The organism is Burkholderia sp. ZZQ-2, from assembly GCF_050768715.1.
GTDB lineage: Bacteria > Pseudomonadota > Gammaproteobacteria > Burkholderiales > Burkholderiaceae > Burkholderia > Burkholderia cepacia.
Genome location: NZ_LDVA01000383.1, coordinates 1 through 41741 on the forward strand (window position 1 = coordinate 1; position 41741 = coordinate 41741).

Below are 41741 nucleotides of genomic sequence, written 5' to 3' on the forward strand. Positions count from 1 at the left end.
CCGCTTCTCCGCTTCTCCGCTTCTCCGCTTCTCCGCTTCTCCGCTTCTCCGCTTCTCCGCTTCTCCGCTTCTCCGCTTCTCCGCTTCCCCGCTTCCCCGCTTCCCCGCCTCTCCGCCTCTCCGCACCGACGCCTAACGGCTTCGACACTTCGATTCGCGAGGGCCAGCCCGCAACGCTTCCGCGCCGTCCTCGCCATGCCGCTGCCCGGCCTCCCCGGCGCCTGCGCTCCGCCGCTCGCCGCCCCAACACCCGTTCCGTCGCGAACGCAGCCGTTTTTCGGTCAATTCACCGCGTTCAGGCGCCTTTTTCCACGCGTCGCGCGCTTTGACGGTATGCTATTCGCCAGCCGCGCCGGCCCTGCCCGCTTCCGGGCCGCGCCCGCATCCCGTCACCCAGCAAAAAACACAAGCCACGTGGGAGATCCTATGCAGGTCAAGCTGTTCGCCGCGGCCGCGCTCGCCGCCGCCCTCGCCGCCCCCGGCCTCGCCGCCGCCAAGCCGCTCACCGTCTGCACGGAATCGAGCCCGGACGGCTTCGACGTCGTGCAGTACAACTCGCTCGTCACGACCAACGCGTCGGCCGACGTGATCTTCAACACGCTCGTGTCGTACGACGAAGCCGCGAAGAAGGTCGTGCCCGCGCTCGCCGACAAATGGGAAGCGAGCGCCGACGGCCTCACGTACACGTTCCACCTGCGCCCGAACGTCGCGTTCCAGACCACCGACTATTTCAAGCCGGGCCGCGCGCTGAACGCGGACGACGTCGTGTTCACGTTCTCGCGGATGCTCGACGATTCGAACCCGTGGCACAAGGTGGCCGGCGCGAGCGGCTTCCCGCACGCGCAGTCGATGGGCCTCGTGAAGCTCGTGAAATCGGTCACGAAGGTCGACGACAGCACCGTGAAGTTCGTGCTGAACGAACCGAACGCGACGTTCGTGCCGATCCTGACGATGGGCTTCGCGTCGATCTACTCGGCCGAATACGCGGATCAGCTGCTGAAGGCCGGCAAGCAGGTCGACCTGAACGCGAAGCCGGTCGGCACCGGCCCGTTCGTGCTGAAGAGCTATACGAAGGACGCGCTGATCCGTTACGACGCAAACCCGACGTACTGGGGCACGAAGCCGAAGGTCGACCGGCTGATCTACGCGATCACGCCCGACCCATCGGTGCGCCTGCAGAAAGTGAAGGCCGGCGAATGCCAGATCGCGCTGTCGCCGAAGCCGCAGGACGTGCTCGCCGCGAAGGGCGACAACGCGCTGAAGGTCGTGCAGACGCCCGCGTTCATGACCGCGTTCGTCGCGCTGAACACGCAGAAGAAGCCGCTCGACAACGACAAGGTGCGTGAAGCGCTGAACCTCGCGTTCGACCGCGCGACCTACCTGAAGGTCGTGTTCGACAACACCGCGACGGCCGCGAACAACCCGTATCCGCCGAATACGTGGAGCTACGCGAAGGACGTCGCGCCGTATGCGTACGATCCCGCGAAGGCGAAGCAGCTGCTCGCGCAGGCCGGCTTCCCGAACGGCTTCTCGACGACGATCTGGACGCGCCCGACCGGCAGCGTGCTGAACCCGAACCCGAAGGTCGGCGCGGAGCTGCTGCAGGCCGACCTCGCGAAGATCGGCGTGAAGGCCGAGGTCAAGGTGATCGAATGGGGCGAACTGATCAAGCAGGCGAAGCTCGGCCAGCATGACATGCTGTTCATGGGCTGGGCCGGCGACAACGGCGATCCGGACAACTATCTGTCGCCGCTGTTCAGCTGCAACGCGGTGAAGTCGGGCATCAACTTCGCGCGTTTCTGCGACGCGCAGCTCGACAAGCTGATCGCCGACGGCAAGTCGACCGCCGACCAGGCCAGGCGCGCGAAGCTGTACGAAGCCGCGCAGAAGATCATCCACGACCAGGCGCTGTGGATTCCGCTCGGCTACCCGACCGCGGCCGCGCTCACGCGTACGAGCGTGAGCGGCTACCACGTGAGCCCGTTCGGGCGGCAGAACTTCACGACGGTCGCCGTGCAGTAACGCGCCCCTCGCGCGTGGCACGCAAGCGACGGTGCGTCGGGCCGTCGCTTGCGGCCCGCGCGCCGCGCTTGCTACACTGCGCGCTCATTCCTCATACCGGACGCCAGCCAAAGTGAACAACTAAGCCTTCCCAAAATGTTTTCGCCGCCGTGCCACGCACGCCGCGCGCGAAGGTCTTCACGCATTTTCGGAGGTGCTTATGGCTGCTGCCACGCCCACCGGCGCGCTCGTCGCGCTTCATCACGTTTCCTTCCGCTTCGACGACGGCGTCACGCTGTTCGATTCGCTCGACCTTTCCATCGACCGCACGCCGACCGGCATCGTCGGCCGCAACGGCGTCGGCAAGAGCCAGCTCGCGCAACTGATCGCGGGCCGCTGCGCGCCGAGCACGGGGACGATCGACCGGTCGACGCAGGTCGCCTACGTCGCGCAGCAGCACGACGATGCCGCCGCCGGCCCGCGAACCGTCGCGCAGCTCGCCGCGCTCGATGCGCCGCTCGGTGCACTCGCGCGCCTCGCCGATGGCCGCGCGGAGCCGCACGACTTCGACCGGGTCGGCGATCGCTGGGATCTCGCGGAGCGGCTGCGCACCGCGCTCGACGCGGCCGGCCTGCACGACGTGCGCGCCGACACGCCCGCGCAGGCGCTCAGCGGCGGGCAGCGCGCACGCGTCGCGCTGATCGGCGCATTGCTGTCCGGTGCCGGCCTGCTCGTGCTCGACGAACCGACCAACCACCTCGACGCGCCGGGCCGCGCGTGGCTGCGCGCGGCACTCGACGGCTGGCGCGGCGGCCTCGTCATCGTGAGCCACGACCGTGCGCTGCTCGCCGACGTGCAGCGCATCGTCGAGCTGACGCCACAAGGCGTGCGCTCGTACGGCGGCAACTACGCGTTCTACCGCGCGCAGCGCGACGCGGATCAGGATGCCGCGCAAGCGGCGCTCGACAACGCGCGTGCCGAACGCGGGCGCGCGAGGCGCAGGCTCGAACAGGAACACGACACGATCCAGCGCCACGCGGCCGCGTCGCTACGCGATGCGAAGACTGCCAACCTGTCGTCGGGGGCGAAACAAAGCCGCAAGGGCGCGGCGCGCAACATCATGGGGCAGGTCCGGCGCCACCAGAACGACTTCAAGGCGACACTCGACGAACGCGTGCAGCAGGCGGCCGCGCGCGTCGAAGCCGATGCGCCCGTGCTGGTGTCGCTGCCGGGCACCGAGGTCAGCGCACGCCGCCAGCTGTTCACGCTCGAACGCGCGCGACTGCCGTGGGGCATCGCCGGCGCCGCCGATGGGATCACGTGGTCGGCGAGCGGCCCCGTGCGCATCGCGCTGACGGGCCCCAACGGCTGCGGGAAATCGACGCTGCTGCGGATGCTCGCGGGCGAGCTCGCGCCATGCTCGGGCACCTGCACGACGCACGTGAGCGCCGCGTATCTCGACCAGCGGCTCGCGCTGCTCGATCCGGAGCGCTCGATCGTCGAACAACTTGGGCTGCTCGATACGCCGCTCGCCGAAGGCGAGCTGCGCAGCCGGCTCGCGCTGCTGCAGCTCGATGCGGCGCGCGCGACGCAACCGGCGCGTCAGCTGAGCGGCGGCGAACGGCTGAAGGCCGCGCTCGCATGCGCGTTGTGGCGCGGCACGCCCGCGCAACTGCTGCTGCTCGACGAGCCGACCAACCACCTCGATCTCGAATCGGTGCGTGCGATCGAAGCCGCACTGGCCGGCTTCCCCGGTGCGATCGTGGTCGCCTCGCACGACACTGCGTTTCTCGCGGCGCTCGACCCGACGCACACGATGCAGTGGCATCGCGACGGGTGGCGCTACGAACCCGTCGCATGAGGAGAACGAAGCGGTGTCAGCCGGCGCTGCGGAACCGCAGCACGCCGTCGTCGCCCTGCTCGCGCACGAGTTCGCCCGCGAGCCACAGCAGGTTCAGGTGCGCGAGCGCCTCGCCGAGCGCGAACGTCATCTGGTGGATGTCGAGTTCACGGCGGCGGAACATGATCGGCACGATGTCGGCCGCGCTCATCGGCTTTTCCGCGCACGCGACGCGCACTTCGGCCAGGCGCGCGTCATGGTGTTCGCGCAGTTGCGCGATGCGCGTGCGCACGCCGCGGAACGGCTTGCCGTGCGACGGCAGCACCAGCGTATCGGGCGCCATCGTCTCGTAACGGCCGAGCGACTGCAGGTACAGCGCGAGCGGATTCGCCTCCGGTTCGAGGTCGAACACGGACACGTTCGTCGAGATGCGCGGCAGCACCATGTCGCCGGAGATCAGCACGCCGTCCGCTTCGCTATGCAGCGCGCAATGTTCAGGCGAATGGCCGAAGCCGGTCACGACGCGCCAGGTGCGCGCGCCGATCGTCACCGCATCGCCTTCACGCAGGCGCCGGTAGCGCGGCGGCACGGCCGGCACGAGATCCGAGTAGTAGTTGCGACGGTTGCGCAGCTTGTCGAGCGCGGCCGGATCGGTGAGCCCGTGGCGCGCGAAATGATCGGCGGCCGCCGCGCCGCCCGCGTTCGAGCCGTTGCCGGCCGCCATCAGGCAGCCGAACAGGTACTCGCCGAGCGTCATCCACAGCCGCACGTTCCAGCGGCCCTTGTCGCCGCCTTCGCACAGCCAGTTCGCGAGGCCGAAGTGATCGGGGTGGCAGTGCGTGACGAGCACCCGCAGCACGGGCAGGCCGTCGAGATGCGTGTCGAAGATCTGCTCCCAGTGCGTGCGGATCGCGTCCGACGAGATCCCGCAATCGACGATCGTCCAGCCTTCCTGCCCGTCGATCTCGTCGCGCAGCAGCCAGAGGTTGATGTGATCGAGCGAGAACGGCAGCGGCATGCGCAGCCAGCGCACGCCGGGCGCGACCTCGAACGTGTCGCCCGCGGCGGGCAGCGTGTCGGCGAAGGGGTAGTCGAGTTGGTGTTCCAGTGCGTTCATCGGTGGGGCGTCTCGTCGTTATCGGTGCGAATGCGCGCCGGCGGCAGGCCGCGGCGGGCGTCGCGTCGATTCTATCGCCGTCGCGCTCGACGCGCGCCCGGCGGCCGCCGCCCCGTCAAAAAAAGTTCGTGCCAGAATCGGTTCCGTACCCGTATCTTTACGCGAAGATGCACCGAACGGCACGCAACGGCGAACAACGCGCCGATTGAAGGCCGTGGGCGCGTCACCTCGAAAGTCATTGAAACGCCGACTTGGGCGCTAAAATGGCGAGTGCTTACAGCCCCTCCCGAACGAGCCTGCACGCAATGAATCACTTCCCCAAACTGCTGTCTTCGCAGATCGGTTTCGACGTCGCGCAGACGATGCTCGAAAACTTCGACCGCCACTACCGGATCTTCCGCGACGCGGCCGTCGAAGCGAAGACGCTGTTCGAGCACGGCGACTGGCACGGGCTGCAGCGGCTCGCGCGGGAGCGGATCACGTCGTACGACGATCGCGTGAAGGAATGCGTCGAGGTGCTGGAAGACGAATACGACGCGGAAAACATCGACGACGAAGTGTGGCAGCAGATCAAGCTGCACTACATCGGCCTGCTCACGTCGCACCGCCAGCCCGAGTGTGCGGAGACGTTTTTCAATTCGGTGTGCTGCAAGATCCTGCACCGCTCGTACTTCAGCAACGATTTCATCTTCGTGCGCCCGGCGATCTCGACCGAGTATCTCGAGAACGACGAGCCGGCCGCGAAGCCGACCTACCGCGCGTACTATCCGGGCACCGACGGGCTCGCGGCCACCCTCGAGCGCATCGTCACGAACTTCCAGCTCGAGCCGGCGTTCGACGATCTCCCGCGCGACATCGGCTGCGTGATGCAGGCGATCCACGACGAATTCGGCCACTTCGACGAAGCGCCGAATTTCCAGATCCACGTGCTGTCGTCACTGTTCTTCCGCAACAAGAGCGCGTACATCGTCGGCCGCATCATCAACGCCGACCGCGTGCTGCCGTTCGCGGTGCCGATCCGCCACGTGCGTCCGGGCGTGCTCTCGCTCGACACCGTGCTGCTGCGCCGCGACCAGCTGATGATCATCTTCGGCTTCTCGCACTCGTATTTCCTGGTCGACATGGGCGTGCCGTCCGCGTACGTCGACTTCCTGTGCACGATCATGCCAGGCAAGCCGAAGGCGGAGATCTACACGTCGGTCGGCCTGCAGAAGCAGGGCAAGAACCTGTTCTACCGCGACCTGCTGCACCATCTGTCGCATTCGAGCGACCGCTTCATCATCGCGCCCGGGATCAAGGGCCTCGTGATGCTCGTGTTCACGCTGCCGTCGTTCCCGTACGTGTTCAAGATCATCAAGGATCACTTCCCGCCGCCGAAGGAAACGACGCGTGCGCAGATCATGGAGAAATACCAGCTCGTGAAGCGCCACGACCGCCTCGGGCGGATGGCCGATACGCTCGAGTATTCGAGCGTCGCGCTGCCGCTCGCGCGGCTCGACCACGCGCTCGTGCGCGAGCTGGAAAAGGAAGTGCCGTCGCTGCTCGAATACGAGGACGACAACCTCGTGATCAAGCACCTGTACATCGAGCGCCGGATGACGCCGCTGAACCTGTACCTGCAGAACGGCAGCGATACCGACATCGAGCACGGCGTGAAGGAATACGGCAACGCGGTGAAGGAGCTGATGAAGGCGAACATCTTCCCCGGCGACATGCTGTACAAGAACTTCGGCGTCACGCGCCACGGCCGCGTCGTGTTCTACGACTACGACGAGATCGAGTACCTGACCGACTGCAACGTGCGCCGCGTGCCGCCGCCGCGCAACGAGGAAGACGAGCTGTCCGGCGAACCGTGGTATACCGTCGGCCCGCACGACATCTTCCCGGAGACCTACGGGCCGTTCCTGCTCGGCGACCCGCGCGTGCGCGACGTCTTCATGAAGCATCACGCGGACTTTTTCGATCCCGCGCTGTGGCAGGCCAGCAAGGACAAGCTGCTGCAGGGCGAATTGCCCGATTTTTATCCCTACGACGCATCGCTGCGCTTCAGCGTGCGCTACCCCGAGCGCTTCGGCGCGACGGACCAGAACGACGGCGAAGGCGACGCGCAGCGCGCCGCCTGACGCCGGTTACACCGAACCCGATACCGATACCGACCCGATTTCCGTCAACGGAAGCCACACCGATGAACACCCAAGACAATCCGCTTTCTCACCTGTTCGACAACAACGAAGCGTGGGTCAAACGCAAGCTCGAAGACGATCCGCAGTTCTTCGCGCGTCTCGCCGACCAGCAGGCGCCGGAATACCTGTGGATCGGCTGCTCGGATTCGCGCGTGCCCGCGAACCAGATCATCGGCCTGCCGCCGGGCGAAGTGTTCGTCCATCGCAACATCGCGAACGTGGTCGTGCACAGCGACCTGAACTGCCTGTCGGTGATCCAGTTCGCGGTCGACATCCTGCGCGTGAAGCACATCATGGTCGTCGGCCACTACGGCTGCTCGGGCGTGAATGCCGCGCTGCTCAACCGCCGCGTCGGCCTCGCGGACAATTGGCTGCATCACGTGCAGGACGTGCGCGAGCGTCACGCGGCGCTGCTCGAGGACTGGCCGGTCGGCGAAGCGCGCTATCGCCGCCTGATCGAGCTGAACGCGATCGAGCAGGTCGTCAACGTATGCCGCACGACGATCGTCAACGACGCGTGGGCCCGCGGCCAGTCGCTCACCGTGCACGGGCTCGTGTACGGCGTGCACGACGGCCGGATGCGCAACCTCGGGATGGCCGTGTCGAACTTCGACGCGCTCGACGAGACCTACAAGCGCTGCGTGGCCGCGCTCACCGCCGGCGGCAACCATGCGCCGGACAACGACATGATCGCGGCGGACGCCGCGCGGCGGCTCGAAGGCGTCGCGCAGGCGGTCGCCGACACGCTGAAGCCGTGCGACGACGCGAAGTAACGCGCAAGCCGCCGGGCGGCCGTTGCCACGCGGCCGCGCCCCGCATCGAACGGATCTGACACCGGTACCGCCAGGGCGGCGCCAAGCAAAGGAGCGACGGGCATGAAAACCGCATTGATCGTCGGTGCATCGCGCGGCCTCGGCCGCGAATTCGTCCGGCAATACCGGCGCGACGGCTGGAACGTGATCGCCACCGCGCGCGACGATGCCTCGCTCGACGCGCTGCGCGCGCTCGGCGCGCAAGCACATGCGCTCGACATCACGCAGCCCGAGCAGATCGCGGCGCTCGGCTGGAAGCTCGACGGCGAGCGGCTTGATGCGGCCGTGCTGGTGTCGGGCGTCTACGGGCCGCGCACCGAGGGCGTCGAGACGATCACCGCCGAGGATTTCGACGCGGTGATGCATACGAACGTGCGCGGGCCGATGCAGCTGCTGCCGATCCTGCTGCCGCTCGTCGAGGACGCACGCGGCGTGCTCGCCGTCGTGTCGAGCCGGATGGGCAGCATCGCCGAGGCGACCGGCACGACCGGCTGGCTGTACCGCGCGAGCAAGGCCGCGCTGAACGACGTGCTGCGCATCGCGTCGCTGCAGACGCGCCACGCCGCGTGCATCTCGCTCCATCCCGGCTGGGTGCGCACCGACATGGGCGGCGCGCAGGCCGCGATCGATCCGGAAACCAGCGTGACCGGCATGCGCCGCGTGATCGCCGAATCGGGCGCGGACGTGTCGCAGGCAAACGGCCGTTTCTTCCAGTACGACGGCATCGAGCTGAGCTGGTAGTCAGCCGGTAGTCAGCCGACAACCAGACGTCGTTAATTCCCGTTTCGCATGATTTTGAACCGACCTGACGCGTGCCCGTGCGGCGGCGCGTCCCCCGCTCCCGCCGGCAAAGCGCCGGCGCCCCGCTATGCGGCCTGCTGCGGCCGCTTCATCGACGGCGGCGAAGCCGCGCCGAGCGCACTCGAGTTGATGCGTTCGCGGTACAGCGCGTACGTGCTCGGCGCGACCGGCTACCTGCGCGCGACGTGGGCCGCGCGCACCTGCCCGCCCGATCTCGACACCGACCCCGAAGCGCCCGACGCGCCGCGCTGGCTCGGCCTCGCGGTCAAACGCCACGCGCCGCTCGACGAACGGCACGCGGAGGTCGAATTCGTGGCCCGCTACAAGATCGGCGGACGCGCTTACCGGCTCCACGAGACGAGCCGCTTCGAGCGCGACGAGCACGGTTTCTGGCGTTACGTCGACGGCGAAGTAAGTGAACGTTGACAAATAGTTGCTGTGTCAGACGCCGGGTAATTCCCGCATTGCACAACCTGAATTTGTCGGGCTAGGATGGCCCTCAGATCAGTCATGTTGCATGGCAGGGCTTACGAATGGCGTTCAGCAAGGTATTGGTGGGATGGATGGCGGCCTGCGCGCTGTCGGCCGCTCAGGCCGGTACGCTGCCGAGCGCCAATACGGGGACGGGCGCCGGCGCCAGCGGGTCGCTCGCCCATGCCGAACGCTTCGACTACGGCGATTCGAACCTGCCGCAGGTCGCGGCCGACCTGAACGAACAGATCCTCCGCATTCCGGCCGACGCATCGGGCGCCGTCACGCTCGAGGCAACGCTCTTCAAGCCGAACGGCCCCGGCCCGTTCCCGCTCGTCGTCTTCAACCACGGCAAGAACACCGGCGATCTCCATCTGCAGCCGCGCAGCCGGCCGCTCGCGTTCGCGCGCGAATTCGTGCGCCGCGGCTATGCAGTGATCGCGCCGAACCGCCAGGGCTTCGCGGGCTCGGACGGCACGTACCAGCAGGAAGGCTGCAACGTCGGCAAGAACGGCCTCGCGCAGGCGGCCGACGTCGACGCGACGGTGCGCTACATGTCGCGCCAGCCGTACGTCGATGCATCGCGCATCGTCGTCGCCGGCACGTCGCACGGCGGCCTCGTATCGGTCGCGTACGGCACCGAAGCCGCACCGGGCGTGCGCGGCATCATCAACTTCTCCGGCGGGCTGCGCCAGGACCTCTGCGACGGCTGGCAGCGCAACCTCGTCGACGCGTTCGACCAGTACGGCGCGCACACGGCCGTGCGGTCGCTGTGGCTGTACGGCGACAACGATTCGGTGTGGACGCCCGGGCTCGTCGCGCAGATGCACGACGCGTACGTATCGCACGGCACGCAGGCCCAGTTCATCGATTTCGGCCGCTACAAGGACGACGCGCACCGGCTGATCGTCGATCGCGACGGCGTGCCCGTGTGGTGGCCGGCCGTCAATGCGTTCCTCGCGCAGCTGAACCTGCCGACCTCGGTGCGCTACGCGGTCGCGAACCCGCACGAGCCGAAAGCCACCGGCTACGCGTCGATCGATGCGGTCAACGCGGTGCCGTATGTCGACGAAGCCGGCCGTGAAGGCTATCGCCGCTTCCTGAACCAGCATCCGAGCCGCGCGTTCGCGGTGTCGTCGGAAGGCGCATGGTCGTGGGCCGAAGGCGGCGACGACCCGATGGCGCTCGCGCTCGACAACTGCGCGAAGCAGGGTGCGGGCGCGTGCCGGCTGTATGCGGTCAACGACCGGGTCGTGTGGAACACGAACACGCAGACGGCCGACAACGGCGACGCCAATACGACACGCGATATCGATACGCGCGCGCTGGCTTCGCGCTGACGGGCGGCGGCCTTCGCTACCCCGTTTCGCTTTTCCTTTCCCCGTTTTTCATCGCTTCGCGCACGCGCTGCATGCCGCGTTCGCATCGTTTGCCGGCCCGAGCGCGCCCCTCGTCACCGCTTTCAGTCATTCGCCTTCCGGTCACGTTGGGGCCACAACACCCACCCGATTCGCCCCTTCGCTCCCCGATTTCTCCCCCTGCCGCATCGCCCGCCCCCCGATTTTTTTCGGTTGGGGGGTCTCACTCGAGCGTCGTCATCTGCGGTCATTTCCGGACTTCTGAACCGTACCGTCCCGAGCCGCTCCGATCTGCGCCGAACTCCCGTCCAGCAAGGCTCCGCGGCCTTTGTAACCGGTAGTGCAACCCGTCGCGGAACACGCTAATCTCAGCGCGTTTCGTTGTCCCGCCGCGCGGCATCCCGTCGATGCCGCGCGGCCGTTTTATCCCCCGGAGCCGCCTTGAGTACGCCAGCCACCGACGACTGGGTCGCGCGCAGCCTGCGCGCGGTCTGGCATCCCTGCACCCAGATGAAGCACCACGAGCGCCTGCCGCTCATCCCCGTCGCGCGTGGCGCGGGCGTGTGGCTGTACGACCGTGACGGCCGCCGCTATTTCGACGCGATCAGCTCGTGGTGGGTGAACCTGTTCGGCCATGCGAACCCGGACATCAACGCGGCGCTGAAGGACCAGCTCGACACGCTCGAGCACGCGATGCTCGCCGGCTGCACGCACGAGCCCGCGATCGAGCTCGCGGAGCGGCTGCACGCGCTCACCGCGCGCACGCTCGGCCATGCGTTCTTCGCGTCGGACGGCGCGTCGGCCGTCGAGATCGCGCTGAAGATGAGCTTCCACGCGTGGCGCAACCGCGGCCGCGCGAACAAGCAGGAATTCGTCTGCGTAGCGAACAGCTACCACGGCGAAACGATCGGCGCGCTCGGCGTGACCGACGTCGCGCTGTTCAAGGACGCGTACGATCCGCTGATCCGCCATGCGCACGTCGTCGCGTCGCCCGACGCGCGCGGCGCGCTGCCGGGCGAAACGGCCGCCGACGTCGCAGGCCGCGCGCTCGCGGACGTGCGGCGCCTGTTCGTCGAGCGCGGCGACCGGATCGCCGCGCTGATCGTCGAGCCGCTCGTGCAGTGCGCGGCCGGCATGGCGATGCACGATCCGTCGTACGTGCGCGGGCTGCGCGCGCTGTGCGACGAATTCGGCGTGCACCTGATCGCCGACGAGATCGCGGTCGGCTGCGGCCGCACCGGCACCTTCTTCGCGTGCGAGCAGGCCGGCGTCTGGCCCGATTTCCTGTGCCTGTCGAAAGGCATCAGCGGCGGCTACCTGCCGCTGTCGCTCGTGCTCACGCGCGACGACGTGTTCGCCGCGTTCTACGACGACGACACGACGCGCGGCTTCCTGCACTCGCACTCGTACACCGGCAACCCGCTCGCGTGCCGCGCGGCGGTCGCGACGCTCGACCTCTTCGCACGCGACGACGTGCTCGCGGCGAACGCGCGCAAGTCGGCCACGCTGCGAGCCGCGCTCGCGCCGCTCGACGCACATCCGCAGGTACGCCACCTGCGCGCGCGCGGCACGCTGTTCGCGTTCGACGTCGCGCTCGACGGCGATGCGGCGCGCGGCTTCTCGCGACGCTTCTTCGAACGCGCGCTGGAACGCGAGCTGCTGCTGCGCCCGATCGGCACGACCGTGTACCTGATGCCGCCGTACGTGATGAGCGACGACGACATCGTGTGGCTCGCGCAACGCACGCGCGACACGCTCGACGCCACGCTCGCGGAGATCGCACGATGACGCACTCGCTGCTCGACGCGCTGCAACGCGGCCTCGCCGATCTCGACGCCCAGGGGCTGCGCCGCGTGCGCCGCACCGCCGACACCGCGTGCGATGCGCGCATGACCGTCGACGGCCGCGAGATCGTCGGCTTCGCCAGCAACGACTATCTCGGCCTCGCCGCGCATCCGGCGCTCGTCGCCGCGTTCGCCGAAGGCGCGCAGCGCTACGGCGCCGGCAGCGGCGGCTCGCACCTGCTCGGCGGCCATTCGCGTGCGCACGCGACACTCGAAGAGGAACTCGCGGCCTTCTCGGGCGGCTTCTCCGACGCACCGCGCGCGCTGTACTTCAGCACCGGCTACATGGCGAACCTCGCCGCGATGACGGCGCTCACCGGCAAGCGCGCCACCGTCTTCTCCGACGCGCTGAACCACGCGTCGCTGATCGACGGCATGCGGCTGTCGCGCGCGAACGTACAGGTCTATCCGCACGCGGACACGGCCGCGCTCGCCGCGCTGCTCGACGCGTCGGATGCCGAAACGAAGCTGATCGTCAGCGACACCGTGTTCAGCATGGACGGCGACATCGCGCCGCTCGCCGAACTCGTCGCGCTGGCCGAGCGCCATGGTGCGTGGCTCGTCGTCGACGACGCACACGGCTTCGGCGTGCTCGGCCCGCAGGGCCGCGGCGCGCTCGCGGCCGCCGCGCTGCGTTCGCCGCATCTCGTGTACGTCGGCACGCTCGGCAAGGCCGCCGGCGTCGCGGGCGCATTCGTGATCGCGCACGAGACGGTAATCGAATGGATGATCCAGCGCGCGCGCAGCTACATCTTCACGACGGCCGCGCCGCCGGCCGTCGCGCACGCGGTATCGGCGAGCCTGAAGGTGATCGCGGGCGACGAAGGCGATGCGCGGCGCGCGCATCTCGCCGCGCTGATCGAACGCACGCGCGCGCTGCTGCGCAATACGCGCTGGCAGCCGGTCGATTCGCACACGGCCGTGCAGCCGCTCGTGATCGGCAGCAACGACGCGACGCTCGCGGCGATGCGCGCGCTCGACGCGCACGGCCTGTGGGTGCCCGCGATCCGGCCGCCGACGGTGCCCGTCGGCACGTCGCGGCTGCGCGTGTCGCTGTCGGCCGCGCATTCGTTCGACGATCTCGCGCGGCTCGAAGCCGCGCTGGTCGAAGCCAGCGAGGGAGCCGCAGCCTCCGCTGACGCGGCCCCGCGGGAGGTCGCGGCATGACCGCCCCGCTCTCGCTTTTCGTCACGGGCACCGACACCGAAATCGGCAAGACCTTCGTGTCGGCCGCGATGCTGCACGGCTTCGCACGGCACGGCCTGCGTGCCGCCGCGCTGAAACCCGTCGCGGCCGGCGCATATGAACGCGACGGCGTGTGGCGCAACGAGGACGCCGACCAGCTCGATGCGGCCGCGAACGTCGTGCTGCCGCCCGAGCTGCGCACGCCGTTCCTGCTGAAGGCACCGGCCGCGCCGCATATCGTCGCCGCGCGGGAAGGCGTGACGCTCGACATCGACACGATCGTCGCGTGCCATCGCGAAGCGCTGACGCGCGCGGATATCGTCGTCGTCGAAGGCGCCGGCGGCTTCCGCGTGCCGATGAACGACACGCAGGACATGGCCGATCTCGCGGTCGCGCTCGGCGTGCCGGTCGTGCTCGTCGTCGGCGTGCGGCTCGGCTGCATCAGCCATGCGCTGCTCACCGCCGATGCGATTCGCCAACGCGGCCTCAAGCTCGCCGGCTGGGTCGCGAACCACGTCGACCCGGCGATGTCGTTCCCCGACGAGAACGTCGCGACGATGCGCGACTGGCTCGCCCGCGAGCACGGCGCGCCGCTGCTCGGCCGCATTCCGCACATGAGCCCGGCCGCCCCCGAATCCGCCGCGACGATGCTCGACATCGCCGCGCTCGTCGATACGCTGCGCGCCGCGCGGCATTGACCCGACAGAAACAGATCCCCCGATCCCTCATCCCCGACCAGGACAGGAAAACGATATGACCCAAGCCCAGACCGCCGCCACCGTGCAACCCGACGCGATTCCCGTGGCCGCTCCGGCCTCGCAACGCTGGCGCGTCGCCGACGTCGTCGCGCTGTTCGAGCTGCCGTTCAACGACCTGATCTTCCGCGCGCAGCAGGTGCACCGCGAGCACTTCGACGCGAACGCGGTGCAGCTGTCGACGCTGCTGTCGATCAAGACGGGCGGCTGCGAGGAAGATTGCGGCTACTGCTCGCAGTCGTCGCACCACGACACGGGCCTGAAGGCCGAGAAGCTGATGGACGTCGACGCGGTGCTGGATGCCGCCCGCGCGGCGAAGGCGAACGGCGCGAGCCGCTTCTGCATGGGCGCCGCGTGGCGCAACCCGAAGGAGCGCCACATGCCGGCGCTGACCGAGATGGTGCGCGGCGTGAAGGAACTCGGCCTCGAGACCTGCATGACACTCGGCATGCTGGAAGATGAACAAGCGCAGGAACTCGCGAATGCGGGCCTCGACTACTACAACCACAACCTCGACACGTCGCCGGAGTTCTACGGCCAGGTGATCTCGACGCGTACCTACCAGGATCGCCTCGACACGCTCGACCGCTTGCGCGACGCCGGCATCAACGTGTGCTGCGGCGGCATCATCGGGATGGGTGAATCGCGCCGCGAACGCGCGGGCCTGATCTCGCAGCTCGCGAACCTGAACCCGTATCCGGATTCGGTGCCGATCAACAACCTCGTCGCGATCGAAGGCACGCCGCTCGAAGGCACCGCGCCGCTCGACCCGTTCGAATTCGTGCGCACGATCGCGGTTGCGCGGATCACGATGCCGAAGGCCGTCGTGCGCCTGTCGGCCGGCCGCGAACAGCTCGACGACGGGCTGCAGGCGATGTGCTTCCTCGCCGGCGCGAACTCGATGTTCTACGGCGACCAGCTGCTGACGACGAGCAACCCGCAGTCGCAGAAGGATCGCGCGCTGTTCGAGCGCCTCGGCATCCGCGCGAGCGACGCAGACGCGATGTCGGCGAACGCGTAAGCGGAGCGGCCGTCGGGCCGGATCTGCAAACGGAAAAGCCGGGGGATGCCCCGGCTTTTCCGTATCCGGCCCCGTCGTTCAGGCCGCGCCGCCGAGCGCGCGCGGCTCCATGAACGTGTGCCGGAAATAATCGCGCACCGCGTGCATCGCGGGGCTCAACTCGATGTCCTTGCGCCAGGCAAGACCGACGCTCATCGGCGGCACCGCATCGCGCAGCACGATCGTCTCGATGCGCCGCCCTTCGAGCGACCACGGCCGATACACCATGTCGGACAGGATCGCGACGCCGCTGCCGTTCGCGACCATGCTGCGGACCGCCTCGACCGACGACGTGCGCAGGATCACGTTCGGCCGGTACGGCGTCTCGTTCCAGTAACGCAGCGCCGTCTGCCCCGCCTCGTCGACCGTCAGCATCACGAACGGCTCGCGCGCGACTTCCGCGAACGTGACGCTCTCGTGCCTGAGCAGCGGATGATGCGCGCCGACCCACAGCCGCCGCACCGAGTGAATCACCGGCTCCAGCACGAGCGCCGGATTCGACACGTTCGACGTGAGCAGCACGGCCATGTCGTAGCGGCCCGCGATCAGCCCTTCCTCGATCGACTCGCGGTTCAGCTCGTGCAGGTGGATCGTCAGCCGCGGATACAGCGTGTTCAGGCGCAGCACGTGGTGCGGCAGGAAATAGCCGAGCACCGTGTAGCTCGCGGCGATCGCGAGCGTGCCGGCCAGTGTGCTTTCGAGGTTCGGAATCCGCATCGCCTCGTCAACCGACGACAGGATCGTGTACGCGTGATTCAGGAAGCGCCGCCCCGTGTCGGTGAGCGTCACACCCGACGGCGTGCGCAGGAACAGTTGCGTGCCGAGGCTGTCCTCCAGTTCCCTGATCGCGCTCGTCACGGCCGACTGCGAAATCGTGAGCTGGATCGCGGCCTGCGAGATCTGGCCGAGCTCGGCGGTCGCGACGAAATACTTGAGCTGTCTGAGGGTCAGGGCCATGGTCGATGAGAAAACAGATGGGCACGCGACAAACATCATAACAACCGTGCCGTGCCCATGAACCAGACCTCGTGGAAACCCTGCCGTTCCTGCTGCGGCGGCACCTGGCAGCCGTTTTCCACGGTATCGAAAAAATCGATACGGTCGCATATAAAAATAGAACTTTTTTGACGCCCCCCACGCGGCTAACCTGCGTTCAACACGGTTTCGGCATGCGCCACGACGCACGCGAACCGGAGAACCAGAAGGAGCACATCGTATGAGGAAGCACAGCGTCGACCTGAACTCCGACATGGGAGAAGGCTTTGGCCCGTGGACGATCGGCGACGGCGTCGACGAGCAGATCATGCCGCTGATCAGCTCGGCAAACATCGCCACCGGTTTTCACGCCGGCGATCCGAACATCATGGCGCGCACGGTGCAGCTCGCGCGCGACGCAGGCGTCGGCATCGGCGCGCACCCGGGCTTTCGCGATCTCGTCGGCTTCGGCCGCCGCACGATCGCCGAAACGCCGCAGGCGCTCGTCAACGACATCCTGTACCAGCTCGGCGCACTGCGCGAGTTCGCGCGCCTGAACGGCGTCAGCCTGCAGCACGTGAAGCCGCACGGCGCGCTCTACATGCATGCGGCAGGCAACGAAGCGTTCTCGCGGATGCTGATCGAAACGCTGCAACGCGTCGATCCGGGCCTGTGGCTGTACTGCATGGAGGCGTCGGTCACGTACCGCGTCGCCGTCGAGTACGGGCAGCCGGTCGTCCGTGAGTTCTACGCAGATCGCGACTACGACCGCAGCGGCTCGATCGTGTTCACGCGCCGCGTCGGCCGCCTCGATCCGCGCCAGGTCGCCGACAAGGTGCTGCGCGCGTGCATCGACGGCAAGGTGCGGACGATCGATGGCGACGACATCGACATCGATTTCGATTCGGTCTGCATCCACAGCGACACGCCGGGCGCGCTCGACCTCGTGCGCGAAACGCGCCACGCGCTGATCCGCGAAGGCATCCGGACCGCCGGGCCGCAACCGCTCGCCGCCCATCACTGATTCAAGGAGACACACGATGGCATTGCACGATATCGTCAGCCCGCTGCCGGGCACCTTCTACCGGCGTCCGTCGCCCGATGCGGACTACTACGTCGCGGTCGATGCGACGGTCGCCGCCGGCGCGGTGGTCGGCCTCGTCGAGGTGATGAAGCAGTTCACCGAGATCGAAACCGATGCGGCAGGGCGCGTTGTCGAACTGCTCGTCGAGGACGGCGAGCCAGTCGACGCGGGCCAGGTGCTGATGCGGATCGAGGGGTGATGCGATGAATCCGGCAACCTCCTCCAGCGCGTTCTACCGGCCGTCGCGCATCCGCACAGTGCTGGTCGCGAACCGCGGCGAGATCGCGGTGCGCGTGATCCGTGCCGCGCGCGAGCTAGGCATGCGTGCGGTCGCCGTGGTCAGCGACGCGGACCGCGACAGCCTCGCCGCGCGCATGGCCGACGAAGCCGTCCACATCGGCTCGTCACACGCGGCGAAGAGCTACCTGAATCCCGCCGCGATCCTCGACGCCGCGCGGCAGTGCGGCGCGGACGCGATCCATCCCGGCTACGGCTTCCTGTCCGAAAATGCCGCCTTCGCCGCGCAGGTCGAGGCGGCCGGCCTGATCTTCGTCGGCCCGGACTCGCAGGTGATCGCCACGATGGGCGACAAGGCCCGCGCACGCGAAACCGCGCGGCGCGCCAATGTGCCGACCGTGCCCGGCAGCGACGGCGTCGTGCAGTCGCTCGACGAGGCGCGGGACGTCGCCGCGCGCATCGGCTACCCGATCATGATCAAGGCGGCCGCCGGCGGCGGCGGGCGCGGCATCCGCGTCGCGCATGACGCCGCGCAGCTCGACGCCGAGCTGCCGCTCGCGCAGCGCGAGGCGCAGGCGGCGTTCGGCGACGGCGGCGTGTACCTCGAACGCTTCATCGCGCGGGCGCGCCACATCGAGGTGCAGGTGCTCGGCGACGGCCGTCACGTCGTCCACCTGTTCGAGCGCGAATGCTCGCTGCAGCGGCGGCGCCAGAAAATCCTCGAGGAAGCGCCGTCGCCTTCGCTCACGCCCGCGCAGCGCGACGCACTGTGCGCGTCGGCCACGCGGCTCGCGCAGGCGGTCGGCTATCGCAGCGCGGGCACGCTCGAATACCTGTTCGATGACGCGCGCGGCGAGTTCTACTTCATCGAGATGAACACGCGCATCCAGGTCGAGCATCCGGTGACCGAGGCGATCACCGGCATCGATCTCGTGCGCGAGACGCTGCGCATCGCCGACGGCGAGCCGCTGCGCTTCGCGCAGCAGGACATCGCGATGCGCGGCGCGGCGCTCGAATGCCGGATCAACGCGGAAGATCCGTTGCAGGATTTCCGCCCGAGCCCCGGCCGGATCGACACACTGGTGTGGCCGACCGGCCCCGGCGTGCGCGTCGATTCGCTGCTCTATCCGGGCTACGTCGTGCCGCCGTTCTACGATTCGCTGCTCGCGAAGCTGATCGTGCACGACGAGAGCCGTGCGGCCGCGCTGCAGCGCCTGGCCCGCGCGCTGGGCGAGCTGCACGTCGGCGGCCTGAAGACGACCGCGCCGCTGCACGTCGCGCTGCTCGCCGACGACGACGTACGCGCCGGGCACTATCACACGAATTTCCTCGAAGCGTGGATGCCGCAATGGCGTGAGGCCGCAACAGCCGCCACGCAGCAACACGCAGCCGAACATGCAGACGCCGTGCGCGTCGGGGAGGCGATGTGACGACCCGTTATACCTTCGGCGGCGACGAATTCGTGTTCGTCGAAATCAGCGAATCGATGTCGCTCGACGCATTCTTCAAGGGCACGGCGATCACGCGCGAACTGCAGCGCCGCGCGGTGCCGGGCATCACCGAGATCTGTCCGGCGAATGCGTCCTACCAGGTGCGCTACGACCCGGACGTGATCGAGCCCGATGCGCTTGTCGCGCTGTTGAAGACGATCGAGGCCGAAGTCGGCGACGCGCCACTCGAACTCGATACGCGCATCGTCGAGGTGCCGGTGCTGTACAACGACCCATGGACGCACGAGACGCTGATGCGGTTTCGCGAACGCCACCAGGATCCGTCGTCGACCGATCTCGAATACGCGGCGCGCATCAACGGCAAGCGCGACGTCGATGCCTTCATCGCCGCGCACTCGGGGTCGCCATGGTTCGTGTCGATGGTCGGCTTCGTCGCGGGCCTGCCGTTCATGTACCAGATGGTCGAGCGCGAACGCCAGCTCGAAGTGCCGAAATACCTGCGGCCGCGCACCGACACGCCGAAGCTCACCGTGGGCCACGGCGGCTGTTTCGGCTGCATCTACTCGGTACGCGGCGCGGGCGGCTACCAGATGTTCGGCGTGACGCCGGCGCCGATCTTCGACCCCGCGCAGCGGCTCGACTACCTGCGCGAGTTCATGGTGTTCTTCCGGCCCGGCGACATCGTGAAATTCCAGCCGATCGATCGCGTGACCTACGACGCCGCGGTGGCCGACGTCGAGGCCGGCACCTTTTCCCTGCGCGTGCGCCCGGTGAAATTCTCGCTCGACGCATTCCTGCGCGATCCCGATGCGTACAACCGCTCTCTCGTCGAGGTGCTGCATGCAAGCTGACGCGCACAACCTGATCGAGGTCGTGAAACCCGGCCTCGCGACGTCGGTCCAGGACATGGGCCGGCAAGGCTACTACCACGTCGGCATCCCGCCGTCGGGCTCGCTCGACCAGTACGCATCGCGCGCGGCGAATCTGCTGGTCGGCAATCCCGAAGAAGCCGCCGTACTCGAATGCACGCTGCTCGGCCCCGAGCTGCTGTTCCATACGGATGCGCTGATCGCCGTCACCGGCGCCGAGATGACGCCGAAGATCGACGGCATCGGCCAGCGCTGCAACGTCGCGCTGCGGATCGGCGCAGGCAGCGTGCTGTCGTTCAATTACGTGAAGGCGGGCGCACGCGCGTATCTCGCCGTCGCGGGCGGCATCGACGTGCCGGTCGTGCTCGGCAGCCGCTCGACTTACGCGCTCGGCGCGATCGGCGGCCACGCGGGCCGGCGCCTGCAGAAAGGCGACCGGTTGCCGCTGGGCGCCCCCGTCGGCACACATCGCGAAGGGCGCGAGCTGCCGGCGGCCGTGAGCCGGCCGCTCGACAACCAGGTCGAGCTGCGGGTCCTGACGGGCCTGTACCACTACCGGCTCACCGACGATTCGGCGCGCACCTTCTTCGACGACGAATGGACGGTCGCGCCCGAAGCCGATCGCATCGGCTATCGCTACAAGAACGGCCGCGCGCTGCAGTTCCGGCCGCGCGAGCAGCCATTCGGCGCGGGCGCCGATCCGTCGAACATCGTCGACGCGTGCTACCCGATCGGCTCGATCCAGGTGCCGGCCGGGCTCGAGCCGATCATCCTGCACCGCGACGCGGTGTCGGGCGGCGGCTACGCGACGATCGGCACGGTCATCAGCGCCGACATGGACCTGATCGGCCAGATGCAGCCCAACCACCGCGCGCGCTTCGTGCGCGTGACGATGGCCGACGCGCTCGCCGCGCGCCGCGAGTACCAGCGGCGCCTCGCGCTGCTGCGCGCCGTGCTGCGGGACTGAGCACCGGGCGCCCGGTTCGCGTGCCGGGCGCCGTTCGTCGCCGCCCCCTTTTCGCTGTCCGTCTTCCGCCCGCCCGGCCGAGCGCCGCGCGGCGGGGACGCCTGCGCGCTGTTCCTGCCGAACCGGTTGCCCGCCCGACGTCGGGGCAACCCTGCGGATCGCCTGTGCCGCGGCCGAGACGTCGTTCGCAACTTCTGCGCATCAAGGAGCACGATCATGGCCAACCTGGCTCAGGCCCGTACCGACGAGGATCTCGACCTGTCGACGCTCGCCGTCCCCGACCACGCGCGCATGCCGCCCTTCTCGCTGACGATGGCGTGGTGGGCCGTGTGCAGCGCGGTGTTCTACATCGTCGTGGGCGCCACGCTCGCGCTCACCTATGGCGCGCGCAACGCGCTGATCGGGATGGCGCTGTCGGTCGTGTCGTACGGCCTCGTCAACACGATCATCAGCCGCTATGCGATCCGCACGGGACTCTCGGTCGCGCTGTTCTCGCGCGTGCTGTTCGGCAGCGCCGGCGCGGCGCTCGCGACACTGATCTTCTTCGCGACCGCGATCTACTACGCGGTGTTCGAGGGCTCGGTGATCGCGGTTGCCGCGCACCACCAGTTTCCGGCGCTCGACTACAAATGGGCCGCGCTGCTCGTCGTCTGCTACAGCGTGCCGCTCGTGTTCGGCAGCGTGCAGCACTGGCTCGACAAGTTCAACGGCGTGCTGCTGCCGTTCTACCTGCTCGGGCTCCTCGCGGCGGTCGGGCTCGCGACGGCCGAATACGGCTACAACGCGGCGTGGCTCGATTTCGGGCCGGCCGGCAACGCGCCTGCCGGCGGCTGGTGGCACTGCTTCGTTTACTACATGGGCGTGTGGGTGCTGATGATGTTCACGTTCGACTACGCGCGCTTCGGCCGCAAGGAAGACGCGGGTTATCACGGCCGCTTCAACTTCGGGATGCCGTTTTACCTCGTCACGTTTCTCGTCAACGGCGCGGCCGGCATCTATCTCGTCAGCACGATTCCGGGGCTCGGTACGCTTTCCGAAGTATCGGTCGTGCTCGCGCTGCTGAAGCTGATGGGGGTGTGGGGATTGCTGTTCGTGTGGGTCACGCAATCCCGCATCAACACCGCGAACTACTACCTCGCGACCGTCAACATGCAGGCGTTCTTCCTGAAGGTGGCCGGCGTGCGCGCGCCGAAGTTCGTGTGGGCACTCGTGGTCGGCGCGGTCGTCTATGCGCTGATGATGGCGGACATCTTCTCGCGAATCCTGCAGGCGCTCGCGTACCAGGGCATCTTCGTCGTCGCGTGGGTCGGCGTCGCGCTCGCGCACATCCTGTCCGGCCGGTACGGGCAACTCGTCGGCGACGACGTCGAATGCCGCGACGCCCATGTGCCGACCTTCAATCCGGGCGGGCTGACCGCATGGTTCGCCGGCGCGTTCACGGGACTCGCGCTAAACCAGGCGACGGGGTTCGCCGCGTCGCTGTCGGCGCCCGCGACGTTCGTCGTGTCGTGGGCCGTCTATCGCGCGCTGCTGGGCACCGCGAAACGTACCTGGTTCGTGCGCAATACGTGACGGGGTACGCGTGCCGCCGCGGGCCGCGCAATCGTCTGCCGCGCGCTGGCGTGATTCGTCGCGCCGTGGCAGCCGCGCACCTCACACGTGCGACGCGGCCCCGTCGATGGTCGCGCGCACCTTCGCGACGAGCAGTTCGTCGACCGGTGCCAGCACCTCGCCGCGCGGCCGCACGCCCGAGCCGAAATGCACCGCGCGCACGCCGGTCGCGCGGACGAAATCGCCGACCGCATCGACCGTGAGCCCCGAGCCGGCCAGCACCGTGCAGGTCGAGCCTGCCGTCTGCCGCACCAGCCGCGTGATCGTCGCGACCGCGTCGAGTACCGACGGATGGCCGCCCGACGTCAGCACCGACGTGACGGCCGGCACGCGCAGCAGCGCGTCGAACGCTGCGTTGAGATCGCGCGACACGTCGAACGCGCGGTGGAACGTCAGCGCGCGGCCGTCCGCCGCGGCCGCGATGCGGGCCAGCGCGCCCAGATCGACGTCGCCGCGCGCGTCGAGCGCGCCGAACACGACGCCGTTCGCACCGGCCGCGACGGCCGCGCGCACGTCGCGCTCGATCACGCGCAGGTCGTCGGCGTCGTAGACGAACGACCGGCTGTGCGGCCGCACGATCACGTTGACGGGAATCGGCACGGCGGCCACGACGGCTTCGATCAGGCCGACGCTCGGCGTCAGCCCGCCTTCGGTGATCGCGGTCACGAGTTCGAGGCGGTCGGCGCCCGCGCGGGCGGCGGCCTTCGCGTCGCCGACGGTCGTGGCGATCACTTCGAGGAGGATGGAAGAAGCGGCGTTTCGGCTCATGGGCGGCCCGCGAATCGTCAGGACAATTCGCGCATCCTAGCCGAGCCGCGCGACGGGCGCCAGCGTGACGGGCGCCCCGCCGTCAGCGGCGCCCCGTCAGTCCCGTCGCGAGTCGCACCGTCAGCCGCGCCGCGCGAGCCACACGCCGACGAGCGCGGACAGGCCGGTCACCACGGCGCCGGGCGCGAACCGGAACATCCGCGCGTTCACGTCGACGCCCTGCTGCTGCATCACGTCGACGATCCCCGGCGCCAGCAGGAGCGTCACCCAGCCGATCACCCCGAACGCGGTGGTCGCGGACGCGACGAGCAGTGCGATGCCCGCGCCACGCGCGCGCGGCCGGAACGCGCCGGCGAACGCGCCCACGGCCAGGAACACGGCCGACAGCACGAACAACACGGCGACGAACACGAGCATCGCCCGCGTATGGCCGAGCTTCATGAACGCCATCATCTGCGCGGTGATCACGCACATGCCCGCGATCGCGAACAGCACGATCGCGAGCGCGTTGCGCACGACGCTCATGCGCTCGCCTGGCGGAAATACGCGGTCGCGGGGCGCCGGAACAGCAGGTAGACGAACAGGGCGAACAGCAGGAAGCCGGGGATCAGCACCGCGAACATCGACGCCGGCATGTTGACGAACGAGAACGCGAAACCGAACACGGCCGTCACGATATAGGCCTTGCGCGACCATTCGCGGCCCTTGAGGATCGCGATGCCGATCACGACGTTCACGGCTTCGATGAGCACGCTGATACCGAGCGTCGCCCAGACGGGCAGCAGGTAGTGCGACAGCAGCGCCTGGGTGGTCGGCATGCCGATCGTGAATGGCGTATAGATGCACGTGATCGCGTTGGTCACGATGATGATCCACGCGAGAATGGTCAGCGAAATCGGTCTTTTCATTGTGTTTTCCTTGTTATTCGCCGCCATGGTGGCCCCCGGGACGGCGCGCCCGCGGTCACGATGGCCGCGGTCGCGCCATTGTCGGGGAAGCGCGGGGCGAGCGCAACGGGCCGCCCGTACCGGCCCGGATCGCCCTGCTCGCCGCCTGCGGTGCGCGCGCCGCTAGCCGGCGTCCGCTTCGTCGTCGGCCCAGTCGATATCGCCGCACAGCACGCGCTGCGTATCGCCGACGCGCACGGCCACCGACAGCGTCACGCACGGCTGCGCCTCGTTGATCGACAGGTACGGCCGCGTGACCTGCACCCGCCCCGGCTCGGCGATTGCCGAGCGGAAATACGGCCGGCGCAGCCAGTTCGCGCCCTGTGCGTCCGCCAGCGGCGAAAAGCGTGCCTCGGCGAGCGCGCGGTCGGCGCGCAGCACGACGTTGCGGCCCGACTGGCGGCCGTGCGCGTCGAGCAGGAAGCAGCGCGCGGCCGCGTCGAGCGCGAGGAAGTTCCAGCACACCTCGTCGAGCGGCTCGCCGGCCGCGAGGCGCTCGGCCGCGCGTTCGAACGCGCGCAGGTACGGCGCGAGCCGCTGCGCATCGCGCCGCTCGCGCGCCTCGGTCTGCTGGCGAAAACGCTCGGTCAGCTCGCCGATGCAGCCCGTCGCGGCCGCGCTGTCGGGCAGCCCCGGCGCCGGCCGGCCGAAGTAGTAGCCCTGCACGAAATCGGCCTCGCACGACAGCGCGATCTGCGCCTCGTGCTCGGTCTCGATCCCCTCGACGAGCACCAGCTTGCCGGCCTCGTGCAGCAGCGTCACGAGCCCGTGCAGGATCGCGGTGAGCCCGGTGCGGTGCGCCGCGTGCGACAGCATGATCCGGTCGAGCTTCACGATGTCCGGGTTCAGTTGCCAGATCCGCTCGAGATTCGAGTGGCCCGCGCCGAAATCGTCGAGCGCGATCAGGAAACCGTGCGTGCGGAATTCGCGCACGGCCTCGGCCAGCCGCTCGACGTCCTCCGCACGCTGCTCGAGCACTTCGAGCACGATGCGGCGCGGCGGCATGCCGAGCCGCTTCAGGTTCGCGAGCAGCGCGGCCGCCTGGAACGGGTCGGTGAGCACCCCCGGATGCACGTTGAGGAACAGCCACTCGCGCTCGGCGCCGAGCAGCGCGAAGTTCTCGAGATGCAGCGCCTGCGCGAGCCGGTCGAGCTGCAGCAGTTCGCCCTGGCGCGCGGCTTCGCCGAACACGTCGAGCGGCGACACCGCGCGGTCGAGCGCATCGTGCGCGCGCAGCAGCGCCTCGTAGCCCACCGCACGCTGGTGCGACAGGCTGAAAATCGGCTGGAACACGGTCGTGAGCGTCAGGTCGCGGTGCTGCGTCGCCAGACGTTCGAGGCCGGAACTCACCTCCCGCTCGAACCGGTACGGCGACGCAGCGGCCGGACGCTCCTGTTGCACGATCGTCATGCCTTCCTCCTGGTAATGCCTTCGAACGCGGCGCCCGGCAAGGCGAACGGCGCGTGCAATGTCATGGTTGGACCCTCGGTTGCCCGGTCGAAGCCGGACGGTTGACCAGCATCAAGCAAGCTCCGTGCAAGGCGCGTAGAACCCATGCGCCGCGCGGGCTCACCGGGCCGCCGCACCACCGTGGCACACGCGCGACGCACCAGTTTCGTGCGCACGCACCGGCCGCTCGAACGCACCCGTCACGCTGTCACGCTACACTCCGTACGATCGTTTCATTCCCCGTATTCGCCGTATCGATGGAAATCGTCTTCACCGTCCTGATCCTGCTGCTGACCGTCGCGCTGTCCGGCGCCGTCACGCGCATCCTGCCGTTCCAGTTGCCGTTGCCGCTGATGCAGATCGCCTTCGGCGCGATGCTCGCGTGGCCGAAGCTGAACCTGCACGTCACGTTCGATCCCGAAATCTTCATGCTGCTGTTCATTCCGCCGCTGCTGTTCGCGGACGGCTGGCGGATTCCGAAGCGCGAGCTGTACCTGCAGCGCCGCGCGATCCTGATGCTCGCATTCGGGCTCGTGTTCATGACGGTACTCGCAGTGGGCTACTTCGCGCACTGGCTGATACCCGAGTTGCCGCTGCCGATCGCGTTCGCGCTCGCGGCCGTGCTGTCGCCCACCGACGCGGTCGCGCTGTCGGGCATCGCAGGAAAGGGCCGGATTCCGCCGCAGCTGATGCACATCCTCGAAGGCGAGGCGCTGATGAACGACGCGTCGGGCCTCGTCGCGCTGAAATTCGCGATCGCGGCCGCGCTGACGGGCATGTTCTCGCTGCGCGATGCGTCGATCACGTTCGTGATCGTCGCGGCCGGCGGCCTTGCGACGGGCGCGATCGTGTCGTGGGCGTTCAGCGCGCTGTCGACGCGCTTCCTGAACGCCGAGCAGGAAGGCGATCCGGCCCCCGGCATCGTGATGACGCTGCTCGTGCCGTTCGCGGCCTACCTGTTCGCCGAGCACCTCGAGCTGTCGGGCGTGCTGGCGGCCGTGTCGGCCGGGATGATGATGAATTACACGAGCTTCTCGCGCAAAAGCACCGTCGCATCGCGCGTGCGCGCCGAAAGCACGTGGGCGATGATCGAGTTCGTGTTCAACGGCATGGTGTTCATCATGCTCGGGCTGCAGCTGCCGCACATCATCGGCCGCACGCTCGTCGACGCGCACCACACGAGCGACGCGCTCGTCGGCCGGATGATCTTCAACGTCTGCGCGATGATGCTCGCGCTGTACGCGATCCGCTTCCTGTGGGTCTGGCTGCTGCGCTGGTTCGCGAGCCGTCGCGCCGCGCGCCAGGGCCTCGCCGGCACGATGGCCGGCACCCGCACGATCGCGGTGATGACGGTCGGCGGCGTGCGCGGCGCGGTCACGCTCGCCGGCGTGCTGTCGATTCCGGTCGCGCTGTCCGACGGCGTGCCGCTGCCGGGCCGCGACACCGCGGTCTTCATCGCGTCGGCGGTGATCCTCGGCTCGCTCGTCGTCGCGGTGATCGGCCTGCCGCTGCTGCTGCGCGGCGTGCGTTCGTCGCGCAGCCCGCTCGGCGACGAGGAACGCGCCGCGCGCGCGGCCGCCGCGCAGGCCGCGATCCGCGCGATCGACTCGTCGCACGACGCGATCTCGGCCGATCTCGACGAATCGGGCGCCGCGCGCTGCGCGGATATCTCCGCACGCGTGATGGACCAGTACCGCCGCCGCCTCGCGACGCTCGCCGAGGACGGCCCCACGCCGCGCGCCGAAGCGAAGCAGGCCGAAACGATGGAACTGCAGATGCGGATCGCGGCCGTGCGCGCGGAACGCACCGCGCTGTACCGGCTGCGCAGCGACAGCAAGATTTCCGACGAGACGCTGACGAAACTGCTGCGCGAGATCGACCTGTCGGAAACGGCGCTGTCGACGCGCAAGAAAGGCATTCTCTGACGGAACGGCGGCTGCCGGCACGCAGCCGTCGACGTACATAAAAAAACGGCGACGCACCAGCGTCGCCGTTTTCACATCCGCCCGAGCGCGCGTTACTTCGCGACCACGACCGGAATCCCCTTCAGCATGCCCGCGCCCTTCATCTCGTCGAGCGCGTGCTGCACGGCCGCGCTCGTCGCCGCGTCGATGCCGAGCTGCAGTGCGAGCTCGCGCTCCGCGCGCTTCACGCCGGCCAGATTGCGCACCTTCACGTGACCGAAGCCGCGCACGCGGGCATGCAGGTCGGCCAGTTGCGCGACCAGCGCCGCATTGCCGGCCGTCATCGCGGCGAGCGCCCGCGCGAGCGTCGTCTCGTAGTCGTCGGCGAGTGCGCGTTCCATCCTGCGCTCGACGGTGCGGCCGAACGGATCGAGCCACGTGCCGCGCAGGCTGCGCACGCGCGCCAGCACGCCGAACACCGGCCACATCCACTGGCCGAACACGCGCTTCTTCGGCACGCTGCCGTCGCTGCCGGCCTTCGCGACCGTCGGCGGCGCGAGGTTGAACTTCACGCGATAGGCCTGCCCCGGCACACCTTCGAACTGCGCTTCGAGCGCCGTGCGGAACGCGTCGTCCGTGTACAGCCGCGCGACCTCGTATTCGTCCTTCACCGCGAGCAGCCGGTAGAACGTCGTCGCGACCGCGCGCGTGAGCGCGTCGTCGCCCTTCGCACGCGCCGCGCTCACGAGCGCACGGTAGCGCTCGACATAACGGGCGCCGCCGTACGCATCGAGACGCGCCTCGCGATCGGCGATCAGCTCGGCGAGCGTCTCCGGCGCGGCATGCGCGGCCACCGTGTGGCGCGCGTTCCACAACGCCTCGAGGCCCGCCGCGTCGCCGGCCGCCATCCGGCCGATCGAGAACGCGAGCTTGTTCATCGGCACCGCGACGTTGTTCAGTTCGATCGCGCGCATCATCGCCGCGAGCGACACCGGCACGAGGCCGAGCTGCCATGCATAACCGAGCATCAGGATGTTCGCGCCGATCGAGTCGCCGAGGAACTTCGCGGCGAGCGCCTGCGCGTCGCAGCTCGACAGGTAGCCGTCGCCGGCCGCGTGACGCATCTTCTCGAGCAGCGCGTCCGCATGCAGGTTCGCGTCGGGGTTCTGCACGAACGATGCATTCGGGATCCGGTGCGTGTTGACGACGATCCGCGAACGTTCGTGACGCACCGTCTGCAACGCCTCGGCGCTCGCGCCCACAACCATGTCGCACGCGAGCAGCACGTCGGCCTGCTGCGTGTCGATGCGCACCTGGTTCAGCCACCGGTCGCTCGACGCGATCCGCACGAACGACAGCACCGAGCCGCCCTTCTGCGCGAAGCCCATGAAGTCGAGCACCGACGCGCTCTTGCCTTCGAGGTGCGCGGCCATGCTGATCAGCGCGCCGACCGTCACGACGCCCGTGCCGCCGACGCCCGTCACGAGCATGTCGAACGGCGCCGCGTCGAGATGCGTCGCGGGCACCGGCAGCGCATCGACGCGCGCGGCGAGCGCGGCTTCGTCGAATGCGGCACCGGCGGCCTTCTTCAGCGCCGCGCCCTCGACCGTCACGAAGCTCGGGCAGAAGCCGTTCACGCACGAATAGTCCTTGTTGCACGACGACTGGTCGATGCGGCGCTTGCGGCCGAGCGGCGTCTCGAGCGGCTCGACCGACAGGCAGTTCGACTGCACGCCGCAATCGCCGCAGCCTTCGCACACCGCGTCGTTGATGAACAGGCGCTTGTCCGGGTCGGGGAATTCGCCCTTCTTGCGGCGGCGGCGTTTCTCGGCCGCGCAGGTCTGGTCGTAGATCAGCACGGTGACGCCCGGCGTCTCGCGCAGCTCGCGCTGCACCGTGTCGAGCTCGCTGCGGTGATGGAACGTCGTGCCTTTCGGGAACAGCCCGTGGTGACCGTCGTACTTCTCCGGTTCGTCGGACACGACGACGAAGCGCGACACGCCTTCCGCCTCGACCTGCCGCGCGATCTGCGGCACCGAGATGCTGCCGTCGACCGGCTGGCCGCCCGTCATCGCGACCGCGTCGTTGTAGAGGATCTTGTACGTGATGTTCGCTTTCGCGGCCACGGCCTGGCGGATCGCGAGGATGCCCGAGTGGAAGTAGGTGCCGTCGCCGAGGTTCTGGAACACGTGCTTCGTGTTGGTGAACATCGCGTGCGCGGCCCAGTCGACGCCCTCGCCGCCCATCTGGATCAGCCCCGTCGTGTCGCGCTCCATCCACGACGCCATGAAGTGGCAGCCGATGCCGGCCTGCGCGATCGAGCCTTCCGGCACCTTCGTCGACGTGTTGTGCGGGCAGCCCGAGCAGAAGTACGGCGTGCGCTTCACGGCATCCGCCTCGTTCGACAGGATCTGCGGCGCGACGAGATCGACGACGCGCTCGCGGCGGTCGAGCGCCGGCTTGTGGCGCGCGAGCCATTCGGCGAACACGGGCAGGATGCGCGACGGGCGCAACTCGCCGAGTTCGGACAGCAGGCAGGCGCCTTCGGCATCGTGCTTGCCGAGCACGCGCGGGCGCGCGCCCTCGGTGCGGTTGTACAGATAGTCCTTGATCTGCTGCTCGATGACCGGGCCCTTCTCCTCGATCACGAGCACTTCGGCGAGCCCGTCGACGAAGGTCTCGATACGCGTCATCTCGAGCGGATACGACAGGCCGACCTTGTAGATCCGCACGCCGGCCGCGTCGAGGTCGGCCACCGTCAGGTCGAGGCGGCGCAGTGCTTCCATCAGGTCGAGGTGCGCCTTGCCGCAGGTCACGATGCCGACGTTCGCCTGCGCGCTCGGTGCGATCCACTTGTCGATGCTGTGGGTGCGCGCGAAATGGCGCACCGCGTCGAGCTTCGCGGCGAGGCGCGCTTCGATCGTCAGGCTCGGCAGGTCCGGCCAGCGGTTGTGCAGGCCGCCCGCCGGCGGCGTGAAGCCTTCTGGCGCCGGCCAGTGCGTCTGCAGCGCGTCGAGGTCGACGGTCGAGCCCGACTCGACCGTTTCGGAGATCGCCTTGAAACCGACCCACGCGCCCGAGTAGCGCGACAGCGCCCAGCCGTACAGGCCGAATTCGAGCATGTCGGCGATGTTCGCCGGGTTCACGACCGGCATGTGCCACGCGATCATCGCGAAGTCGCTCTGGTGCGGCATCGACGACGACACGCAGCCGTGGTCGTCGCCCGCGACGACCAGCACGCCGCCATGCGGCGACGAACCGTACGCGTTGCCGTGCTTCAGCGCGTCGCCCGCGCGATCGACGCCCGGGCCCTTGCCGTACCACATCGCATACACGCCCTCGACCGTGCGCTCGGGATCGGCCTCGACGCGCTGCGTGCCGAGCACGGCCGTGCCGCCGAGTTCCTCGTTGATCGCGGGCAGGAAGCGCACGCCGCCGGCGTCGAGCAGCTTCTTCGCCTTCCACAGCTGCTGGTCGACCATGCCGAGCGGCGAACCGCGATAGCCGCTGACGAAGCCGGCCGTGTTGAGCCCCTGTTCGGCGTCGACCGTGCGCTGCATCAGCAGCAGGCGGACCAGCGCCTGCGTGCCGGTCAGGAAGATCCGGCCGCGCGTCGCGGTCAGGTTGTCGGTCAGGCGGTAGTCGGACAGGGCGGGCGTGCCATCGACGGGCAAGCGGGCGGTCATGGGGGAAGTCTCCTGATTGTGCTGTTCTGGGCTGCGCGGCAGGCGTCGGACGACGCGTGGGGGACGGCAGCGAATGGCTCTATTTTTTCGCGCGCAGCCGAGAATGTTTTTTCTCATCTTGCTCGGACGGGGCTGTAGCGAGAAAAACTGCGCAGGTTTTTGACCAAATTTGAGATAGTTCTCGCGCGCGGCGGCCGGGCGGGATGGGCGACGTGTCGGGGCAGACGGGCTGTTTGCCGGGAACGCGCGGGATTGCCCGACGACGGCCCGGGTATGTGGCGGTTGACGCTCGCGCCCCGTGTGACAAGGGTTTCGGCGGGTGGAGGCGGTCACGCTCACCGTTGAGATGCACAGCGTTCCGATTGGGCGGCGGAGCGGGATGTCCACAATCCCGCTCTCGCGCTCACCATTCGATTGCACAGGGTTTCGAGTGGCGTGGGAGCCGGGATGTCCACACCGTCATCGGCATGCGGCACGCTCCAGTGCCGACGCTCACCGTTGAAATTCACAGCGCGGCGAGTGGGTTTCGGCGATGGATATCCACACCGGAAATGGCGCATGTCGCCGATCCGGCGTTCACCCTCACCGATCGAATACACTGGGGAGCGACTGGGTTTGTCGGCCGGTATCTCGCCCGGTCAGGCAGGCCGGAACCCGCATGCGGCACAATCGCGGGCTCGCGCTCACCGTTGCAATACACAGGGCTTCGAGTGGCTGCCATGGCGGTTATCCACGTCCGATCCGGCAGAACCGCCCACCACGCGGGCACCCTCACCGTTGAAAACCACAGCGCTTCGAGTGATCCGCCGCGCAGGATATCCACATGGGCAAGAATCCGCCGGGAGACAGCGGGGCCGCCCCGGAAGGCGCCGCCGGCCGGCATTCCGTGCCGGAAGGGGCTCATCGGTCGGTCGAGCGCTGATGTTCACCGTCGCAGCACTTCGAGTAATCGGGAACGCAGGATATCCACATGGACGAGGATCCGCCGAGCCATGGCGGAGGGCCTGGAAGCGCCACCGCGCCGGCGGCATTCCGAGCCAGAAGCGGCTCATCGGCCGGTCGAGCGCTGATGCTCACCGTCGCAGCACTTCGAGCGATCCGGGACGCAGGATATCCACATGGGCGAGAGTCCGCCGAACAACAGCGGGAGCCCGGACGCGCCACCGCGCCGGCATTCCGTGCCAGAAGCGGCTCATCGGCCGGTCGAGCGCTGATGCTCACCGTCGAAATACACAGTGCCGCGAGTCGTTTCGGCTGCCGGATATCCACACGGGAGCCCGCGCTATCTTCGCTCACATGCTCGCGTGCGAGCCGGATGTGCACGACGCTTCAGGTGGTGTTGGCTTGGGCTTGGGCTTGGGCTTGGGCTTGGGCTTGGGCTTGGGCTTGGGCTTGGGCTTGGGCGGCCGAATGATCGCATTCTGGTGCGCTGACCGCCTATCGCGTGTCGATGCGCGCCTTTGCGGGCACGTCGAGTCGCTCGCGAACGCGGCGATGCGCGGCAAAATCGGCGCATTGCAGACCATTCCACCGCGCTCACCGTTAGAATGCACGGCCCTTCGGGTGGCAGCCGATGCCGGGATATCCACGTCGCGGCGCATCCGCGGTTCGGCCACGATGCGCGCGTTCGGCTAGAATGCGCGGCGCGCCGAACCTCGGCAAAAGTCAGGAAACCCCGCCGGGAAAGGCGCGCCGCGGAATCGGCGCCGACCCTCACCGTCGAATTCCACAGCATTTCGCCTCGTTCCGCGGGCGAGTTGTCCACAACCCGCTTCATGCACTTCGCATCATCCGGCGACCCTCACCTGTGAAATCCACAGGGCGCCGAGTCGTTTCGGCGTGAGGATATCCACATCCGATCGCACTGCACGACCTTCGTCGAAACATCGACAGGCGCGGCCCGAGCCTCCACCGGCGGCTATCGGGCAGACACCGGAAAGCCCCGTCCGGACGGCCTCGACGGCACCCTCACCATTCAAATGCACAGCGTTTCGAGTCGCCTCGAGGGTCGGTTATCCACATCCGTCCGGCCAGACTGCTTCGAACGGGCACGCGCCCTCGTGCCGCGTCATTCGGCAATCGACCGGATGACCGCTGCCGGATTACCGCCAACCAGCACATTCGGCGCAACATCCCGCGTGACGACGGCCCCGGCCGCGACCACCGAGTTTTCGCCCACCGTCACACCGCCGACGATCGTCGCGCCGGCGCCGATCCATACGTTGCGTTCGATCACGATCGGCTTCGCGACGACGAAATCGCGCCGCCGCGAAGGTTCGACGGGATGGCCCGACGTGATGAGACTGACGTTCGGCCCGATCATCACGTCGTCGCCGATCGCGAGCCCGCCGAGATCGTAGAACGTGCAGTTCTGGTTGACGAACACGTTGCGCCCGAGCTTCATGCCGGTGCCGCCCGTCGCATGAAACGGCGGGATCAGCACGAAGCCGTCATCCACCGGCGTGCCGATCAGTTCGCCGAACAATGCGCGGACTTCCGCGGCATCGTCGAATGTCAGGCGGTTGATCCGCGCGGCGATCGCCATCGCCCGCTTGATCTCGGCCACCATCGCCGCCGACTCCGGCGTTCTTCCCGGAATGATCGTGGTGCGATCGTCGTTTGCCATGCGTGAGTTGTCTCCCATGATTTCCCTGTTTCGTGTCGTATCGGCGAATGCGGCCGGATGCGAGTCTTGCCGTGCGCACGGGCACTGCGGGCGTCACGACGCCGGGCAAGTGACGCCGGCTTCCGCCGGAATTTTTCATCCCGTTCATAACTAGTATGAATATGACTAGTTATTCGTTTACTTCCTTGTCACATCGAGCTTTGCCCGGTTTTCCACTCGAAACGCCACGCGTCCGGTCATCGCTCGCAGATGGCCGCCCCTCACCGGGCGCCCCTGGCCGGGCGCCCCTGTCCGAACCTCCGGCGCTCGGGTACGCTTGAGCATCCACCGGACCGACAGCTGCACCCAATCACGGAGGCACGATGAAGCTCTACTACTGGCCGAAGACCCGGGCATTCCGGGCGTTGTGGATGCTCGAAGAACTCGGCGTGGTGTACGAACTCGTGCCGATCGACCTGCGCTCGCACGAACAGGGCAGCGATGCGTTCGTGCAGGTCAACCCGATGGCCAAGCTGCCCGCGCTCGACGACGGCAGTGTGCCGTTCGCCGAATCGGGCGCAGTGCTGCTCTATCTCGCCGACCGCTGCCCGGGTGCCGGGCTCGGCATCGCGCCCGACGATCCGCTGCGCGGCCGCTTTCTCCAATGGATGTTCTTCACGCCGACCTGCCTCGAACCGGCGATGGCCGAAAAATTCACCGGCGCGTCGGGCAATCCGGTCGCATTCGGCTGGGGCAACATCACGCGCGTGCAACGCGCACTCGCGCAAACGCTCGCCCATCATCCATGGCTCGTCGGCGACCGCTTCACCGCGGCCGACCTGCTGCTCGCCAGCACGCTGAAGATCGCGTTCGACGCGCATCTGCTGCCGCACGAAGGCGTGCTCGGCGACTACGTCGCGCGCGCCGAGGACCGCGACGCATTCCGCCGCGCGGTCGCGATCGAACAGCGCGAAGCGGCGCGCCTGCTGCATGCGTGACGCGTCGCGCGCGGGCGGTGCCGCCAGCCGCCCGCGGGCGTACCTACGCAGCCGGGCCCGGCGCCGCTGCGTCGGCATCGACCACCGCGCCCGGCGAGCCGCGCTCGTCGGTATCGGTGTCGACCGGCACGACTTCATGAAAATGCGTGTAGTCGATGTGCGTGATGCCGTCTTCGTCGTGCATCAGGTCGACATAGCGGTGACGCCAGCGGATTTCACCATGCACCCACGTGTGACGCGCCTGCATCACCTGCGCGGTCGTCTCGTCCGAGCCTTCGATCGTGATCAGCAACGACGCGTCGCGCGCGGCGAGCGATTCGGGCGTCTCGCCGAACAGCGCGCTCGATTCGTCGATCACGTGCATCAGGTTCCAGCCGAGCAGGAATATCGGGTGCTCGCTGCGCACGAGCGGCAGGTCGTGGATCTTGCGCAGCGTGTAGCCCTCGTGCGTGCCCTCGATCCGCATCAGCCGCAATTTCGCCTGCGCCTCGGCAATCACGTTCTGGCGCGCGTTCGCGGCGCGCACCATCAGCGTCATCCTGCCGTTCAGCGGCCGGACGATCGCGTAGCGCGCGAACAGGATCTTCGCCTGCGGCCGCGAAAACCGCGCGAACACGAGCCCCGTGGCCAGCGCGATGCCCGACATCCCGATGAAGATCTCGAACGTCGCGACCAGGTGCGCATAGACGGTCTGCGGATGCATGTCGCCGTAGCCGACGGTCGCGAGCGTCTCGACGCTGAAGAAAAACGCGCCGCCGAACCCGGCCGGCGACTGGTTCGCGATCGACGCGTGGCCGAGCAGGTAGAGCATTGCAAAGCCGCCGTTGAGCAGCAGGAACAGCACGGCGAGCGACAGGAAGAAAACGGGCCAGCTCACCGTCAGCGCGCGGTGATAGAGGTCGCGCCAGCCGAGCGGCGGCATCCCGTACGCGATGACCGGGCGTGTGCCCGACCAGATCTTGCGGCCACGGCCGCGGGAGGCTGGGGAGGACGAATCGACATTCATCGCGCGGCGCCGGAAGCAGGAAGGCGATGAGCGTAGCACGCGCGGCCGCGGCCGGGTATGCGTGCCGGTTCGGAACGGACGTCCGCCGCGCCGCCGGCCGCCAGGCACAAAAAAGCCGGCCGCGGAAGCGGCCGGCTGCGTCGTCAGCGTGCGGACAGGCGCGCGGTGTGCGCGGCGCTCACTTCCTGTCGACGATCACCTGGTCGAACGTGCCGCCGTCCGCGAAATGCGTCTTCTGCGCATTCGCCCAGCTGCCGAAGACCTGCTCGACGCTGAACGTCTTCAGCGGCTTGAACTCGGCAGCATGCTTCTTCAGCACGTTCGCGTCGCGCGGGCGCAGATGGTGCTGCGCGATGATCTCCTGCGCTTCCGGTGTGTACAGGTAGTCGAGATACGCCTGCGCGACCTTGCGCGTGCCCTTCTTGTCGACGACCTTGTCGACGACGGCGACGGGCGGCTCCGCGAGGATGCTCGCCGACGGATACACGGCGTCGAACTGCGCGCCCGACGCACCGGTGTCCATCAGCGCGACTTCGTTCTCGAACGTGACCAGCACGTCGCCGATGCCGCGCTGCGTGAACGTCGTCGTCGCGCCCCGGCCGCCGGAGTCGAGCACCGGCACGTTGCGGAAGATCGCCTTCTCGAAGTCGATCGCCTGCTGGTCGGTCGCGCCCTTCTGCTTCTGGAAGCCCCATGCGGCGAGATACGCATAACGACCGTTGCCCGACGTCTTCGGGTTCGCGATGATCACCTGGACACCCGGCTTCGCGAGATCGCTCCAGTCCTTGATCGCCTTCGGGTTGCCCTTGCGCACCAAGAACACCATCGTGGTCGAGTACGGCGAACTGTTGTCCGGGAAACGCGCACGCCAGTCCTTCGGCAGCAACTGGCCGCGCTCGGCGAGCAGGTCGATGTCGTTCGGCTGGTTCATCGTCACGACGTCGGCCTGCAGCCCCTGCAGCACCGACAGCGCCTGCGCGCTCGACGCGCCGTGCGACTGCTTGATCGCGACCGTCTCGCCGGTCTTCTGCTTGTACGCGGCGGCAAAGCCCGTGTTGATGTCCTTATACAGCTCGCGCGTCACGTCGTACGACACGTTCAGGATCGACGTGTCCGCGTGCGCGGCCGACGCCGCCACGACCAGCGCCGCCGCCGCGCCCGTGTGCAGCCAGCGGCCGATCCCCTTCATGCTTGCCATCGTGATATGCCCCGCTTCCAGTGGTGGTGAATGTGCGTGACGGCACGCGTACGCGCTGTCATCGAAACGTAAGCGGGCATTCTAGCGGCCGGGCGCGGCGCGCTTTCCAATCAGTCGTGGAAAGCAAATCTCGATTCCTGCTAAACGGCGGCGGACACTCGCGTGCGCATCGAATCCGGTGTTAAGATCGCCGCTCAGCCCATTCACGGTTCCTCCATGTCCGCTGCCCTGCGCTCGCTTCCGATCCTCGCCGCCGTCGCGGCAGGTGCGCGCGCGGCCGGGCTGAAACTGAAAAAACGACTCCTCGACTGACGGGGACGTCGCGTCCCGTCAGGCGAATGCCGGACGGGATGCCCGCAGGTCGTTTCATTCTCCTTGCACGCATGCCTCGCTCCGGCCCTCCGCCGGCGGAACGGTTCCTTCCCACTCCGTTTCCACCATGAGGCTTTGCATGAACACACGTTTCGAAGGTATCTGGCTGCCGATCATCACGCCGTTCCACCACGGCGAAGTCGACCATGCCGCGCTCGCGCGACTCGCGCGCCACTATGCGGGCGCAGGCATCGCGGGCTTCGTCGCGGGCGCGACGACGGGCGAAGGCGTGCTGCTCGACGCACGCGAACAGGACGCCGTGTTCGCGACGCTGCGCGACGCGGCGCCCGGACTGCCGATCGTCGTCGGGCTGACCGCGAGCGCGACGCATTTCGCGGCCGCGCGTGCGCGCGAACTCGCGGAGTTGCGGCCCGACGGGCTGCTCGTCACGCCGCCCGTGTACGTGCGGCCGACGCAGGATGGCATCCGCCGCCACGTCGAGGCGATCGTCGACGCGGCCGACCTGCCGGTGCTCGTCTACAACATCCCGTACCGCACCGGCGTGAACGTCGAACTGGACACGCTGCAGGCGCTTGCGCGCGACCCGCGCGTCGCGGGCCTCAAGGAATGCGGCGGCACGCTCGACCGGATGAGCCGGCTCGTGCACGACACGCCGCTCGCGATCCTGTCCGGCGACGACAACCAGAACTTCGCGGCGATGTGCGCCGGTGCGCACGGCGCGATCGCGAGCAGCGCGCACGTGCTGCCCGAATGGCATGTGCGCATCCATGCGCTGCTGCGCGACGGCCGGCTCGCCGATGCGCGGCGCCTGTCGGTCGCGCTGCAGCCGCTCGTCGCGGCGCTGTTCGCGGAGCCGAATCCGGCACCGGTGAAGGCCGTGCTGGCCGCGCAAGGGTGGTGCGAGGACGGGTTGCGGCTGCCGTTCGTGCCGGCGAGCGAAGGGTTGCGGGAGCGGCTGGCCGCGCTCTGCGCGGAACTGGACGAAACCGCACCGGACGCCGCAGCGGCATGACCCGCGACGCCCCGTGAAGCGCCGGCGACCGACGGCTTTCGTGCCGACAAATCGCTTCAAACTGTCAGAACGAGAGACAGGCCGTACCGTGCAAGATGGGTATCGGCCGTCACGAGCTGAAGCGGCTCGAGCCATGCCTGCGCGACCAGCAAGCGATCGAACGGATCGCGATGGTGGTGCGGCAAATCGCGCACTGCCGCGCCATGCACGGCACGAACCGGTAGCTCGCGAATCCCGCTCGAGCCGATCGCGCGGATCAGCTTGCCGACGTCGATATCGAGCTTCCCCAAGCCGGCCTTGATGGCGGCCTCCCAGCTACTCGCGCTGCTGGCGAAACGCTCGTCGGCGGCCGAAATCAGTCGGCGCGCCCGTGCGCTGAGCTTGGGGTCATCGGTCACGATCCACAACAAGACGTGCGTGTCGAGCAACAACCGCATCAGCGCCCTTCGAACGCATCCAGCAGGTAATCGGGCAGCGGCGCATCGAAATCGTCCGTGATCCGGGCTTGCCCTTGCAGGACACCGAACCGAACGGGCGGATTGGCAGACGCGAGTCGACCGGCTGACGCCCCGTCGCCGCGGATCGTGGTATCTGCCCGTTGGGCCGGATCGACCGTACCGGCGCCGGGCGTATTCGCGTTTTGCATGACGACCTCCGTTTCAAGTGATCATCACTGTAGTCAGGTTCACCCGATCGATCCATTCGGCCAATCGGCAGAGGGACTGCCGAACCGCAACCCGCGGCGGCAATCGAACGTTTCGTCACGCCGCCAGCGCCGCCACCGCCCCCTCCGTCGCATCCCGCACCGCTTGCGTCACGATCCACGCGAGCCGGTCGACAGTCGGCGTCGCCGACGACGTGCGCCGCAGCAGGATCAACGGCAGGCTCGGCAACGCAGGCAATCCGAGCGAAGCCGCATCGAGCACGCGCACCGACGCGGGCAGTCCGTAATGCGAACGCACCGTCAGCCCGAGGCCGGCCGCCGCCGCGGCCCATAACCCGGCGAGACTCGGCGTCGTGAATGCAACGCGCCACGGCACGCCCGCGCGGTCGAGCGCATCGGTCGCGGCGCCGAAGAACCGGCACGGCCGGTCGAACACGACGAGCGGCAGCGCCTCGCCCGCGGCACGGCCGCCCGTTGAAGCGTGCGCGGCAGCCGCCCCGACTTCCGCCCCTTCGTCGGCCCCTTCGTCGGCCCCACCCGGCACGCCGAACCCGCCCGCCCCCGCCGCCCCGACCCACTGCATCGGCACCTGCGCGATCACCTCGCTGTCGATACCCGGCCGCGACAGCAGCGCAGCCGACACCGGATCGCCCCACACCAGCGCGAGATCGAGCTGGTTCGCGTCGAGCCGGTCGAGCAGGTCGGCATTGCGCGCCACGCGCGCCTCGATCCTCACCTTCGGATGCGCGCGCGCGAACCGCCCGAGCACGTCGGGCAAAATCGCCTCGCCGAAATCCTCCTGCAACCCGACGCGCACCCAGCCGTCGAGATTGACGCCGCGCACGGCCGCGGCCGCCTCGTCGTTCAGCTCGATCATCCGCCGCGCATAACGCAGCATCGCGTCGCCGGCATCGGTCAGCGCAAGCCCGCGCCCGGATTTCACGAACAACGGCGTGCCGGCCTGCTCCTCGAGCTTGCGGATCTGCGCGCTCACCGCCGACGACGAGCGCGCGACACGGTCGGCCGCCTTCGCGAAACTGCCGAGATCCACGCCCGCGACGAGGCTGCGCAGCGCCGCCACGTCGAAGTTGGGCCGGGCCAGCGCGGCATCGGCCAGCGCGAGCGACTCGCCGCCGCCGCGTGGAATGTCTTGTCCGGGCATTTCAACCATCCTGTTTTATCGAACGATTCATCAAGAACTTTCCGATTTTCAGGATGAATGTAGGTCGCCAGACTGTGGATGTCAATTTCCAACCGGGCCTGCCGCCATGGATACCACCTGCATCGCCTCCCCCTCCTCGCCCGCCCGCGATGTACGCGGCCCGGCCCATCGCTGGCGCGTGCTGGCCGCCGGCGTGGCCGCGAACATGAGCTTTTCGGCCGCGGCGGCCGGCATCCCGACCACCGCCGTGTGGATGCGCACGGCCTACCACCTCGACAACGGCTCACTCGGCCTCGTGCTCGGCGCGCTCGGCTTCGGCGTCGCGCTGTCCGAGCTGCCGTGGGGGATCGCCGCCGACCGCTTCGGCGATCGCCGCGTGCTGCTGACCGGGCTCGTCGCGACGGCCGCGATGCTCGCGCTGATGGTGTGCACGATCGTCCCGAGCGCGCACGCGGTGCCGCCGCTGGCGCGCGTCGTCGTGGCGATGTGCTGCGTCGGCCTGCTCGGCGGCAGCGTGAACGGATCGAGCGGACGCGCGGTGATGCGCTGGTTCGGCGAGCGCGAACGCGGGCTCGCGATGAGCATCCGCCAGACGGCCGTGCCGCTCGGCGGCGGCGTCGGCGCGGCGCTGCTGCCGTCGCTCGCGTCGCATCTGGGCTTCGCGGCGGTATTCGGTGCGCTGATGCTGCTGTGCGCCGGGTCGGCCGTGCTGACCTGGCGCTGGCTGCACGAACCGCCCGCCGAACCGGCTGTCGCACACGGTGCCGCGCATCGACCGGCCGCTCGGCCGCAACCCGCGCGGCTCGCGCACGGCCCGCTCGCGAGCGCCCGCGTGTGGCGCATCGTGCTCGGCATCGGCCTGCTGTGCGCGCCGCAGTTCGCGGTGCTCACGTTCGCGACGGTGTTCCTGCACGACTTCGGCCGGCTCGGCCTCGCCGGCATCAGCGCGGCGATGGTCGTGTTGCAGCTCGGCGCGATGGTGATGCGCGTCTGGAGCGGCCGCCATACCGACCGGCACGGCAACCGGCGCGCGTACCTGCGCGGCTCGGTGCTCGTCGCGGCCGGATCGTTCACGCTGCTTGCCGCCGCGACGGCCGGCAGCCCGCACGTGCCGCTCGCCGCGATCGTCGCGATTCTGGTGTTCGCGGGCGTGTGCGTATCGGCGTGGCATGGCGTCGCGTACACGGAGCTCGCGACGCTCGCGGGTGCGAACCACGCGGGCACCGCGCTCGGGATGGCGAACACGGTCGTCTACCTCGGGCTGTTCGCGACGCCGCTCGCGATCCCGCCGCTGCTCGCCGTCAGTTCGTGGAGCGTGGTCTGGCTCGCGGCCGCGCTGCTCGCTGGCGCGACCTATCCGCTGTTCGCCACGCGCTAGCGGCCGCACG

The 41741-nt window shown here is 68.6% G+C and carries 36 protein-coding genes; 23 read left to right on the forward strand and 13 right to left on the reverse strand.

The window, feature by feature from the left end; genetic code table 11:
- The first annotated feature begins 426 nt into the window (after nucleotides 1-426).
- Together ABY44_RS38680 and ABY44_RS38685 are read left to right on the forward strand one after the other, a co-directional pair.
- Nucleotides 427-2022, forward strand: coding sequence for an ABC transporter substrate-binding protein (locus tag ABY44_RS38680; protein ID WP_060171942.1), 1596 nt, complete (start codon nucleotides 427-429; stop codon nucleotides 2020-2022).
- A 199-nt stretch (nucleotides 2023-2221) separates the two neighbouring features.
- Nucleotides 2222-3862, forward strand: coding sequence for an ABC-F family ATP-binding cassette domain-containing protein (locus tag ABY44_RS38685; RefSeq protein ID WP_060171945.1), 1641 nt, complete (start codon nucleotides 2222-2224; stop codon nucleotides 3860-3862).
- A gap of 16 nt (nucleotides 3863-3878) precedes the next feature.
- Here ABY44_RS38685 and ABY44_RS38690 read toward each other — a convergent pair whose 3' ends face one another.
- Nucleotides 3879-4958, reverse strand: a complete 1080-nt coding sequence (locus ABY44_RS38690; RefSeq protein ID WP_059695314.1) for an MBL fold metallo-hydrolase — start codon at nucleotides 4956-4958, stop codon at nucleotides 3879-3881.
- A 305-nt stretch (nucleotides 4959-5263) separates the two neighbouring features.
- Here ABY44_RS38690 and aceK point away from each other — a divergent pair, with 305 nt between their 5' ends.
- From aceK to bioB, 9 genes are all read left to right on the forward strand, one after another.
- Nucleotides 5264-7081 (forward strand): bifunctional isocitrate dehydrogenase kinase/phosphatase, encoded by a 1818-nt coding sequence (gene aceK / locus ABY44_RS38695; RefSeq protein WP_027789001.1) that lies wholly within the window; start codon nucleotides 5264-5266, stop codon nucleotides 7079-7081.
- A 62-nt stretch (nucleotides 7082-7143) separates the two neighbouring features.
- Nucleotides 7144-7914, forward strand: coding sequence for a carbonate dehydratase (gene can / locus ABY44_RS38700; protein ID WP_059695311.1), 771 nt, complete (start codon nucleotides 7144-7146; stop codon nucleotides 7912-7914).
- Nucleotides 7915-8016: 102 nt separating this feature from the next.
- Nucleotides 8017-8694 carry an SDR family oxidoreductase gene (locus ABY44_RS38705; protein ID WP_027788999.1) on the forward strand — a complete coding sequence of 226 codons (678 nt, stop codon included), beginning with the start codon at nucleotides 8017-8019 and terminating at the stop codon, nucleotides 8692-8694.
- Between the two features lie 48 nt (nucleotides 8695-8742).
- Nucleotides 8743-9180 carry a YchJ family protein gene (locus ABY44_RS38710; RefSeq protein WP_059683922.1) on the forward strand — a complete coding sequence of 146 codons (438 nt, stop codon included), beginning with the start codon at nucleotides 8743-8745 and terminating at the stop codon, nucleotides 9178-9180.
- Nucleotides 9181-9287: 107 nt separating this feature from the next.
- Nucleotides 9288-10565, forward strand: a complete 1278-nt coding sequence (locus tag ABY44_RS38715) for a dienelactone hydrolase family protein (RefSeq protein WP_060171949.1) — start codon at nucleotides 9288-9290, stop codon at nucleotides 10563-10565.
- 459 nt (nucleotides 10566-11024) lie between these two features.
- Nucleotides 11025-12371 (forward strand): adenosylmethionine--8-amino-7-oxononanoate transaminase, encoded by a 1347-nt coding sequence (bioA, locus tag ABY44_RS38720; RefSeq protein WP_060171951.1) that lies wholly within the window; start codon nucleotides 11025-11027, stop codon nucleotides 12369-12371.
- On the forward strand, nucleotides 12368-13594 hold the full coding sequence (gene bioF, locus ABY44_RS38725) for an 8-amino-7-oxononanoate synthase (protein ID WP_060171953.1): 1227 nt from the start codon (nucleotides 12368-12370) through the stop codon (nucleotides 13592-13594). The genes bioA and bioF overlap by 4 nt, the downstream gene beginning before the upstream one ends.
- A complete protein-coding gene (gene bioD / locus ABY44_RS38730; protein ID WP_060171955.1) occupies nucleotides 13591-14310 on the forward strand; it encodes a dethiobiotin synthase in 720 nt (239 codons plus the stop codon). The genes bioF and bioD overlap by 4 nt, the downstream gene beginning before the upstream one ends.
- Nucleotides 14311-14365: 55 nt before the next feature.
- Nucleotides 14366-15388, forward strand: coding sequence for a biotin synthase BioB (gene bioB / locus ABY44_RS38735; RefSeq protein WP_431643580.1), 1023 nt, complete (start codon nucleotides 14366-14368; stop codon nucleotides 15386-15388).
- 78 nt (nucleotides 15389-15466) lie between these two features.
- On the opposite strand, the gene ABY44_RS38740 is transcribed toward bioB, so the two are convergent.
- The gene (locus tag ABY44_RS38740) at nucleotides 15467-16384 is read right to left on the reverse strand and encodes a LysR family transcriptional regulator (RefSeq protein WP_027788994.1); all 918 of its coding nucleotides are present in this window, start codon (nucleotides 16382-16384) and stop codon (nucleotides 15467-15469) included.
- A gap of 71 nt (nucleotides 16385-16455) precedes the next feature.
- On the opposite strand from ABY44_RS38740, the gene ABY44_RS38745 reads away from it, so the two are divergent.
- From ABY44_RS38745 to ABY44_RS38775, 7 genes are all read left to right on the forward strand, one after another.
- On the forward strand, nucleotides 16456-16647 hold the full coding sequence (locus ABY44_RS38745; protein ID WP_138143291.1) for a hypothetical protein: 192 nt from the start codon (nucleotides 16456-16458) through the stop codon (nucleotides 16645-16647).
- Nucleotides 16644-17426 carry a 5-oxoprolinase subunit PxpA gene (locus tag ABY44_RS38750; RefSeq protein ID WP_027788993.1) on the forward strand — a complete coding sequence of 261 codons (783 nt, stop codon included), beginning with the start codon at nucleotides 16644-16646 and terminating at the stop codon, nucleotides 17424-17426. The genes ABY44_RS38745 and ABY44_RS38750 overlap by 4 nt, the downstream gene beginning before the upstream one ends.
- A gap of 16 nt (nucleotides 17427-17442) precedes the next feature.
- A complete protein-coding gene (locus ABY44_RS38755) occupies nucleotides 17443-17685 on the forward strand; it encodes an acetyl-CoA carboxylase (protein WP_021157410.1) in 243 nt (80 codons plus the stop codon).
- A gap of 4 nt (nucleotides 17686-17689) precedes the next feature.
- Entirely contained in the window at nucleotides 17690-19153 is a 1464-nt protein-coding gene (locus ABY44_RS38760) for an acetyl-CoA carboxylase biotin carboxylase subunit (RefSeq protein ID WP_059695304.1), read from the forward strand.
- Nucleotides 19150-20025, forward strand: a complete 876-nt coding sequence (locus ABY44_RS38765) for a 5-oxoprolinase subunit B family protein (RefSeq protein ID WP_027788991.1) — start codon at nucleotides 19150-19152, stop codon at nucleotides 20023-20025. Before ABY44_RS38760 ends, ABY44_RS38765 begins: the two co-directional genes overlap by 4 nt.
- The gene (locus tag ABY44_RS38770; protein ID WP_059695302.1) at nucleotides 20015-21010 is read left to right on the forward strand and encodes a biotin-dependent carboxyltransferase family protein; all 996 of its coding nucleotides are present in this window, start codon (nucleotides 20015-20017) and stop codon (nucleotides 21008-21010) included. The genes ABY44_RS38765 and ABY44_RS38770 overlap by 11 nt, the downstream gene beginning before the upstream one ends.
- Before the next feature lie 216 nt (nucleotides 21011-21226).
- The gene (locus ABY44_RS38775) at nucleotides 21227-22582 is read left to right on the forward strand and encodes a purine-cytosine permease family protein (protein WP_027788990.1); all 1356 of its coding nucleotides are present in this window, start codon (nucleotides 21227-21229) and stop codon (nucleotides 22580-22582) included.
- Nucleotides 22583-22663: 81 nt separating this feature from the next.
- Here ABY44_RS38775 and ABY44_RS38780 read toward each other — a convergent pair whose 3' ends face one another.
- The 4 genes from ABY44_RS38780 to ABY44_RS38795 all read right to left on the reverse strand — a co-directional run bounded on the left by ABY44_RS38780 (nucleotide 22664) and on the right by ABY44_RS38795 (nucleotide 25746).
- The gene (locus tag ABY44_RS38780; RefSeq protein ID WP_021157415.1) at nucleotides 22664-23389 is read right to left on the reverse strand and encodes a copper homeostasis protein CutC; all 726 of its coding nucleotides are present in this window, start codon (nucleotides 23387-23389) and stop codon (nucleotides 22664-22666) included.
- 120 nt (nucleotides 23390-23509) lie between these two features.
- Nucleotides 23510-23914 (reverse strand): hypothetical protein, encoded by a 405-nt coding sequence (locus tag ABY44_RS38785; protein WP_060171957.1) that lies wholly within the window; start codon nucleotides 23912-23914, stop codon nucleotides 23510-23512.
- Entirely contained in the window at nucleotides 23911-24297 is a 387-nt protein-coding gene (locus tag ABY44_RS38790) for a hypothetical protein (protein ID WP_027788988.1), read from the reverse strand. The genes ABY44_RS38785 and ABY44_RS38790 overlap by 4 nt, the downstream gene beginning before the upstream one ends.
- Before the next feature lie 162 nt (nucleotides 24298-24459).
- Nucleotides 24460-25746 (reverse strand): sensor domain-containing phosphodiesterase, encoded by a 1287-nt coding sequence (locus ABY44_RS38795; RefSeq protein WP_027788987.1) that lies wholly within the window; start codon nucleotides 25744-25746, stop codon nucleotides 24460-24462.
- Nucleotides 25747-26042: 296 nt separating this feature from the next.
- On the opposite strand from ABY44_RS38795, the gene ABY44_RS38800 reads away from it, so the two are divergent.
- Nucleotides 26043-27710: a Na+/H+ antiporter gene (locus tag ABY44_RS38800; protein ID WP_060171959.1), complete on the forward strand. Its 1668-nt coding sequence runs from the start codon at nucleotides 26043-26045 to the stop codon at nucleotides 27708-27710.
- 92 nt (nucleotides 27711-27802) lie between these two features.
- Here the strand turns inward: ABY44_RS38800 and ABY44_RS38805 are convergent, their stop codons facing one another.
- Both ABY44_RS38805 and ABY44_RS38810 read right to left on the reverse strand, forming a co-directional pair.
- On the reverse strand, nucleotides 27803-31375 hold the full coding sequence (locus ABY44_RS38805) for an indolepyruvate ferredoxin oxidoreductase family protein (protein ID WP_060171962.1): 3573 nt from the start codon (nucleotides 31373-31375) through the stop codon (nucleotides 27803-27805).
- Nucleotides 31376-33443: 2068 nt separating this feature from the next.
- Complete coding sequence (locus ABY44_RS38810; protein ID WP_060171966.1) at nucleotides 33444-34001, reverse strand: sugar O-acetyltransferase; 558 nt, start codon at nucleotides 33999-34001, stop codon at nucleotides 33444-33446.
- Between the two features lie 362 nt (nucleotides 34002-34363).
- Between ABY44_RS38810 and ABY44_RS38815 the strand changes: the two genes are divergently transcribed.
- Nucleotides 34364-34978, forward strand: coding sequence for a glutathione S-transferase family protein (locus ABY44_RS38815; protein WP_060082766.1), 615 nt, complete (start codon nucleotides 34364-34366; stop codon nucleotides 34976-34978).
- 43 nt (nucleotides 34979-35021) lie between these two features.
- Here ABY44_RS38815 and ABY44_RS38820 read toward each other — a convergent pair whose 3' ends face one another.
- The gene (locus ABY44_RS38820; protein ID WP_027788982.1) at nucleotides 35022-35984 is read right to left on the reverse strand and encodes an ion channel; all 963 of its coding nucleotides are present in this window, start codon (nucleotides 35982-35984) and stop codon (nucleotides 35022-35024) included.
- A 178-nt stretch (nucleotides 35985-36162) separates the two neighbouring features.
- Nucleotides 36163-37182 (reverse strand): sulfate ABC transporter substrate-binding protein, encoded by a 1020-nt coding sequence (locus ABY44_RS38825; protein ID WP_048026803.1) that lies wholly within the window; start codon nucleotides 37180-37182, stop codon nucleotides 36163-36165.
- Nucleotides 37183-37344: 162 nt separating this feature from the next.
- On the opposite strand from ABY44_RS38825, the gene ABY44_RS38830 reads away from it, so the two are divergent.
- Together ABY44_RS38830 and dapA are read left to right on the forward strand one after the other, a co-directional pair.
- Complete coding sequence (locus ABY44_RS38830) at nucleotides 37345-37494, forward strand: hypothetical protein (protein WP_193107521.1); 150 nt, start codon at nucleotides 37345-37347, stop codon at nucleotides 37492-37494.
- A gap of 139 nt (nucleotides 37495-37633) precedes the next feature.
- The gene (dapA, locus tag ABY44_RS38835; RefSeq protein WP_060171968.1) at nucleotides 37634-38527 is read left to right on the forward strand and encodes a 4-hydroxy-tetrahydrodipicolinate synthase; all 894 of its coding nucleotides are present in this window, start codon (nucleotides 37634-37636) and stop codon (nucleotides 38525-38527) included.
- Nucleotides 38528-38583: 56 nt separating this feature from the next.
- On the opposite strand, the gene ABY44_RS38840 is transcribed toward dapA, so the two are convergent.
- The 3 genes from ABY44_RS38840 to ABY44_RS38850 form a co-directional block, all read right to left on the reverse strand.
- On the reverse strand, nucleotides 38584-38964 hold the full coding sequence (locus ABY44_RS38840) for a type II toxin-antitoxin system VapC family toxin (RefSeq protein ID WP_060171970.1): 381 nt from the start codon (nucleotides 38962-38964) through the stop codon (nucleotides 38584-38586).
- A complete protein-coding gene (locus tag ABY44_RS38845) occupies nucleotides 38964-39173 on the reverse strand; it encodes a hypothetical protein (RefSeq protein WP_060171973.1) in 210 nt (69 codons plus the stop codon). Before ABY44_RS38845 ends, ABY44_RS38840 begins: the two co-directional genes overlap by 1 nt.
- A gap of 115 nt (nucleotides 39174-39288) precedes the next feature.
- Entirely contained in the window at nucleotides 39289-40353 is a 1065-nt protein-coding gene (locus ABY44_RS38850; RefSeq protein ID WP_060171976.1) for a LysR substrate-binding domain-containing protein, read from the reverse strand.
- A 106-nt stretch (nucleotides 40354-40459) separates the two neighbouring features.
- Between ABY44_RS38850 and ABY44_RS38855 the strand changes: the two genes are divergently transcribed.
- Complete coding sequence (locus ABY44_RS38855; RefSeq protein WP_060171978.1) at nucleotides 40460-41731, forward strand: MFS transporter; 1272 nt, start codon at nucleotides 40460-40462, stop codon at nucleotides 41729-41731.
- Nucleotides 41732-41741 lie beyond the last annotated feature (10 nt).

Coding starts and splice junctions, on each gene's coding strand:
- ABY44_RS38680 (WP_060171942.1), top strand. CDS start 427: ATGCAGGTCAAGCTGTTCGCCGCGGCCGCGCTCGCCGCCGCCCTCGCC.
- ABY44_RS38685 (WP_060171945.1), top strand. CDS start 2,222: ATGGCTGCTGCCACGCCCACCGGCGCGCTCGTCGCGCTTCATCACGTT.
- ABY44_RS38690 (WP_059695314.1), bottom strand. CDS start 4,958: ATGAACGCACTGGAACACCAACTCGACTACCCCTTCGCCGACACGCTG.
- aceK (WP_027789001.1), top strand. CDS start 5,264: ATGAATCACTTCCCCAAACTGCTGTCTTCGCAGATCGGTTTCGACGTC.
- can (WP_059695311.1), top strand. CDS start 7,144: ATGAACACCCAAGACAATCCGCTTTCTCACCTGTTCGACAACAACGAA.
- ABY44_RS38705 (WP_027788999.1), top strand. CDS start 8,017: ATGAAAACCGCATTGATCGTCGGTGCATCGCGCGGCCTCGGCCGCGAA.
- ABY44_RS38710 (WP_059683922.1), top strand. CDS start 8,743: ATGATTTTGAACCGACCTGACGCGTGCCCGTGCGGCGGCGCGTCCCCC.
- ABY44_RS38715 (WP_060171949.1), top strand. CDS start 9,288: ATGGCGTTCAGCAAGGTATTGGTGGGATGGATGGCGGCCTGCGCGCTG.
- bioF (WP_060171953.1), top strand. CDS start 12,368: ATGACGCACTCGCTGCTCGACGCGCTGCAACGCGGCCTCGCCGATCTC.
- bioD (WP_060171955.1), top strand. CDS start 13,591: ATGACCGCCCCGCTCTCGCTTTTCGTCACGGGCACCGACACCGAAATC.
- bioB (WP_431643580.1), top strand. CDS start 14,366: ATGACCCAAGCCCAGACCGCCGCCACCGTGCAACCCGACGCGATTCCC.
- ABY44_RS38740 (WP_027788994.1), bottom strand. CDS start 16,384: ATGGCCCTGACCCTCAGACAGCTCAAGTATTTCGTCGCGACCGCCGAG.
- ABY44_RS38750 (WP_027788993.1), top strand. CDS start 16,644: ATGAGGAAGCACAGCGTCGACCTGAACTCCGACATGGGAGAAGGCTTT.
- ABY44_RS38755 (WP_021157410.1), top strand. CDS start 17,443: ATGGCATTGCACGATATCGTCAGCCCGCTGCCGGGCACCTTCTACCGG.
- ABY44_RS38760 (WP_059695304.1), top strand. CDS start 17,690: ATGAATCCGGCAACCTCCTCCAGCGCGTTCTACCGGCCGTCGCGCATC.
- ABY44_RS38770 (WP_059695302.1), top strand. CDS start 20,015: ATGCAAGCTGACGCGCACAACCTGATCGAGGTCGTGAAACCCGGCCTC.
- ABY44_RS38775 (WP_027788990.1), top strand. CDS start 21,227: ATGGCCAACCTGGCTCAGGCCCGTACCGACGAGGATCTCGACCTGTCG.
- ABY44_RS38780 (WP_021157415.1), bottom strand. CDS start 23,389: ATGAGCCGAAACGCCGCTTCTTCCATCCTCCTCGAAGTGATCGCCACG.
- ABY44_RS38785 (WP_060171957.1), bottom strand. CDS start 23,914: ATGAGCGTCGTGCGCAACGCGCTCGCGATCGTGCTGTTCGCGATCGCG.
- ABY44_RS38790 (WP_027788988.1), bottom strand. CDS start 24,297: ATGAAAAGACCGATTTCGCTGACCATTCTCGCGTGGATCATCATCGTG.
- ABY44_RS38795 (WP_027788987.1), bottom strand. CDS start 25,746: ATGACGATCGTGCAACAGGAGCGTCCGGCCGCTGCGTCGCCGTACCGG.
- ABY44_RS38800 (WP_060171959.1), top strand. CDS start 26,043: ATGGAAATCGTCTTCACCGTCCTGATCCTGCTGCTGACCGTCGCGCTG.
- ABY44_RS38805 (WP_060171962.1), bottom strand. CDS start 31,375: ATGACCGCCCGCTTGCCCGTCGATGGCACGCCCGCCCTGTCCGACTAC.
- ABY44_RS38810 (WP_060171966.1), bottom strand. CDS start 34,001: ATGGCAAACGACGATCGCACCACGATCATTCCGGGAAGAACGCCGGAG.
- ABY44_RS38815 (WP_060082766.1), top strand. CDS start 34,364: ATGAAGCTCTACTACTGGCCGAAGACCCGGGCATTCCGGGCGTTGTGG.
- ABY44_RS38820 (WP_027788982.1), bottom strand. CDS start 35,984: ATGAATGTCGATTCGTCCTCCCCAGCCTCCCGCGGCCGTGGCCGCAAG.
- ABY44_RS38825 (WP_048026803.1), bottom strand. CDS start 37,182: ATGGCAAGCATGAAGGGGATCGGCCGCTGGCTGCACACGGGCGCGGCG.
- dapA (WP_060171968.1), top strand. CDS start 37,634: ATGAACACACGTTTCGAAGGTATCTGGCTGCCGATCATCACGCCGTTC.
- ABY44_RS38840 (WP_060171970.1), bottom strand. CDS start 38,964: ATGCGGTTGTTGCTCGACACGCACGTCTTGTTGTGGATCGTGACCGAT.
- ABY44_RS38845 (WP_060171973.1), bottom strand. CDS start 39,173: ATGCAAAACGCGAATACGCCCGGCGCCGGTACGGTCGATCCGGCCCAA.
- ABY44_RS38850 (WP_060171976.1), bottom strand. CDS start 40,353: ATGCCCGGACAAGACATTCCACGCGGCGGCGGCGAGTCGCTCGCGCTG.
- ABY44_RS38855 (WP_060171978.1), top strand. CDS start 40,460: ATGGATACCACCTGCATCGCCTCCCCCTCCTCGCCCGCCCGCGATGTA.